The organism is Acinetobacter sp. 12966, from assembly GCF_031196995.1.
In the GTDB taxonomy this organism is placed as follows: Bacteria; Pseudomonadota; Gammaproteobacteria; order Pseudomonadales; family Moraxellaceae; genus Acinetobacter; species Acinetobacter geminorum.
Window position 1 is genome coordinate 114,804 of the sequence record NZ_JAVIMC010000065.1, and the last position, 57,671, is coordinate 172,474.

52 protein-coding genes, 2 tRNA genes and 2 pseudogenes (2 of these 56 cut by a window edge) are annotated in these 57,671 nt (G+C 36.1%); 39 read left to right on the top strand and 17 right to left on the bottom strand.

From position 1 onward, the window contains the following. Together RFW85_RS10370 and RFW85_RS10375 are read left to right on the top strand one after the other, a co-directional pair. A protein-coding gene (locus RFW85_RS10370; protein WP_170248926.1) for an FAD-dependent monooxygenase crosses the window boundary here: on the top strand, positions 1 to 672 show its 3' portion. The gene continues 561 nt to the left of window position 1, outside the view; only the last 672 of its 1,233 coding nucleotides appear in the window; the start codon falls outside the window, past its left edge; the stop codon is at positions 670 to 672. A gap of 207 nt (positions 673 to 879) precedes the next feature. Further along, on the top strand, positions 880 to 1,131 hold the full coding sequence (locus RFW85_RS10375) for a hypothetical protein (protein ID WP_002117665.1): 252 nt from the start codon (positions 880 to 882) through the stop codon (positions 1,129 to 1,131). Positions 1,132 to 1,169: 38 nt separating this feature from the next. Here RFW85_RS10375 and RFW85_RS10380 read toward each other — a convergent pair whose 3' ends face one another. Then, on the bottom strand, positions 1,170 to 1,571 hold the full coding sequence (locus RFW85_RS10380) for a MerR family transcriptional regulator (RefSeq protein WP_044100633.1): 402 nt from the start codon (positions 1,569 to 1,571) through the stop codon (positions 1,170 to 1,172). A 65-nt stretch (positions 1,572 to 1,636) separates the two neighbouring features. Between RFW85_RS10380 and RFW85_RS10385 the strand changes: the two genes are divergently transcribed. Next, on the top strand, positions 1,637 to 2,278 hold the full coding sequence (locus tag RFW85_RS10385) for a cation transporter (protein ID WP_170248927.1): 642 nt from the start codon (positions 1,637 to 1,639) through the stop codon (positions 2,276 to 2,278). 55 nt (positions 2,279 to 2,333) lie between these two features. Here RFW85_RS10385 and RFW85_RS10390 read toward each other — a convergent pair whose 3' ends face one another. After that, entirely contained in the window at positions 2,334 to 2,936 is a 603-nt protein-coding gene (locus RFW85_RS10390) for a LysE/ArgO family amino acid transporter (protein WP_005070532.1), read from the bottom strand. Positions 2,937 to 3,041: 105 nt separating this feature from the next. Here RFW85_RS10390 and RFW85_RS10395 point away from each other — a divergent pair, with 105 nt between their 5' ends. Further along, a complete protein-coding gene (locus RFW85_RS10395; RefSeq protein ID WP_170248929.1) occupies positions 3,042 to 3,932 on the top strand; it encodes a LysR family transcriptional regulator ArgP in 891 nt (296 codons plus the stop codon). 2 nt (positions 3,933 to 3,934) lie between these two features. Here RFW85_RS10395 and RFW85_RS10400 read toward each other — a convergent pair whose 3' ends face one another. Continuing rightward, a complete protein-coding gene (locus RFW85_RS10400) occupies positions 3,935 to 4,321 on the bottom strand; it encodes a hemin receptor (RefSeq protein WP_170248930.1) in 387 nt (128 codons plus the stop codon). 99 nt (positions 4,322 to 4,420) lie between these two features. Continuing rightward, a complete protein-coding gene (gene rsmI / locus RFW85_RS10405; RefSeq protein WP_170248931.1) occupies positions 4,421 to 5,257 on the bottom strand; it encodes a 16S rRNA (cytidine(1402)-2'-O)-methyltransferase in 837 nt (278 codons plus the stop codon). Positions 5,258 to 5,466: 209 nt separating this feature from the next. Between rsmI and RFW85_RS10410 the strand changes: the two genes are divergently transcribed. The 3 genes from RFW85_RS10410 to RFW85_RS10420 all read left to right on the top strand — a co-directional run bounded on the left by RFW85_RS10410 (position 5,467) and on the right by RFW85_RS10420 (position 7,522). Beyond that, positions 5,467 to 5,868, top strand: a complete 402-nt coding sequence (locus tag RFW85_RS10410; protein WP_005070523.1) for a YraN family protein — start codon at positions 5,467 to 5,469, stop codon at positions 5,866 to 5,868. A 79-nt stretch (positions 5,869 to 5,947) separates the two neighbouring features. Next, on the top strand, positions 5,948 to 6,655 hold the full coding sequence (locus RFW85_RS10415) for a BON domain-containing protein (protein WP_170248932.1): 708 nt from the start codon (positions 5,948 to 5,950) through the stop codon (positions 6,653 to 6,655). Positions 6,656 to 6,658: 3 nt separating this feature from the next. Beyond that, complete coding sequence (locus tag RFW85_RS10420) at positions 6,659 to 7,522, top strand: alpha/beta hydrolase (RefSeq protein WP_086264913.1); 864 nt, start codon at positions 6,659 to 6,661, stop codon at positions 7,520 to 7,522. Between the two features lie 28 nt (positions 7,523 to 7,550). Here RFW85_RS10420 and nudC read toward each other — a convergent pair whose 3' ends face one another. The 3 genes from nudC to dnaQ all read right to left on the bottom strand — a co-directional run bounded on the left by nudC (position 7,551) and on the right by dnaQ (position 11,416). Then, the gene (gene nudC / locus RFW85_RS10425; RefSeq protein ID WP_108008597.1) at positions 7,551 to 8,294 is read right to left on the bottom strand and encodes an NAD(+) diphosphatase; all 744 of its coding nucleotides are present in this window, start codon (positions 8,292 to 8,294) and stop codon (positions 7,551 to 7,553) included. Continuing rightward, the gene (locus RFW85_RS10430; protein WP_170248933.1) at positions 8,294 to 9,937 is read right to left on the bottom strand and encodes a chemotaxis protein; all 1,644 of its coding nucleotides are present in this window, start codon (positions 9,935 to 9,937) and stop codon (positions 8,294 to 8,296) included. The genes nudC and RFW85_RS10430 overlap by 1 nt, the downstream gene beginning before the upstream one ends. 129 nt (positions 9,938 to 10,066) lie before the next feature. Beyond that, positions 10,067 to 11,416: a DNA polymerase III subunit epsilon gene (gene dnaQ / locus RFW85_RS10435; RefSeq protein WP_170248934.1), complete on the bottom strand. Its 1,350-nt coding sequence runs from the start codon at positions 11,414 to 11,416 to the stop codon at positions 10,067 to 10,069. A 232-nt stretch (positions 11,417 to 11,648) separates the two neighbouring features. On the opposite strand from dnaQ, the gene RFW85_RS10440 reads away from it, so the two are divergent. From RFW85_RS10440 to RFW85_RS10465, 6 genes are all read left to right on the top strand, one after another. Continuing rightward, entirely contained in the window at positions 11,649 to 14,864 is a 3,216-nt protein-coding gene (locus tag RFW85_RS10440) for a LysM peptidoglycan-binding domain-containing protein (RefSeq protein WP_170248935.1), read from the top strand. A gap of 15 nt (positions 14,865 to 14,879) precedes the next feature. Next, a complete protein-coding gene (locus RFW85_RS10445; RefSeq protein WP_216076565.1) occupies positions 14,880 to 16,715 on the top strand; it encodes an extracellular solute-binding protein in 1,836 nt (611 codons plus the stop codon). A gap of 31 nt (positions 16,716 to 16,746) precedes the next feature. Next, a complete protein-coding gene (locus RFW85_RS10450) occupies positions 16,747 to 17,799 on the top strand; it encodes a microcin C ABC transporter permease YejB (RefSeq protein WP_216076566.1) in 1,053 nt (350 codons plus the stop codon). Beyond that, positions 17,799 to 18,809: an ABC transporter permease gene (locus RFW85_RS10455; protein WP_170248936.1), complete on the top strand. Its 1,011-nt coding sequence runs from the start codon at positions 17,799 to 17,801 to the stop codon at positions 18,807 to 18,809. The genes RFW85_RS10450 and RFW85_RS10455 overlap by 1 nt, the downstream gene beginning before the upstream one ends. Next, positions 18,787 to 20,379: a dipeptide ABC transporter ATP-binding protein gene (locus RFW85_RS10460; RefSeq protein ID WP_171545277.1), complete on the top strand. Its 1,593-nt coding sequence runs from the start codon at positions 18,787 to 18,789 to the stop codon at positions 20,377 to 20,379. Before RFW85_RS10455 ends, RFW85_RS10460 begins: the two co-directional genes overlap by 23 nt. Before the next feature lie 188 nt (positions 20,380 to 20,567). Continuing rightward, positions 20,568 to 21,812, top strand: coding sequence for an NADH:flavin oxidoreductase/NADH oxidase family protein (locus RFW85_RS10465; RefSeq protein WP_170248938.1), 1,245 nt, complete (start codon positions 20,568 to 20,570; stop codon positions 21,810 to 21,812). A 5-nt stretch (positions 21,813 to 21,817) separates the two neighbouring features. Here the strand turns inward: RFW85_RS10465 and RFW85_RS10470 are convergent, their stop codons facing one another. Next, a complete protein-coding gene (locus RFW85_RS10470; RefSeq protein WP_170248940.1) occupies positions 21,818 to 22,501 on the bottom strand; it encodes a glutathione binding-like protein in 684 nt (227 codons plus the stop codon). 219 nt (positions 22,502 to 22,720) lie between these two features. Next, positions 22,721 to 24,835, bottom strand: coding sequence for a TonB-dependent siderophore receptor (locus RFW85_RS10475; protein ID WP_170248942.1), 2,115 nt, complete (start codon positions 24,833 to 24,835; stop codon positions 22,721 to 22,723). Between the two features lie 304 nt (positions 24,836 to 25,139). Here RFW85_RS10475 and RFW85_RS10480 point away from each other — a divergent pair, with 304 nt between their 5' ends. Next, on the top strand, positions 25,140 to 25,727 hold the full coding sequence (locus tag RFW85_RS10480; RefSeq protein WP_170248943.1) for a DUF2726 domain-containing protein: 588 nt from the start codon (positions 25,140 to 25,142) through the stop codon (positions 25,725 to 25,727). Positions 25,728 to 25,816: 89 nt separating this feature from the next. On the opposite strand, the gene RFW85_RS10485 is transcribed toward RFW85_RS10480, so the two are convergent. The 3 genes from RFW85_RS10485 to pyrC all read right to left on the bottom strand — a co-directional run bounded on the left by RFW85_RS10485 (position 25,817) and on the right by pyrC (position 27,592). Further along, positions 25,817 to 25,892, bottom strand: a tRNA-Glu gene (locus RFW85_RS10485). Between the two features lie 18 nt (positions 25,893 to 25,910). Then, positions 25,911 to 26,573 (bottom strand): ribonuclease T, encoded by a 663-nt coding sequence (rnt, locus tag RFW85_RS10490; RefSeq protein ID WP_002117536.1) that lies wholly within the window; start codon positions 26,571 to 26,573, stop codon positions 25,911 to 25,913. Then, positions 26,558 to 27,592: a dihydroorotase gene (pyrC, locus tag RFW85_RS10495; protein ID WP_005070491.1), complete on the bottom strand. Its 1,035-nt coding sequence runs from the start codon at positions 27,590 to 27,592 to the stop codon at positions 26,558 to 26,560. The genes rnt and pyrC overlap by 16 nt, the downstream gene beginning before the upstream one ends. A 149-nt stretch (positions 27,593 to 27,741) precedes the next feature. Here pyrC and RFW85_RS10500 point away from each other — a divergent pair, with 149 nt between their 5' ends. Continuing rightward, on the top strand, positions 27,742 to 29,004 hold the full coding sequence (locus tag RFW85_RS10500) for a diguanylate cyclase (RefSeq protein WP_170248974.1): 1,263 nt from the start codon (positions 27,742 to 27,744) through the stop codon (positions 29,002 to 29,004). A 60-nt stretch (positions 29,005 to 29,064) separates the two neighbouring features. On the opposite strand, the gene argG is transcribed toward RFW85_RS10500, so the two are convergent. Further along, positions 29,065 to 30,423 carry an argininosuccinate synthase gene (gene argG, locus RFW85_RS10505; RefSeq protein WP_014206117.1) on the bottom strand — a complete coding sequence of 453 codons (1,359 nt, stop codon included), beginning with the start codon at positions 30,421 to 30,423 and terminating at the stop codon, positions 29,065 to 29,067. Between the two features lie 297 nt (positions 30,424 to 30,720). Here argG and RFW85_RS10510 point away from each other — a divergent pair, with 297 nt between their 5' ends. From RFW85_RS10510 to RFW85_RS10520, 3 genes are all read left to right on the top strand, one after another. Beyond that, entirely contained in the window at positions 30,721 to 32,751 is a 2,031-nt protein-coding gene (locus RFW85_RS10510; RefSeq protein WP_309171500.1) for an NADPH-dependent 2,4-dienoyl-CoA reductase, read from the top strand. A gap of 85 nt (positions 32,752 to 32,836) precedes the next feature. Then, a tRNA-Ser gene (locus tag RFW85_RS10515) sits at positions 32,837 to 32,926 on the top strand. 366 nt (positions 32,927 to 33,292) lie between these two features. After that, the gene (locus RFW85_RS10520; protein ID WP_309171520.1) at positions 33,293 to 33,616 is read left to right on the top strand and encodes a hypothetical protein; all 324 of its coding nucleotides are present in this window, start codon (positions 33,293 to 33,295) and stop codon (positions 33,614 to 33,616) included. Positions 33,617 to 33,767: 151 nt separating this feature from the next. On the opposite strand, the gene RFW85_RS10525 is transcribed toward RFW85_RS10520, so the two are convergent. Together RFW85_RS10525 and RFW85_RS10530 are read right to left on the bottom strand one after the other, a co-directional pair. Then, positions 33,768 to 34,859, bottom strand: coding sequence for a M48 family metallopeptidase (locus RFW85_RS10525; protein WP_309171501.1), 1,092 nt, complete (start codon positions 34,857 to 34,859; stop codon positions 33,768 to 33,770). A gap of 20 nt (positions 34,860 to 34,879) precedes the next feature. Continuing rightward, positions 34,880 to 35,968 carry a YjgN family protein gene (locus RFW85_RS10530; RefSeq protein WP_032056794.1) on the bottom strand — a complete coding sequence of 363 codons (1,089 nt, stop codon included), beginning with the start codon at positions 35,966 to 35,968 and terminating at the stop codon, positions 34,880 to 34,882. A gap of 937 nt (positions 35,969 to 36,905) precedes the next feature. Between RFW85_RS10530 and RFW85_RS10535 the strand changes: the two genes are divergently transcribed. The 21 genes and pseudogenes from RFW85_RS10535 to RFW85_RS10635 all read left to right on the top strand — a co-directional run bounded on the left by RFW85_RS10535 (position 36,906) and on the right by RFW85_RS10635 (position 55,607). Beyond that, complete coding sequence (locus RFW85_RS10535; protein ID WP_309171502.1) at positions 36,906 to 37,478, top strand: TetR/AcrR family transcriptional regulator; 573 nt, start codon at positions 36,906 to 36,908, stop codon at positions 37,476 to 37,478. Positions 37,479 to 37,745: 267 nt separating this feature from the next. Further along, positions 37,746 to 40,511: a type VI secretion system Vgr family protein gene (locus tag RFW85_RS10540; RefSeq protein ID WP_309171503.1), complete on the top strand. Its 2,766-nt coding sequence runs from the start codon at positions 37,746 to 37,748 to the stop codon at positions 40,509 to 40,511. Between the two features lie 2 nt (positions 40,512 to 40,513). Further along, positions 40,514 to 41,755 (top strand): hypothetical protein, encoded by a 1,242-nt coding sequence (locus RFW85_RS10545; RefSeq protein ID WP_309171504.1) that lies wholly within the window; start codon positions 40,514 to 40,516, stop codon positions 41,753 to 41,755. Beyond that, a complete protein-coding gene (locus RFW85_RS10550) occupies positions 41,755 to 42,108 on the top strand; it encodes a hypothetical protein (protein WP_046813582.1) in 354 nt (117 codons plus the stop codon). Before RFW85_RS10545 ends, RFW85_RS10550 begins: the two co-directional genes overlap by 1 nt. Before the next feature lie 410 nt (positions 42,109 to 42,518). After that, positions 42,519 to 42,875, top strand: a complete 357-nt coding sequence (locus tag RFW85_RS10555; RefSeq protein WP_005111717.1) for a hypothetical protein — start codon at positions 42,519 to 42,521, stop codon at positions 42,873 to 42,875. Between the two features lie 383 nt (positions 42,876 to 43,258). Continuing rightward, positions 43,259 to 43,612 carry a hypothetical protein gene (locus RFW85_RS10560; RefSeq protein ID WP_309171505.1) on the top strand — a complete coding sequence of 118 codons (354 nt, stop codon included), beginning with the start codon at positions 43,259 to 43,261 and terminating at the stop codon, positions 43,610 to 43,612. A gap of 116 nt (positions 43,613 to 43,728) precedes the next feature. Then, on the top strand, positions 43,729 to 44,046 hold the full coding sequence (locus tag RFW85_RS10565; protein ID WP_309171521.1) for a hypothetical protein: 318 nt from the start codon (positions 43,729 to 43,731) through the stop codon (positions 44,044 to 44,046). Between the two features lie 58 nt (positions 44,047 to 44,104). Further along, positions 44,105 to 44,443 (top strand): annotated as a pseudogene (locus tag RFW85_RS10570) (hypothetical protein). A gap of 140 nt (positions 44,444 to 44,583) precedes the next feature. Next, positions 44,584 to 47,700, top strand: a pseudogene (locus RFW85_RS10575) (RHS repeat-associated core domain-containing protein); the annotation flags it as partial. Positions 47,701 to 47,710: 10 nt separating this feature from the next. Then, positions 47,711 to 48,166: a hypothetical protein gene (locus RFW85_RS10580; protein ID WP_309171506.1), complete on the top strand. Its 456-nt coding sequence runs from the start codon at positions 47,711 to 47,713 to the stop codon at positions 48,164 to 48,166. 142 nt (positions 48,167 to 48,308) lie between these two features. Next, positions 48,309 to 48,704 (top strand): hypothetical protein, encoded by a 396-nt coding sequence (locus RFW85_RS10585; protein ID WP_309171507.1) that lies wholly within the window; start codon positions 48,309 to 48,311, stop codon positions 48,702 to 48,704. Positions 48,705 to 48,916: 212 nt separating this feature from the next. Beyond that, a complete protein-coding gene (locus tag RFW85_RS10590) occupies positions 48,917 to 49,345 on the top strand; it encodes a hypothetical protein (protein WP_272228171.1) in 429 nt (142 codons plus the stop codon). Beyond that, a complete protein-coding gene (locus RFW85_RS10595; protein ID WP_309171508.1) occupies positions 49,329 to 49,769 on the top strand; it encodes a hypothetical protein in 441 nt (146 codons plus the stop codon). Before RFW85_RS10590 ends, RFW85_RS10595 begins: the two co-directional genes overlap by 17 nt. A gap of 150 nt (positions 49,770 to 49,919) precedes the next feature. Beyond that, complete coding sequence (locus RFW85_RS10600; RefSeq protein WP_309171509.1) at positions 49,920 to 50,396, top strand: tetratricopeptide repeat protein; 477 nt, start codon at positions 49,920 to 49,922, stop codon at positions 50,394 to 50,396. A 186-nt stretch (positions 50,397 to 50,582) separates the two neighbouring features. Continuing rightward, a complete protein-coding gene (locus RFW85_RS10605; RefSeq protein ID WP_375143862.1) occupies positions 50,583 to 51,266 on the top strand; it encodes a tetratricopeptide repeat protein in 684 nt (227 codons plus the stop codon). Positions 51,267 to 51,579: 313 nt separating this feature from the next. After that, positions 51,580 to 52,329 carry a tetratricopeptide repeat protein gene (locus tag RFW85_RS10610; protein ID WP_309171510.1) on the top strand — a complete coding sequence of 250 codons (750 nt, stop codon included), beginning with the start codon at positions 51,580 to 51,582 and terminating at the stop codon, positions 52,327 to 52,329. A 97-nt stretch (positions 52,330 to 52,426) separates the two neighbouring features. Continuing rightward, a complete protein-coding gene (locus RFW85_RS10615; protein ID WP_309171511.1) occupies positions 52,427 to 53,164 on the top strand; it encodes a tetratricopeptide repeat protein in 738 nt (245 codons plus the stop codon). Positions 53,165 to 53,336: 172 nt separating this feature from the next. Beyond that, positions 53,337 to 53,807: a tetratricopeptide repeat protein gene (locus RFW85_RS10620; protein WP_309171512.1), complete on the top strand. Its 471-nt coding sequence runs from the start codon at positions 53,337 to 53,339 to the stop codon at positions 53,805 to 53,807. Positions 53,808 to 54,095: 288 nt separating this feature from the next. Then, positions 54,096 to 54,575 carry a tetratricopeptide repeat protein gene (locus tag RFW85_RS10625; protein WP_309171513.1) on the top strand — a complete coding sequence of 160 codons (480 nt, stop codon included), beginning with the start codon at positions 54,096 to 54,098 and terminating at the stop codon, positions 54,573 to 54,575. A gap of 112 nt (positions 54,576 to 54,687) precedes the next feature. Continuing rightward, positions 54,688 to 55,044: a hypothetical protein gene (locus tag RFW85_RS10630; protein WP_309171514.1), complete on the top strand. Its 357-nt coding sequence runs from the start codon at positions 54,688 to 54,690 to the stop codon at positions 55,042 to 55,044. Between the two features lie 209 nt (positions 55,045 to 55,253). Further along, entirely contained in the window at positions 55,254 to 55,607 is a 354-nt protein-coding gene (locus tag RFW85_RS10635) for a hypothetical protein (RefSeq protein WP_309171515.1), read from the top strand. A gap of 204 nt (positions 55,608 to 55,811) precedes the next feature. Here the strand turns inward: RFW85_RS10635 and RFW85_RS10640 are convergent, their stop codons facing one another. Together RFW85_RS10640 and RFW85_RS10645 are read right to left on the bottom strand one after the other, a co-directional pair. Beyond that, the gene (locus RFW85_RS10640) at positions 55,812 to 56,171 is read right to left on the bottom strand and encodes a hypothetical protein (protein WP_002120526.1); all 360 of its coding nucleotides are present in this window, start codon (positions 56,169 to 56,171) and stop codon (positions 55,812 to 55,814) included. Between the two features lie 376 nt (positions 56,172 to 56,547). After that, a protein-coding gene (locus RFW85_RS10645; protein ID WP_309171516.1) for an amino acid permease crosses the window boundary here: on the bottom strand, positions 56,548 to 57,671 show its 3' portion. The gene runs 235 nt beyond the window's last position; the window shows 1,124 of its 1,359 coding nt (coding positions 236–1,359); its start codon lies off the right edge, out of view — the gene reads right to left on this strand; its stop codon occupies positions 56,548 to 56,550.

Genomic DNA, 57,671 nt, shown 5'->3' on the forward strand with positions numbered 1-57,671 from the left:
CAAGCAGCGATTAGTTGTGCCATTAAAACATCTAAACCCCACAATCATGTTGCTCGTCAAATTTTCTTACCTACAGGGCCTTTAGCCTATTTACCGATGGCTAGTCTTGAAGAAAGTGAAAATGGCTACTGGCAGTCAATTGTCTGGACACTACCTGATGATTATGCCGATGAATATTCTGCTTTAACCGATCATGAGTTTATGCAGCTTTTAACCCGAGAAAGCCAACATATGTTGGGTGAAGTATTAGATGTACGTTCAAGAGCCCAATTCCCGCTCAAAGCGCGCGCTGCAAAACAGTATGTGAAAGCTGGTTTAGCTTTAATTGGGGATGCAGCACATGTGATTCATCCACTTGCTGGACAAGGCGTAAATATTGGTTGTTTAGATGCAGCCGTACTCTGTGATGCATTACTACATGACTTAGGGCGTGGTGCATGGGCAAATGAACAGACACTATTACGTTATGAGCATCGTCGTAAAGGCGAAAATGACGCAATGATGCATAGCATGTCAGCAATTGGCTGGTTGGAAAGAAGTGAGCTATTTCCATTTATCTGGGCTCGGAATGTGGGACTCAAGCAAGTTGAACAAATTTCCTTCTTAAAAGAGCGTTTTATGCAACAAGCAAACGGTTTAGGGGCTTTACAAAACACCCAGTATAGTCGTTAAAATAATTACGAAGTTTATGCTCTACTGGTCTAAATAAATATCAGTAGATATTTTTTAAACAATCATTTATATATCATTACCAATTGGGTTGAAAAAGATACACATTTGACCAATTTGGCTCTTTGCTAAATGCAAAGAGATTGCTAAATTTCTGAGGTCTTAGGACCATAGCGATGATGCAATAGAAATCATTCTGGGGAGTGAAAAATGTCAGATATCAATGATTATGAAGATGCAGAAGATTCTGCTGTAGATGAAGATGAAGCGAAGGCAGCTGAAAGCGGTGCAGCTGATGAAGAAGCAAGCAGTATTAATGATACCGATATTGCTGAGGCAGAAACACTGACTGTGACTGCTAAGCAAAAACAGCGCCAAGCGCTAGAAGATGAAGTTGCCGCATTTTTAGCTCGAGGGGGGAGAATTACCGAAGTTCCTCCAGATGAACATAGCGACCATTAATCCTAAAAAGCATCACATGAGTGATGCTTTTTTTATTTTTAAAGAGAGTTTTGAAGCTCTCTCAAGATCCCGCACTCATCTACTGTTCGGTTGGTAGAGCAGTGCTGTTTTAAATCAATCAAAGATTCTTTTAAAAGTAATAATCGTTCGATTTTTTCTGATACTTCTTTTAAGTATTTATCGACTAAATTATCAATTTCTGTACAGGCCTGTTTAGGCTGAGTTTTCATTTCTTTTAATGTTTTAATATCACTTAGTGAAATATCTAATTCACGGCAATGCTTAATAAATAAAAGGTCTGCAAGTGTTTGTTCGGTATAAACACGATAATTATTTTCTGAACGTTGGATGCGATCAAGTACACCTACTTTTTCGTAATAACGGATAGTATCAATTGGAATATCCGCTTTTTTTGATAATTGACCAATAGAAAGACTCATAAGACTTGACTCTGGAGCTACTCAAGGGTTTTTAATCACTATAAAAGAGTTTTTGAGGAAATAAAATGGCTGGATGTGGTTGTGCTTCAACATGTTCTCCTTCAAAGAAAGTGAGTCCACGTTTTAGAAAAGCGTTATGGATTGCACTTGTGATCAATGCCTTAATGTTTGTGGTGGAAATATTGGGAGGTTATAAGGCCCAATCTGTTTCACTTTGGGCAGATGCATTGGACTTCGCCGGAGATGCAGCAAACTATGCACTATCTTTAGTCGTTCTTTCGATGAGTTTATATTGGCGTGCAACTGCGGCATTACTTAAAGGCATAACGATGGCGGCTTTCGGCATTTTTGTCATTGCGAAAGTGGTCTGGTCATATTTTTATGGTGTTTCACCCGAACCAATGGTGATGGGGGCAATTGGTGTAATGGCTCTAATTGCTAACGTTTCTGTCGCGCTTATGCTTTATGCATTTCGTGATGGGGATGCAAATATGCGTTCTGTTTGGTTGTGCAGTAGAAATGACTCAATTGCTAATATTGCTGTAATTTTAGCGGCGGTTGGGGTATTTGGAACAGGCAGTGTATTTCCTGATTTATTGGTTGCCTTTGTCATTGCTTACTTAGGAGTATCCTCTGGCTACGCTGTTATAAAACAGTCACAACAAGAAAGAAAACAGGCAAGAGTTATAGTTGCGAGTGAAGCATAATATTAAAGCATAATAAAAAAGGATCTTTTATATGATCCTTTTTTATTTTAAGCCGTTAAAACAAGAGGGTTATAGCGATACTCCACATAACGCAACCAATAAGGAAATCTAAAATTTTCCAAGCTTTGGGATTGGTAAATAGTGGCTTTAATAATCTTGCACCATAGCCCAGACTAAAAAAGAAAACCCAAGAGGCAAGAATGCTCCCCAAAGCAAAACTCACTTTGTCTTCAAGCTGAGTTGCAACTGAACCAATCAGAACAATAGTGTCTAAATAGACATGAGGATTAAGCCAAGTAAAGGCAAGACAGGTCACTAATGCTTGAGTTAATGTTTGTTTTTGACTGCTATCAAGGTCCATACTTTGGGTAGTCTTAAATGCAGCATAAAATGCTTTGGCACCATAAACTAATAAAAACGTTGCCCCTAAATATTTAGCTACGGTAATTAAGATAGGTGATGCCGTCATGATTTCGGCAAAGCCTAATACACCACAGGCAATTAAAATTGAGTCGGACAGGGCGCAGATTAAACACAACCAAAATACATATTGCTGTTTAAGTCCTTGTTTTAGGACAAAAGCATTTTGAGCTCCAATTGCTACGATAAGCCCACTGCCAATACCGAAACCTTTAAAAAATATACTAAGAGAGAACATAACAATAAGATGGAAAAATCAGATGTGGGAATTATCTGACTTTTTATTGAAAAATAAGTAAAATTAAGAATATTTAGGTTTGGCTAAAAATAATTTAGGTTTGATATGTTAGATAGCAAACAATGTGAAGCCTTTCTTGCAGTTGCAGAATTGGGAAGTTTTGATGCAGCAGGAGAGTATTTATATATTACGCCCTCAGCAGTGTCCTTACGCGTACAAGCTTTAGAAAAGTATTTAGGACAAATACTAATTATACGTGGCCGCCCTTGTGTGCTCACTCAAACAGGGCAAACTTTATTGCAGCATTTACGTCATACGAGATTAATGGAGCAAAATTTATTACAAGGTTTGATGGGGAAATCATCTGAATCTGAATTTTATAAAATTGCTCTAGCTTCAAATGCAGATTCATTAGCAACTTGGCTTTTACCAAATATTCAGCAAACGCTTTTTAAAGAAAAAATCGTGTTAGAACTAAAAATTGATGATCAATCTCACACGCACACTCTACTGGAGACAGGACAAGTCAATGCCTGTATTTCGGCAGAAGAGCAGGTCATGTCAGGTTGTTTAGCTCAACCACTAGGAAAAATGCGTTATAAAATGTTGGCTTCTGCTGATTTTGTAAATAAATGGTTTAGTGCTGGAGTGAATAGAGACACATTAAGAAAAACACCAGCAGTTATTTTTAATCATAAAGATTTAATGCATTCAGAGGTTTTATTAAAAGGATACGGTTTACCGATGCAAAGTTATCCTTATAGTTTTATTCCAGCAACTGATGCTTTCGTCAAAGCAATTCAATTAGGTTTAGGCTATGGCATGGTGCCCGAGTTGCAGGTTCAGTCACTACTCGAAAATGGAACACTTGTTGATATTATGCCTGACGCCCAACTTGATGTTCCTTTATATTGGCACCACTGGAAAAGGCAGTCGCAGCAACTTGATGTATTAACCGAGACGATTGTTCAGTCAGCAAAACATATCTTGAGATAAATTTAAGTCCGTGAGCGGGCATAAAAATTTGAAACATGCTGAATATAAAACTCTATATCTTGTGCTGAGTAACCTAAAAGTTGTCCAATTCTACGGTCAAGCTCTAAGCGATCTTCGAGTTGAGTCTCCTTTAGTGATTTTTCAATACATAACACAAGTTCATTTAAATCTGCTAAAGGTGCATTTTTATGGATCAGCATAATTGAAAATGGTAAAGGTAAAGAGGTTTCAATATCTTTACTCAGCATAGATAAAGTGCCTTGCTCGAGATGCTCTAAAAACTCGGTAGGTAATAGATCATAAAATAAAGCGATAGGTTTCTCGCCTGAAAGTAATAATTCTAGTTCAGACTCTTCATGCGGCCCAAGTTTTCCAAGCTGTACAGTCATGTAAATACTCTTATTTTTATCTTTAATATTATTATGCAAAATTTATGCACAGTGATGATGAAGACTATTTATTGTTCATCACTGTGCTTAATCAAAAGATTAAGATTGGGTTAACTCAAGCGCACGTTGATAAGCAACTTTTTTCTTAATACCTGTTAAATCGGCAGCCAGTTGAGATGCCGCTTTAACAGATAAATCTTGAAGTAAACGCTTTAAAAGCTCATCTAGTTTTTCTTGTTCCAGATCTGTCTTTTCTGGTGCACCGCCAACTACAAGAACAATTTCGCCTTTTTCTTGGTTGTGATCATTTTCAATAAAACTGACCAAATCTTTTAAAGTCATTTTTTTGATGGTTTCAAAGGTTTTGGTAATTTCACGTGCGAAACCTACAGGTCGGTCTTCACCAAATACCTCAGCCATATTTTTTACACACTCTAAAATACGGTGGGGCGCTTCATAGAAAATTAAGGTCTGAGTTTCATTTTTGAGTTTTTCTAATTGAGAAATACGTTGAGAGGCTTTTGATGGCAAAAATCCTTCAAAACTAAAACGATCGCTCGGTAGGCCTACTGCACTTAGAGCGGCAATCGCAGCACATGCGCCAGGCACAGGAACAACCCTGATACCATGTTCTTGAGCAGCTCGAACTAACTTAAAACCAGGGTCACTAATAAGCGGTGTACCTGCATCACTAATTAAAGCAATGTCATCGCCTGCAAGTAATTTTTGAACCAACTGCTCAATTTTATTGCTTTCATTGTGGTCATGGCATGCAGTAAGTTGAGTCGATATATTATAGTGCTTAAATAATTGTGCTGATTGACGTGTATCTTCGGCAGCTACAATAGAAACTGATTTTAAAATATCAATTGCACGGAAAGTCATATCATCTAAGTGCCCGATTGGGGTGGCTACAACGAATAACTGAGCACTCATTTGGTTTTACTCCGTACAGATAAACAATTTTAATGGGGTAGTTTACCCGAAATTATGATTTGGGCGTGAACAATGTCTACCAACCTTTGCTTTTCCAAAATGATCTGATTTTCATTTGTTCAATTTAAATCGGAAAGTGGAGTTGGTTTTAACGAAATAATTTAAGCATCAAAATATGTGATGCTACTTTTAATTTGGGGAAGATAAGAATGCTATTAGCGCAGCAGTTGGGTAAATGGGCAGAGCAAACGGCTTTAAACCTGTTGCAAAAGCAAAACTATGTATGGGTAACCAGTAATTATCATTCACGCCGTGGTGAAGTGGATTTGATTGTTAAAAGAGGACAAGAACTGGTTTTTGTCGAGGTAAAAGCGCGTACTATAGGAAATTATGGACAAGCTTGCGAAATGGTAACGAGAACAAAGCAGAAGAAAATTATTAAAACCGCGATGCGTTTTTTACAGCGCTACCCATCTTATCAGGATTTTTATTGTCGTTTTGATGTGATTTGTTTTGATTTTCCACAGAAAATTGCAAAAACAGTACAGCAAGACTTTTCAAATTTCCATTATGATCTGCAATGGATCGAAAATGCATTTACTTTGGATTAAGAGTTCATTACTCTTTTGAGCAAATTAAAACCGATGTTTTATGATCAAGCCAAGAAGAGATTGATAGGAGTCTGGTGGAGTGTTGAAACGTATTGCTGTAACAGCGCTTTGTGTCGCAAGTTTGTCAGGTTGCGCAAGTTTTATTTCTGGTGGAACAGGTACAGCTCCAGTCGGAACAGATAGTGGTGTACGTAGCTTAGGTCAGGTATTCATTGATTCTTCAATTAAACGTACAGCGAATATTAACCTCTATAAGCTTGATCAGCGTTTTAAACAATCTCGTATTAATATCGAAAGCTTCCATAGCACAGTATTGTTAACTGGTCAGGTGCCAGACCCTTACTTGAAACAGCTAGCAGAAGACAATGTTAAAGCCATGAGTGATGTAAAAGCTGTACATAACTACATTACCGTGGGTAATAAGGTCAGCTATAACACGATCATGCAAGATGCTGGTGTAACTGCAAATACACGTGCTCTATTAATGAAAGCACCTGTAGTGTCTGATAGTAAAGTGCTGGTACATACGGAAGACGGCGTACTTTATGTAATGGGTCGATTGAACACTGCAGAAATTAATGATTTGAATGATGTGCTACAAAAAGTAGGTAACGTTACCAAAATTGTGACGCTCATTGATAACGTTGATTTAGCACCTGCGCCAGCAGCAAATACTGCTAGTACAACGACTACACCGATTATTAATAACGTCATTGCTCAACCAACAGTTCAAACTCCTGTTGCAATTGATCCTGACCAAACAGATCCAGCTTCGAATGCACAGTAATATATGAATCTGATTGAACAACTACAAAGTAAAATTGAACAGGCGCGAACTCTTTATAAAGAGTTCCGCCTGTATGATTTGGGGAGTTTTGCTTTAAACCGTTTTACGCCAAAAGATGGTTTTGAACAGGTTCCAAATGTTCGTTATGGGCTAAAACCGCGTCACCGTTTGGATATTTATCGATCTGTTAAAAAACTAGCACATCAGCCCCTTATTGTTTTTGTACATGGTGGTGCTTGGCAACATGGTAATAAGCGAGATTATCTTTTTATTGGTGAGACGTTTGCTAAAGAAGGCTATGACGTTGCAGTTATCAACTATCAACTAGCTCCTAAAAATATTTTTCCGAGTTTTGTTGATGACTTGACACAGGCACTGAATTATTTACATCAAAACCAAGACAAACTAGAAATTTCTACAGAAAATGTTGTGCTTATGGGACATTCAGCAGGGGCATTTAATGTAATGTCTGCTGTTTATCACCCAAAACCAAATCCTATTCAATGTTTAGGTAATATTAAGGCGATTTTTGGTTTAGCTGGACCTTATCATTTTGATTATAAGGGTGACCCACTAGCTGAAGATGCTTTTGATCAAAGTATTTCTTATCAAGAGGTGATGCCATACTATTTCGTCAATCAAAATAGTATTAAACATTACTTGCTCATGGCTGAAAATGATCAGCTTGTCGGTAAAGAAAATACGTTGGATTTGGATCGCGCTTTAAGACAGAGTGGAAATCACAGCCATATCGCTGTGATTCCTAAAACTGGACATATTACAATTTTGGCCAGTCTTTCTAGTTTTATTAGTCACTATTTCAGAACGAAAAGAACGATCTTACATTTTCTTGAAGAAGTGTTTTAAACGAGAGTTTCGTTTAAAACACGGCAGATTATCTGGCTTGGGTAATCTGCATAATCATTGAATGAGCAATACTTCCTTTAAACGGAATCTCAGGTAATTGATCAATTTTGAAGAATTGTGCATCTGCAATTTCTTCTTCTTGAAGCTTAATTTCACCCGACTCATATTCTGCCCGAAATGCCACCATAAGGTTACTTGGGAATGGCCAAGGCTGACTTGACATATATTGAATATTTTTGAGTTTTAAACCTACTTCTTCAAAGGCTTCACGTTGTACTGCTTCTTCAAGTGTTTCGCCTACCTCAACAAAACCTGCAATCAAACCATACATATTAGTTTTGTTATGGACTGATTTAGCCAGCAAGATTTCATCATCACCACGAGTGATGACGGTAATAATGCAAGGGTTTACACGAGGATACTGGTGGTAGCGACAAGAAGGGCATACCATTGCATATTCGGTTGGATGAACTTCTGTCGGATGTCCACAGTGGCTACAAAACTTATGGTTACGTCGCCATTCAAGTAATTGAACAGCACGGCTCGCTTGCAAAAACTGTTCTTTCGACCAGCTGGTAATAAGCTGGCGAATTGGAACAAGTTGTAAGCCTTCGGGGATAGATTCCTCAGCAAGCAAGTCACGTGCAATGACTTGCTCATCATGAGTGAAAAGTAAATCACTTGCTAACTTTTCTACTTTGGGTAGTTGGAGATTCTGGTCAACCAGTAATTGTTGATGATGGAAAATATAAGCAAGTGATAATTCAGACATTAAGCTGCCTTTTTTTGAAGTTGTTGACTACTCGACAATGCTACATTAAACATGGATTGTAGAACAGGTTGTTTATTTTTTAAATTGTCAACTAACATGTCAATGCCTGCCAATACGTTAAAAATACAGTGAATTTGGTCTGTATTAAAAGGCTGGTTTTGTTCAAGTTGCTCTTGAACAAATTGGGCAGTTTGGAGTAAAGCATGTTGTTGAGTCGTGCTTCCTAAAAATTCGGCTGCACCCGCTAACTCTTTTAATGAACCTGCAATGGCTTCAATATTTTGTGTCTGGTCATTAGCGTATAAGCTAAGACTTTGGCAGATAAAATCAATTAAATTTTTTGTTTCGGTAAGCAAGGCTTGATGAGCTTCATCAAGACGATCTAAAGAAATAGCCGTATTATTCACGCTAAGTTGTAGACGATTTGACGTGTAATTGCGTACCAAAATACCAATTGAGTTCATGGCAGATAAAATGCTGTTCATCAGCTGCTGAGCATAGTTTTCGTCACTTAAAATGTTAAGTTGACTTAAACTGCTGGCTTGTTGAGAAAGCGCAGATGAGGCTTCATCAAGGTTTAGGAGTTTAAAGGTATGAGCCAGTTGTAAAAGATTCGCTTGTAGTTGCTGTGCTTTTTCAGGTGACATATTTTGGTAGTTGTATTCAATATCGTTTCGTACCTTATTCATTTCATCCAAGATTAATTGGCTGACTGTATGCATAGTGTCGAAGTCAGGACCAAAAAGATGACGACTTAAAACGAGTAATTGAGTGTCAGTTGGAGTTTCATCACCAATATGAAGTTGGCTACGAATATGGTGAGCAATCTCATCTTCTTGAGCGATGACAATACTTAAAATATCTGCGAATGCCGCTAAATTAGGTTCAAAACTTTCGGGTGCTGCCAAAAATAGAGCAATATGACTTTCAATATTAATCAGTACACGTAGGCGTGAATCATTTAAAAGTAGGTTATCAATATGGTTAAAAGCATAATTGACGAGCTGCCAATACTTTTGGCTTGGCTGAGTGTTCGCTATGCTGACCAAATAGGTTGCAATAAGTTTAAAGGCTTGAAAATTCTGAGCTGATGCTGTCTTTTTTAAAAATTGGTGTAGAGATAGTTTATATAGTTGATGGATGAATTGAGTTTTTTCCTTAATTAATATTTCAGGCAACGGCAATTCAAGCGAAGTATTTGCAAGTAAAGGGACAATAGCTTGTCCTGATGTAGTCAGTGGCTTATTTAAAGCTAATTCTAAATTATTTAAAGTCGTAAGGAGAAATTGTGGAACTTGTATTTCACGCAAACAGATAAATTCAATATAACGCTTTACCATGGTCGTGCCTTCGCTTAGGGCAACCACATCATCCGTATTAATTTGGGCTGGATTCGCAATAATTTTTTGCATCAACTCAGTCGAATATTGAGTGATTTTTGCAAGATAAGGAACATCAATTAAGCGTAGAACTTGAGTGCATTGCTTAAACTGTTCTAATGCATCATCAATACCAAAAGGGAGGGTTTGTTCTTCAATTAAGGTACTTACTGCACCTTCAACCAGTTTTATTGAACGATCAATTTCATGTTTAATGATGAGTAAAGCTGTTGGATCGAAATGAATCGACGTATGCTCAGACATAAACGTTCCCCTTTGCAAAAAATCAATTGTTATATTCGTAGTGCTCAATAATTTGAGCTAAAAATCTATGTGACTAATATAACTTAACTTGCAAAGGGGAAAAGCTAAAAACACTAAAGAATCAAAAATTTATTTTGCAAAAAGGCAAGGTTCTCCGTGTTTTTCCTCATATTCTTTGACCCAAGTCTCATGTGTATTTAACTCTTCATCTGAAGGGTAAATTACAGGGAGATCAATTTGAACTCTGCTTCTATTGGTTGTTTGCTGGCTATTTTCACTCTGAGATAAGGCATCTATATCAAAAGAAACCTGACCACCAGTCATTGCCAAGTAAACATCAGCAAGAATTTCAGCATCGAGTAATGCGCCGTGGAAAGTACGGTCACGTGCTGGAATTTCATAACGTCTTACAAGCGCATCAAGGGAGTTTTTTTGTCCCGGATGTTTGTTTTTCGCTAAAGCTAAAGTATCCGTTACCTCACATACTTCAGAAAGTGCAGGAAGCCCAACGCGTTTAAACTCCATATCGAGGAAGTTCATATCGAAGGTCGCGTTATGGGCAATAATCTCTGCACCTTTGAGATAATCAAATAAGGTGTCAGCAATGTCCGCATAGAGCGGTTTATCTTTTAAGAAATCATCACTGATCCCGTGGATGTTTTCTGAGTCTCCCACTGGTTTTTGTGGGTTAATATAAATATGAATCGAACTACCCGTAAGTTTACGGTTAATCATCTCAATCGCGCCCACCTCAATAATGCGGTCGCCATCTTGGAAATAAAAACCAGTAGTTTCCGTATCGAGAATGAGTTGTCGAGGACCTTGTAATTTTAATTTGGCTTCGGTCACAACGATTTGAGGATGAATGTTATTGGTTGGCTGCTTACTTTCTTGTTCGGCAGTTTCAACTTCAATAATTTCTTCGGTTACTTCAATCACCTCAACTTCTTCAGTTGCGTCAGCCAGATCAAACCCGAAAGGGTCATCTAGCAACCAGTCCTGTTCAGGCTTTTTTATATCTTGCGATACAGTGGCAGACTGTGGTTGCTTGAGTTCTTTCGCAGTTTTGTCTGCACCTAAATTAGCAAGCTGGTCTGCCATTTCATTGCCTGGATGTCCTGCATGGCCTTTAATCCAGTTCCACTCAATATTTCTACCTGCACATACAGCATCTAATTTCTGCCAAAGGTCAGGATTTTTTACATCTTTCCAGTTTTTCTTTTTCCAACCATGAATCCACTCAGTAATACCTTGCTTCACATAATTTGAATCTGTCCAGATAATCAAATGTGCATCGGCTGGGCAAAATGAAATACCTTCAATGGCAGCAGTGAGTTCCATACGGTTATTGGTCGTATCTGGCTCACCGCCAAATAATTTATGTTCACCCTGCTCGGTAATGACATATGCGCCCCAACCACCTAAACCTGGATTGCCACGACATGCACCATCAACATACAGTGTGATTGTTTGAGACATAAATCGAAACCTAAACTAAAAGAAAAAGAACTGAATATGGTGTATTGTATACGCAAAAAGTTCGGTTCCATCGTATCAAAGCAAGGTTTTTTTAATTTCTTGTAACATTTCCATGCAAATGACATTAAATTATTGCCTTGTCTATCTTGCATGCTTTACTACAATGGCATCGAAGACCTAGGGTTTGTGGGCAGACCCCAAAAAATATTACGCGAGTTGTTTGGAAGTTTTTATGTATAAACCAACCACATTTGTGTGGCAGCCATCTGCAGCATCATTGTTTAAAATTACCGTACTTAGCTCTGCGTTAGCTGCGTTGGGTATTACAACAGGCTGTTCATCGACTCCGCAATCTGCAAAAACCTCAAAATCGAAACAGGTCAGTGGTGCAGGTTATTTAGATGCGAGTAGTCTTGATTCATTAGAAGACTTACTTTCAGCAACTGATATGCGTGCTGTAGAGGGTGACCGTCTGCTTATTTTAAAGCACGGTGATGTCTGGAAACGTATGTCTGTTGGTTTCAAAATGGATTTGAACCATTGGGATTCACGCATTGAAGCTCAGCGTAGTTGGTTTATTTCTCGTCAGCCTTATCTTGATCGTTTAAGTGCCCGTGCAAGTCGTTACTTGTACCATACAGTTAAAGAAGCTGAACGCCGTGGTTTGCCGACAGAGCTTGCATTATTACCTGTAATTGAAAGTTCATATGACCCAGCTGCAACTAGTAGCGCCGCAGCAGCAGGTTTATGGCAGTTTATTCCGAGTACTGGCCGCATTTATGGCTTAAAACAAACAAGTATGTATGATGGCCGTCGAGATGTTGTTGAGTCGACTCGTGCTGCCTACGAGTTTTTAGGAAGCTTATATAACCAATTCGGTTCTTGGGAGCTTGCTTTAGCGGCTTATAACGCTGGACCAGGACGTATTCAACAAGCAATTAACCGAAATCAGGCAGCAGGTTTACCAACTGATTATTGGTCTTTAAAATTACCTCAAGAAACCATGAACTATGTTCCGCGTTTCTTGGCTGTTGCCCAAATTATTAAAAATCCAAAAGCTTACGGTATTTCTTTACCACCAATTGCAAATAGACCCCATTTCCGTGAAGTAACTTTATCTGCACCTTTATCTTTAAATGAAATTGCTTCTGTAGCTGGATTAAGCCGTTCGGAACTCTATGCATTAAACCCAGGATATCGTGGTGAGATGGTGGATCCTGCAAGTCCAATGCGTATCTTGATTCCAGCAGATTTAAGTCCTTCAATTGATAATAAATTAAAAGGTATGAAGTCTGGCGGTGGTTCAGGTTGGTGGGCAAATGTGACTTCACCATCTAAGCCAGATGTAAGTGCTTCAACATCTGTGACAATTAAAACTACGCCTGCAAATCAGGTTCAACCAGTTAAACCGTCAACACCTAGTAGAACAACGAGTAGCTCTACCACGGTAAAAACTTCAACTCCTCGTGGGTCTGATGCTTTAGCTGCGTTTGCAGCTTCGGCTGATGTACCAAGTGCTCCACGTATTCCTGTTGCTGTGACACCTGCGGCAAATATTAAGCAAGTGAAGACAGAGCCACCAATCTCGGCTGCAGAACGTGAAAAGATTTTAGCGGCAGTTCGAGCTGAAGGTGAGAAAGAAACAGTTCAACAAGCTTTAGAGCCACAACCAACGCAGGCTGAAAAAGACCAAGTAGTTGCCGAGTTAAAAGCTATTGCACCACAAGGAACAGAAATTGTTGATCCTTATGATGGCAAAATTAAGTTAACTGCGATTCAAACAAGCCAGTCAGTTGCAGAGCAACAAGGTAAAGAAGTAAGTAAAGGTTTTGCATATCCAAAAACTTTAGCTGAAGACGTGACTGTTGCTAACTCTGAAGATGGGCGTCGCAATAAAGACAAACCTTATATTAAAACAGATACAGATGTAGTGGTTGTGCAGCCAAAAGGCAAACGCAGCACCTATACAGTTTTACCGGGTGATACTTTAGCCGTTATTGCGATGAAAAACGGCGTAAACTGGCGCGATGTTGCTAAGTGGAACCAGATTGATCCAGAAAAGACATTATATGTTGGTTCAACGCTTTATCTTTATGACGCTAAGCCACAAGAAACTCAAACGACTTCAAAAAGCACAGCTAAACCAGATGTATATGTCGTTCAGGCTAACGATAGCTTAAGCGGTGTCGCAAATCAGTTTAATTTGTCAGTAAGACAATTGGCTGAATATAACGATTTATCAGTGACAGATGGATTATTTGTAGGGCAAAAACTACAGTTAAAAGAACCAAAGAATAGTCGCTCAAGTGCTAAAGCGGAACCTAAAGCAGTTCAGGCAAGTGCAAAGCGTATAGCAACTAAAAGCTATACTGTGAAGCGCGGTGAATACCTTAAATTAATTGCAGATCGTTATGCGCTCTCGAATCAGGAACTTGCTGAATTAACTCCGGGGTTAACTGCGGGCAGTAACTTAATGGTAGGCCAAAAAATTAATGTGCCTACACAAGATATTTCTGTAGATGAAGTTGCTGAAACTAAGGCTTCTAGTAAATCTGAGAAAGCGACGCAAAGTGTTTCTTATAAAACAGAAAGCTATAAAGTACAGCGTGGTGATACTTTATCGAGTATCGCAACTAAATCAAAAATTAGCCTAGCTGAGTTGGCTGAGCTAAATAATTTAAAAGCAAATAGCTATGTACAGCTTGGTCAAACTTTAAAGGTCCCAGCGGGCTTAAGTGTTCCAGAACAATACGTTGTACAGTCGGGTGATAGTTTAAATGCGATTGCAAGTAAATATAATTTGCAAACAAGCTATTTGGCTGACCTAAACGGTTTGTCTCGTACTGCTGGCTTGCGTGTTGGTCAACGCTTAAAACTAACAGGTACAGTTGAAGAAGCACCAACTAAATCTTCCAAAAATACTAAAGAAGAAACGCCAGAAACTTATACGGTTAAATCTGGTGATAGCTTAGGTAATATCGCTAATCGCTACCACTTGCAGCTAGATTACCTTGCTTCATTAAATGGTCTTTCACGCACCAGTAGCATTCGTATAGGACAACGCTTAAAGCTAACGGGTGATGTACCTACAGTTGAAACAGCTAAAGTAGATACTAAGTCTTCAACTAAAACAGTTGCGGCTGGTAAAAATACTGAAAGATATACTGTTAAATCTGGTGAGTCTTTAAATAGTATTGCGAGCCGTACGGGTATTTCAGTGCGTGAACTGGCTGAAATGAATGCATTAAAAGCAAATGCTAATTTACAACGTGGTCAAAATATTGTGATTCCAAAAACTGTGGTGGAATACAAGGTGAAGCGTGGCGACACCTTGATCGGCCTTGCGAGTAAATATGGTTTAGAAACCAATTTCTTGGCTGAGCTGAATAATTTAGCGCCTTCTACTCAGCTTCGCATTGGTGATGTGATTAAAGTGCCTAATTTGTAAAATAATTAGTCATTTATGCATACATTAAATTTTCAACTGAGCCTGCTAGTCGGGCTCAGTGTCATTTCCCATAGTGTTTTTTCTGCACAGCAAACCACTTCATATATAGCGATTCATTCTAAGCCTAAGTATTTAGAAATGATGGCTATGCCATATGCAAACCCTAATGCACCTAAAGGTGGTCTATTAAGTCAGGCAGCTCAAGGGACTTTTGATAACTTTAATAGTATGAATGGGAAGGGGAATGCTACAGAAGGCGTGAATTATCTTTTTGATACTTTAATGACCCAATCACTTGATGAGGTTGGAGTTTTATATCCGCTTTTGGCTCAGAAAGTGAGTTATGACCCAGAAAAAACACAATCAGTGACTTTTTATTTAAACCCTAAAGCGCGTTTTAGTAATGGGCAGCCAGTCACTGCGGCAGATGTTAAATTTAGTTTTGATGCTTATCAGACTAAATCTAATTTAGGTTTGCAAATGTACCTTGCTGATTTAGCAAAAACAGAAATAATAAACGCCTATCAAGTAAAGTTTAGTTTTAAGTCTACACATAACCCTAAAATGCCATTTATTTTGGCAACCTTACCCATTTATTCAAAAGCAGATTGGCAAAAAAAAGATTTTAGCCGAATTACCCTACAACCGATTATTGGTTCGGGGCCTTACGTGGTTGAACGAGTTGATCCGGGCAGAAGCATTAGTTATAAACGAAACCCGAATTATTGGGCAAAAGATTTACCTATTAATAAGGGGCGTTATAACTTTGACCGCTTGAGATATGTTTATTATCGAAATTGGGATATTGCTTTTGAAGGATTTAAATCTGGGCAATACACTTTGCATGAAGAAACTAATCCTAAAAAATGGATAACAGATTACCGTTTTCTAGCCGTAAAAGCAGGGTTGGTTACTCAATATAAGTTTCGTCATCATAATCCTATCGCCACTGAAAGCTATGTTTTTAATACGCGACGAAAACCTTTAAATGATATTCGTTTTAGACAAGCTTTAACCTATGCGTATGACTTTGAATGGCAAAATAAAGCTTTGTTTTATGGACAATATCAGCGCCTACAAAGTTATTTTGAAAATAGTGTATTAGCAGCAACAGACCGACCTTCAAAAACTGAATTAGAGTTGTTAAAGCCGTTATTGCCTAAGTTATCTCCAATCATGCAGCAAGGTGTTTTAGCAAACTGGAAATACCCAGTGTCAGATGCGAGTGGATTTAACCGTCAGAATTTGTTAACTGCACGGCAATTACTGATACAAGCTGGCTATAAAGTTAAAGAAGGGCAGCTATTTACGCCTGAGGGAAAGAAAGTTCAGCTCGAATTTTTAATTCAGCAAGATGGTAAACAACGAACACTTCTACCTTTTATTCGTAACTTAAAAAAATTGGGCATTGCAGTTAATTTGCGTCAGGTTGATGCTCCGCAATATTTAGAACGGACTCGCCGTTACGATTTTGATATTACCACAATGAATTTGCCGCAATCTCTAAATCCGGGAAATGAACAAACTCAGTTTTGGGGGAGTGTAGCCGCAGCTCAGGATGGAAATTACAATTATGCTGGAATTCGCAATCCAGTGATTGATCAAGTGATTTCAAAACTCGTTGCGAGTAAAAGTCGTGAACAACAGATTATTTATACTCGCATTCTCGATCGATTGCTTAGAGCTGGTTATTATCAAATCCCAACTTATGGTAAAGGTGAAAACTGGTATGCTTATTGGAATATGTATCAACAACCTAAAGTTAAACCAGCACTTTCTTCTGGGATAGAATATTGGTGGAGTGATACAAACAAAGCCAAAAAAGTTGCCAAATATCTACATCAACAATAAAAAGCACCAGCCATAAAGGAAATCCTGTTATATGGGTTCATATATTCTCAAGCGACTTCTTTTAATGATTCCCACATTGTTTGTCATTCTATTGATTAACTTTGTGGTTGTGCAAATTGCACCGGGTGGGCCAGTTGAGCAAGCAATACATCAGGCACAAAGCGATTTGGGAATTGGTCGTGCATTGAGTGCAGAAACTTATTATCAAGGTGCTCAAGGTTTAAGCCCTGAAATGGTTGAGCAAATTAAGGCTCAGTACGGCTTTGATCGTTCTGCCCCTGAACGATTTTTTCTAATGTTAAAAGGCTATTTAACTTTAGATTTTGGACAAAGTTTCTTTAAAGATAAACCGGTTGTGCAATTGTTGTGGGAAAAAATGCCTGTTTCCATTTCACTTGGGCTGGTGAGTACTTTGCTGATTTACCTCATTTCTATTCCTCTGGGAATTAAAAAGGCAAAGCAGCAGGGCTCTTGGTTTGATCGATCCACTTCTTTAGTGCTTGTGGTGGGGTATGCTGTACCAAGTTTTGTATTTGCGATTTTGTTAGTTGTTTTTTTTGCAGGTGGGTCTTATTTTCAATGGTTTCCATTACAAAACTTAGTATCAGATAACTTCCATCAACTTAGTTTCTGGGGCAAAGTTACCGATTATTTATGGCATATGACTTTACCACTGATTACCATGGTATTAGGTGGTTTTGCCAGTTTAACTTATTTAACTAAATACTCATTTTTAGAAGAACTCAATAAACACTACGTTTTGGCAGCCTATGCAAAAGGTTTGAACAGCCAACAGGTCTTATATAAGCATGTCTTTCGTAATGCTATTTTAGTTGTGCTCGCAGGGTTGCCAGAAGCGTTAGCGGGCATTTTCTTTGTGGGTAACCTGTTTGTAGAAATTATCTTTCACCTAGATGGGGTGGGTTTGTTGGGGTTTGAAGCCATTGTTCAGCGCGACTATCCTGTTATTTTTGGTGTTTTATTTTTCTTTACTCTATTTAGCCTGATTTTACGTCTCATTTGTGATGTGTTGTACCAATGGATTGATCCACGAATTCACTTTGATGCGCAAGGAGGCAAATAATGTCCTTGATTGTGCGGACACGATTACAGCGTTTTAGACAGCATAAATTGGGCTGGGCCAGCTTTATTTTATTTAGTCTGATTTTGGTTTTGTCATTAGCCGCGGAGCTGATTGCTAACGATAAACCGTTGTTAGTGAAGTATAAAGATTCGTACTATTTGCCTGTGTTGAAAACTTATCCGGAAACGACGTTTGGTGGAGTGTTTGAAACAGAAGCGGATTATAAAGACCCCGCTGTACAAGCGCTCATTGCTGCTAAAGGATGGGCAGTTTGGCCCCTCATTCAATTTTCATATCAAACGCCCAATTTAGACTTGGCAGTTCCTGTGCCATCACCACCTTCCAAGCAAAACTGGTTGGGAACAGATGATCAAGGACGGGATGTTCTTGCGCGTATTCTTTATGGCTTAAGAGTATCGTTGCTTTTCGGTTTAGCTTTAACCTTTTGTTCTGCTTTATTTGGAATTACCGTAGGTGCCATACAAGGTTACTATGGCGGTTGGGTAGATTTATTAGGACAACGTTTGGTTGAGGTCTGGAATGGCTTACCCATGCTTTTTATGGTCATGATTTTAGTCAGTATGTTTGTTCCAAATGTATATTGGCTATTTTTCATTATGTTGTTTTTCGGCTGGACCGTTTTGGTGGGCATTGTTAGGGCAGAATTTTTAAAAGCTCGTCAGCTTGATTACGTTCGTGCAGCCCAAGTTTTGGGAGTGACTGATCGTGCGATTATTTTTAGGCATATTTTGCCAAATGCGATCAGTTCGAGTTTGTCTCAGTTACCATTTATTTTAACAACTAATATTAGCGCTTTAACTGCTCTTGATTTTTTAGGATATGGACTACCACCCGATGCGGCCTCTTTAGGTGAATTATTGCTTCAAGGTAAAAATAATTTAGATGCGCCATGGCTAGCAATTTCAGGCTTTTTTAGTCTAGCGATTGTTCTTTCACTTTTAATTTATATTGGGGAGGCGGCGCGTGATGCTTTTGACCCAAGAAAATAATTTAAATACCACTTCAACATTATTAAAAGTAGAGCATCTTTCGGTTCAAACCAAAGACCAAAAGATTTTATTAGATGACCTGAATTTTTACTTAAGTGAAGGGGAAACACTGGCTGTTGTGGGCGAAAGTGGTTCAGGTAAATCGATGAGCTGCTTAGCAATAATGGGGTTGCTACAAGATAAATTAGAAATAACGGGGCAGGTCTGGATTGGTCCACAAAATATGCTTGAGCTAGATGAAAGAGCTCAATCAAATTTACGTGGTCGACAAATCGCTATGATTTTTCAAGAACCTGCTACTGCATTAAATCCGCTCCATCGGGTTGAAAAAATTATAGGGGAAAATCTTCTTTTATCTGGGTTTTCAAAACTTGAAGTTCAACAGCAAATATTTGAACTATTAAAAGATGTGGGAATTGTTGAACCAGAACAAATGTTAAAACGTTATCCTCATGAGCTTTCTGGTGGGCAAAGACAACGTGTCATGATCGCGATGACATTGGCGCTTCGGCCTAAAATTTTGATTGCTGATGAACCTACTACTGCGTTGGATGTGGTTTTGCAGATACAGATTTTAGAGCTATTAAAATCTTTGCAAGCAAAATATGGAATGGCACTTATTTTAATTAGCCATGACCTCAATTTAGTACATCGTTATGCTGAGAAACTTATTGTATTGCAAAGAGGGCGTGTAGTAGAGCAAGGTGAACTGAGCCAAATCTTTGCAAATCCTAAAACAAGTTATACAGCAGAATTATTAGATCATAATTTTGGAAAAGTAGAATCTAGACCGGCTCAACAGAATGTTTTATCAGTTCGACAGCTCAGCGTGCAGTTTCCTATAAGAAAAGGAATTTTAAATCGCATTCAAGGATATTTTACCGCAATAGAAGATTTGAGTTTTGATCTTGCTCAAGGTGAATCGCTTGGGGTAGTTGGTGAAAGTGGTGCTGGTAAGTCATCCTTAGCCCTCGCTTTGGTTCAGCTTATTCAGAGCAAAGGGCAGATTGTTTTTTTAGGTCAAGATTTAAATCAGTTACGGCCAAAAGCTTTGCGTTTGATGAGATCTGATTTTCAACTTGTATTCCAAGACCCTTTTGGTAGTTTAAACCCGCGTATGACAGTAGGGCAGATTATTGCGGAAGGGTTAAAGTTAAAAGCTGTGGATGATGGCGAGATCAAACAGCAAATTGAATCTGTGTTGATAAAAGTTGAATTAGCTGAAGATTTTCAACATCGTTACCCACATGAACTTTCAGGTGGACAGCGTCAACGTGTCGCCTTAGCCAGAGCTTTGGTGATGCAACCGAAACTTTTAATTCTGGATGAACCTACATCGGCGTTAGATCGGACCACTCAAAAAGCCATGATCAAGTTGTTGAGACAATTACAGCAAATTGAGCAGTTAAGTTATATTTTCATTAGCCATGATCTCAATATAATAAAAGCACTTTGCCACAAAGTGATGGTATTACGTCATGCAAAAGTTGTTGAATATCAGGAAACTGAACTTTTATTTTCTAAGCCTCAAAGTGAATATACCAAGCAGTTAATTACAGCATTCCTTTAAAGCTATTTTTTTAATTAACTGTTTTATATAAATAAATTTTGGTTAAACTTCTAATGCAAAAAGTTGCATATTTTTATGTTCTTTAAAATTGACATGTGCTATTGTCAGTTATCGATTATGTCTTGACACGCTCAATAACTGATTTAAATTAGAGTAATTGCTCTATAATTCAAAAAAAGAGGTTAACCATGAACCAGATTGCTCAACCCATCACAATTCGTAATACCACCTTTAAAAACCGAATTATTAAAGGTGCAATGAGTGAAGCACTTGCAAATTATGAGGGCCAGCCAAATGACTTACATCTGGGTTTATATGGTGCATGGGCAAAAGGTGAGCTTGGCTGTGCAATTACTGGCAATGTCATGGTAAATGCCGGAGCAAAAAATGAACCGGGTGTTGTTGTTATTGAAACTGAACGTGATCTAGAGCGCTTAAAAGAATGGGCGGCATTAGGTAAAAAATATGGCATGGTGCAGTTGATTCAATTGTCGCACCCAGGTCGTCAGTGTCCAAAAGGCTTAAATAAAGAAACCGTAGCGCCATCAGCGGTACCTTTTAGTCCAGCTTTAGCAACCATGTTCGGAACGCCACGTGAACTTACTCATGATGAAATTCTAGATATTATTAAACGTTTTGCGACAGCAGCTCACATCTGTGAAAAAGCAGGTTTTGAAGGGGTGCAATTACACGGTGCACATGGTTATTTAATTAGTCAGTTTTTATCGCCATTAACTAATAAGCGTACAGATCAGTGGGGCGGTTCAGTTGAAAATCGTACTCGTTTTTTACTAGAAGTTTATAAAGCGGTACGTGAAGCGACTTCAGATAATTTTATCATTTCAGTGAAGCTTAACTCGGCTGACTTCCAGCGTGGCGGTATTAGCGAAGAAGATGTAATTTCAGTGTTTAAAGCAGTGGATGAAGCTGGTATCGATTTAATTGAAATTTCAGGTGGTACTTACGAGGCACCAGCAATGGCTGGGGCTAAGGCCGACAAACGTAAAGCAAGCACGATTGCTCGTGAAGCATATTTTTTAGATTTTGCTGAAAAAATCCGTCAGCATGTTAAGTGTAAGCTTATGGTGACAGGTGGGTTCCGTACTGTAGAAGGCATGAATGCTGCACTCGCAAGTGGAGCATGTGACTTTATTGGTATTGCTCGTCCATTTGCAGTAGAAACTGATTTAGCAGAACGTTTAATTGCAGGACAAGATGTTCGCTATGCAGTAAAACCAATTAAAACAGGTTTACCATTTGTCGATAAGATGGCAATTATGGAAATTATTTGGTATGCCGCTCAATTTAAAACCATTGGTAAGGGTAAAAAACCAAATCCAAAACTTTCACCACTGGTGGTGTTTTTAAATTATGCCAAAGGCAATATTAAAGCGGTGATTCAAGGACAAGTGAATTCACGTAAGTCTGCGTAGATAAATTACCAAGCCGTAGTCCAGTAAGCTTTAAATATAGAAGCAGACCATTGTCCTTTAATTAAAGCATTTTTAAAGGCAGGTCTGTTTTCTATTTGAGCCAGATAACGATGTATATGTTTAAATTGGCTGTAATTTGGTGAGCAAGCCAGTAATGGAAACCACATCAAAATATCAGCAGTAGTAAACTGATCTCCGGCAAACCATAAGTGGTGCTCTAAATGTTTATCAATCATGCTCATGTGTCTTTGTAATGATTGGTTGAGATAGCCTTGATCAAATCCATATTTTAAAAACTTTGGGACGAAACGAATTGGAAAAGGCGTGCGTTCTGCAATTTGGTGAAAGATTTGTTTGAGTACCAAATCGGGAATGAATGTCGCCTCAGAATAATTTTTCCAATAATAAAAATTTTGCAGTTGTTGGCTTAATAGGCTGTTCGGACCTAATTGTGGGTGTAAATGAGATAGGTAATCTAGGATTGCTGAGGTTTCAGCTAAGATAGAAGTCTTTCCTTGTTCAATAATTTCGATAGTTGGAAATTTTGATAATTGATGAGGTGAGCTTTTATCTTTGTCTATGCCTGAATGATCTTTAATAGTGAGCTCATAGTTGAATCCTAATTCTTCTAAAAACCAAATAATGCGTTGAGAGCGTGAATTTTGTAAGTGAAATAATCGAATTTGCATGTCATCTTCAAATTATAGTTTTGACCTATTTTTAGTATAGGACATCATTTAATTTTTAAAAATATTAATAAATCAATAAATTATGTTTTTATACAAGAGCAGCTGAATAAAAAGCCATTACCTTAAAAAAGCAGTGGCTTTTTAGTATTTGATATCCCTAGTGAGATTTTAAGTTAGGTTATCGCTGTGAAACGACTGTCTATTAGGTGCCTTTAGAGTTTAGAACGTATAACTCATACCCACTTGAACCGTGCGTGATTCACCTGGATATGCATATAGATTAAAAGCGCTTTCATCATAAACTTTGTCAAAAAGATTTTTCAGATCTAAGTTAATACGAAGTTTTGGTGTTGCCTGATAATAAGAAACCAAATCTGTAACCGCATAACCTTTCATGGTGTAAGTACTATTTGCTGTTTGACCTGCACGTTTATCAATATATTTTTGATTAATGCCCAAACCTAAGCCTTGTAAAGGGCCATCCTGAAATTCATAGATATTTAAAAGATTAAAACTATTCTTTGGAATATTGGCTAAAGCGGTTCCTTTTTGCAGAGTATTGTCTTTAGTCACTTCAGCATCTGTATAGGCATATCCACCAATAATTTTCCAAGCTGGAGTGATTTGTCCCGCAACATTTAGCTCAACACCACGGCTACGAACTTCGCCAGCAGCAACTTTATAGGCTGAATCTACAGGATCGAGAGTTAAGACATTTTCTTTTTTTGCATAAAAAATTGCAGAGTCAACCGATAGCATATTGTCGAGTGTTTGCCATTTAAAGCCTAACTCGTAAGCCATGCCTTCCTCTGGGTCAAATCCCTCTCCATTACGGCTAGCATCAGTGTTAGGTTTAAAAGATTTTGCAGCATTGCTATAGATTGAAAGGTCATCACGGGCTTTAAAAACTAAACCTAAACGCGGAATAAATGCATCATGACTGGTATTCCAGTTTGCCGTATTCGGTAATAGGTTTTTGTAATCATGTTCGTAGTGCTCAAAACGCAAACCCAGCAGTGCACTTAAACGCTTATTTAAATCGATTTGGTCCTGTACAAAAAGGGCTGTTGTTTTTAAATTTTCGCGGTCATGGGTCGTAATATTTTTAAGTTCAGGGAGAGGTTGGCCTAAAACTGGATCATAAATATTGATCGGGTAGTTATTTGACTTAGCATCTGAACGAATAATATATGACTTATAATCATAATTTTCATATTCAAGCCCTGTCACTAAAGTATGAGCTAGACCTAAAAGTTGGAAATTACCTGTTAGATTAATTTGGGCATCGGTATCTTGCCATTTTAATTCGCGATAGTTGTAATTTCGGTTTAAAGTTTCTCCATCAGCCTGTATGCCATTTGCCTCTACCGCATAGCCATGCAATTTGCCATTTAAATATTGCACACCAGCATTTAGCTTCCAGTCATTACCAAGGTCGTGCTCGACTCGTAATTGAGTCATATTGTTATCATTGTAGAGTCGGTTGTTGTATTTACCTGTTTCCCATAAATAGGTTTCGGGTGAACTATTAAAAGACTTCTGGCCTGCATAGCGTGTTTGGCCACGATCAAGCGGATGCTGATTTCGTAAAATATCGGCTTCAAAAGTAACTTTGGTTGCATCAGAAGCTTGCCATTGAATGACTGGTGCAATTCCATAACGTTTAGATTCGACATGATCGCGATAACTATCGCCGCCTTCTGCAATCACATTTAGGCGATAACCGATGTTTTCGGCATTTGGGATAGTACCTGTGGTGTCTACCGTGGTGCGGTATAAACCTTCACTGTTAAGCTGCGCGCCCAAAGTGGTTTGTTGCTCAGACTTTGGTGTTTTAGAAATTAAGTTGAAAGTACCACCTGGGTCACCACGACCATATAAGCTAGAAGAGGGTCCACGTAAAACGTCTACACGTTCAATAGTGTTGCTATCTGGAGCATTTGGATAACCACGGTTAATCGGGAATCCATTACGATAAAATTCACCGCTAGTGAAACCACGAAGGTTAAAGCCTGTTAACCCTTGGCCGCCAAAATTATTAGCACGAGTCACACCGCCAGCTAAATCAAGTGCTTCAATCAAACGTGTCGCGCCAATATCTTCAATTACTTTTTGAGTCACTACACTGACAGATTGTGACGTATCTTTTAATGCGACTTCACTACGTATTGCGCTACTTGAACTATCGACTTTATAAGTTTGGTCAGCAGCTTGTTGGGCTTTAATCTTAATGGTAGCAAGCGTTGTTGATGAACTATTGGTTTCTGCAAAAGCGCTTGAGATACAGCATAGTTGAGCGATGCTCAGGGAGAGGAGGCGAAGCTTAAGATCCATTTAAAACCTTTTTGATAATAAATATCAGTATAAAAATAAGAATTATTATATTGTAAATCTATGTAAAGGAAATACCTGATCCGTGATATATGTGTACAAGTGTATTTTATTAGGAAATACAAATGGCAAAAAATTAAACAACAAGAATTGATTAGTTTAAATAATTATAAATTACAGACTAAAATAGAGTATCAAATACATAGAACAATAGCCTTTAAAATCAAATAAATAATTTATAGCTAGCCGTTTCTAATTGTATTTTTGAAAATCAAAATAGTTTTTATATTTATTTAGGGGAAATTCGATGTTTGCGATTGTTGGTATATTTTTAATAGCCATTATGATATTGGCAATTTTAAATGTTTTAAAGAAAGGGGAAAGCAAAAATAGAAATGCAAAACGTAACCCAATTAAGGGAAAGCGTATTATTACTATGAATGAACAACCTACTTTTATGAAACTAAAGGAAGCTTTGCCTGAATATATTATTTTGGCGCAAGTTGCTTTCAGTGCTTTCATGACAGCACAAGGATACGCGACGCGTAATTTATTTAATCGCAAAGTTGCTGATTTTGTTGTGTTGGATAAAGCATTTAATATAGTTGCTATTGTTGAACTGGATGATTCTAGCCATAAGGGGAAAGAAAACCTTGATGCAGAGCGAGATGCTTTAATTCAAGAAGCTGGTTTTAAAGTCATACGCTATAAACGAACACCAGAATTGGCACAAATACATAGTGATTTTAATATTGCATCGAGTTCATTAGCTCAAGTTTCAATAGAACCAGTTTTAACAAAAACAAAGTTAGTTGCTGATGCAATAATTATTGAGATAGATGATCCAAGTTTACAACCCACTCAACATATTGATGAAGTAAAGTTGAATTCTTGATTTTGAAAATAAGAAATTTATCTCATGAATGATATTTGAAGTGAGATAAAATAATTTGGAGATAGGATTCTTTATAGATAGAAAGAATATGGCGTCCCTACGGGGATTCGAACCCCGGTTACCGCCGTGAAAGGGCGATGTCCTAGGCCTCTAGACGATAGGGACGTTGAGGATGGCGGTATCTTAAGAAGCCGCCACCAAACTGTCAAGGAGGTAAGGTGACAGTTTGTTCAAAATATAGCAAAACAGTTCAGCAGTCTTCTGAGTATCGTACAAAGCAGAGTGTGCTTCTTTACCATCGAACTCAATTCCAGCTTGAATACAGGCTTTAGCAAGCACAGTTTGTCCAAACATAACAGCACTTAAAGTAACCGTATCCATCACTGAAAAACTATGGAATGGGTTTTGGTTTTTTGTGCTTGTACGTGCAATTGCTGCTTGCACAAAACCAAGGTCAAAATGCGCATTGTGGCCCACTAAGACGGCATGTGTACAATGTTGCTGTTTACGAACTTCATTCACCGATTTAAAAATACGGCGTAATGCAGTGCGCTCATCTTCAGCCATTGCAATACGCATTGGATTGAATGGATCAATACCAATAAAATCTAGCGAACGGCGATCGAGATTAGCCCCTTCAAACGGGTTAATATGTGCATGAAATGCTGGACCAGGGACAAATTGTCCCTGAGCATCATACACAATTGGAATGCACGCAATTTCTAGCAATGCATCTGTCTGGGCATTAAAACCTGCCGTTTCAACGTCAACAACAACAGGTAAGAAGCCACGAAAACGTTGGCCAATGACCGGGACAGAGGTTTCTTGTGTCACACTTTTCTCCATTGCAGCGTTTTCCCGGCATGCAGCGGGATAATTTTTTGATCATCTAAATAATCAAAAGATTCTGGAACGAGGTTATCTTCTTTTACCAAAGTAATGGTAGAAGTATTACGTGGTAGGCCGTAGAAGTCTGCGCCAAAGTGGCTAGCAAAACCTTCTAAACGTTCTAGTTTACCCACTTGGTCAAATGCTTGAGCATAAAGTTCAATTGCATTAGGCGCACTATAACAGCCCGCACAGCCACACGCATTTTCTTTTGCATTTTGCGAGTGAGGAGCACTATCTGTACCCAAGAAAAATTTAGGGTTACCGCTCGTTGCAACTTCAAGCAAAGTGGTCTGGTGAGTTTGACGCTTTAAAATTGGCAAGCAATAGAAATGCGGTTTAATACCACCAACCAACATATCATTACGGTTAAATAATAAATGCTGAGGCGTAATCGTTGCAGCGACATTGCGATCTTGTTCTAAAACAAAGTGCGCAGCATCGCTTGTTGTGATGTGTTCAAGTACCACTTTAAGCTTTGGAAACTGTTTTAATAACGGTGATAAAACTTCGTCTAAGAAGCGTTTTTCACGGTCAAAAATATCAACGTGGTTATGAGTCACTTCACCATGAAGTAATAACGGAACTTGATGCTCTTCTAGTTGCTCAATGACCGCATAAACTTTACGAATGTCACTTACACCGTTATCAGAGTTAGTGGTCGCGCCCGCTGGATAAAGTTTAATGGCATTTACATGTCCAGATTCTTTAATTTTACGAACTTCGTCTGGTGAGGTGAAATCAGTAAAATAAAGCACCATACGTGGGTCAAAGTTAAGACCCTCTGGAACATGAGCAAGAATACGTTCACGGTAAGCCAATGCTTCTTCCACAGTTTTTACAGGTGGAACAAGGTTTGGCATACAGATCGCACGAGCAAATTGTTTGGCCAAATCAGGTACAGTACGTTTTAATGCTAAACCATCACGTAAATGTGCATGCCAGTCGTCTGGCTGGAGCAGGGTAATAGAATCCAAGGCAGTTCAAACTTCGAAATAAAACAAATGATAATCGATAAAGTGTGAAAATGGTAACGAGAATTACGGACAAATGGCAAAATAAAGCGGCAGAGGCCTTAAAAAATAATGTTATATTTTGTTAATGTGTAATGGGCAGGAATCAAGTAGTGGTAAATAGGGGAAATGTACATGAATTACTCAAAGCAAAGGAAGAAATAGAATATTTAGTAACTCTACATACCCATCGTTATGCCAACATGCCTTTACCACACCAATTAGAAAAAAAATTCTGGTGTCTGAATCTTGAGCGAACTAAACAAAATATCTCAAAATTTTTAGCAAGTGGTGTTTTAACCTATCTTATTTTTATTTTGTTGGTGTTGCCAACCGACTACTTAGTGATAGGTAAGCCTTATATTACTCTGGACTTTATTCATTGTTTATTAAGTGCAATGAATATTGCGCTTGCGCTCTTACTATTTTGGATTTTTGCCAAATCTAAAAAGCTCTCCGAGCACTTTTATTTTGCTGCATGTAGCATTGTTTTTTTTAGCATTATTACAAGTGCAATGTTGTTGCTAAGCGTCGGAAATATGGCGCTTAAAAATCAGTCGATGTTGCTACTTTCATTTTTATATATGCTTGGGTTTATCTTAAGTGGGATCAAGCCACTACATATGCTGTATGTAGGCTTATCAGCAGCAATATTGGTTTTTATTTTTCTTAATTTACTCAACGTAAATTGTGATTATATTGCACTTGGTCGAGCCTTGTTCGGTACTTGTATTTTAGGTTTTTCAATTAGCACCATGCTTATCTCTAGGGAAAGAAGTCTTTTTTTAAATAATCAGCTTGCTGAACTTAATGAACAAATTTTACGTATTGAGGCATCTGAATTGCTTCATTTAAGCCAGCAAGACGCACTGACTAATATCTCAAATCGACGTACTTTTGATGAGATGTTCGACTTTTTTTACTATCGTGCAAAACAAGAAAAGCGACCATTGGCCGTTTTGTTTATTGATATCGATTTTTTTAAAAATTATAACGATTTTTATGGACATCAAATGGGGGATAAAGTTATCTCATCTATTGCTGCTGCAATTAAAAATTCGATTCGGCATGTTGATTTTGTTGCCCGCTATGGAGGAGAAGAGTTTGTCGTGCTGTTACCGAAAACACCAGCTCAAGGCGCCTATGCAGTGGCTGCAAATATTTATAAAGCGATTGAGCGACAAGCCATTCCTCATGCAGCATCTTTAGTCTCTAAGCATGTCACGATTAGTTTAGGTTTTACTGTCTATACAGAAGGTTTTAAAGTAAATCAGGAAAAATTAATTCAAGCTGCGGATCAAGCTTTATACCGAGCTAAGCAGCTTGGACGTAACCAGATTTATTATCAACCTTTGGAAGTGGCTGAACTTGCGTGAGCACAAATATTTGAAATAAAAAAGCCACCTGTGTCGGTGGCCTTTTATTAAGTAAGAAAATTATTTTTTCTTGCTATCGAGTTGTGGCACAGCAGAACCTTGACCGATTGAAAGCAAACCAGCATCTGTATAGATACCAAGTTTTGCACGTGTATCGGTAATGTCGAGGTTACGCATAGTCAACTGACCAATACGGTCCATTGGCGTAAACATTGAATCGCCTTTTTCCATTGTTAAACGTTCAGCTTCGTACGTTAAGTTTGGAGATTCAGTGTTCATGATGGTGTAGTCATTACCACGACGAAGTTCAAGAGTTACTTCACCAGTAATCGCTTTAGCAACCCAACGCTGTGCAGTTTCACGCAACATAAGTGCTTGAGAGTCGAACCAGCGGCCTTGGTAAAGTAAACGACCTAAACGTAAACCGTTAATGCGGTATTGTTCGATCGTATCTTCATTATGAATACCAGTAACCAAACGCTCATAAGCAATATGAAGAAGAGCCATACCTGGTGCTTCATAAATACCACGAGATTTCGCTTCGATAATACGGTTTTCGATTTGGTCAGACATACCTAAACCATGACGGCCACCAATACGGTTTGCTTCAAGAATAAGCTCTACCGGATTGTCAAAAGTTTGACCGTTTAATGCAACAGGTACACCTTCTTCAAAACGTACAGTCACTTCTTCTGGAGTAATTTCAACTTCATCTTTCCAGAAAGCAACGCCCATAATTGGGTCAACGATTTTGATACCAGCATTTAGGTATTCAAGATCTTTTGCTTCGTGAGTCGCGCCCAACATGTTTGAGTCAGTCGAGTACGCTTTTTCTTTTGACATTTTGTAGTCAAAACCGTTGTCGATCAGGAACTGTGACATTTCTGCACGGCCACCGAGCTCATCGATGAAGTTTTGATCTAACCAAGGCTTATAAATTTTAAGATTCGGGTTAGTCAATAAGCCATAACGATAGAAACGTTCAATATCGTTACCTTTATAAGTTGAACCGTCACCCCAGATGTTTACGTCATCTTCTTTCATTGCAGTAACTAACATTGTACCTGTTACTGCACGACCTAATGGAGTCGTATTGAAATAAGGAACACCACCTGTACTGATATGGAATGCACCACACTGAATCGCAGCAATACCTTCAAGCGCAAGTTGTAAGCGGCAGTCAATTAAGCGAGCTTTTACAGCGCCGTATTGTTCTGCTTTCTTTGGAATTGCATCGTAGTCATCTTCATCAGGCTGACCTAAGTTTGCAGTATATGCATAAGGTTCTGCGCCTTTTTGTTTCATCCACAATAAGGCAGCTGAAGTGTCTAGGCCTCCGGAGAAGGCAATCCCAACTTTTTTGCCTACTGGTACATGCTGCAAGATAGTTGCATTATCAGTCATTGCTAATCCTAACATTTATGAAAAAGACCCCATATAGGCGGTCTTGAGAATTCTGAATGGCGGCTATTGTAGCACTATTCATGGTGCTTTTTTTCGCAAAAAAAGCATTAATTCACTTGTTCTGATTTGAAGTTTTAATTTGATAAAAAATATAAGGCTATTTATAGAATAAGAAGAAGTGAATGAAGTATTGTTCTTTAATAAATGGATTGACCATAAGCTCCGATAAATTTCTTTGCTTGGTCATCCAAAATTATCAAAAAAGTATTAAAGTACTATGCAACAAGTTGCAAAAAATTATTGGGACGCAGCATGACAAGTTACGCCAATTTATTAAAACCATTACATCTAGGCTTTACCACCATTAAAAACCGTGTGGTGATGGGTTCTATGCATACGGGGCTTGAAGACCGTTTTTACAATTACCCAAAGCTGGCAGCTTATTTTGAAGAGCGCGCAAAAGGTGGGGTTGGCCTGATTGTGACAGGTGGTATTTCACCGAACCGTCAAGGATGGTTAGCACCTGCTGGCGGAACCATGAATAGCTTATTTGATATTCCACAGCATCGTCTGGTTACACATGCTGTGCATAAACATGGTTCTAAAATCTTAATGCAAATTTTGCATGCGGGCAGATATGGTTATCAACCGTTTGTAGTGTCTTCAACAGCCATTAAATCTCCAATTTCCCCATTTAAACCACGCCAGCTTTCTGAAAAAAATATTCTGAGCACAATAGAAGATTACGCACAGTGCGCTGACATTGCCAAAAAAGCAGGTTATGACGGTGTCGAAATTATGGGCTCGGAAGGTTATTTAATTAACCAGTTTTTAAGTCGTCACGTGAACCAGCGGACTGATCGTTGGGGTGGTGAAATTGAAAACCGTATGCGCTTTCCAGTCGAGATTGTTAAAACGATCCGTGCCAAAGTCGGTGAGAAGTTTATTATCTGTTTCCGCTTGTCATTACTTGATTTAGTCCATGACGGTAACACCATGCAAGAGGTGGTGACTGTAGCCAAAGCTTTAGAAAAAGCAGGGGTGACTTTATTAAATACTGGCATTGGCTGGCATGAAGCTCGTGTTCCGACCATTGTAACATCTGTGCCTCGTGCAGCTTTTGTCGACTATACTGCTCATGTAAAACAACATATTTCTATTCCGATTATTGCGTCAAACCGCATTAACATGCCTGAAACTGCCGAAGAAATTTTGGCAACTGGCAAAGCAGATATGGTTCAAATGGCGCGTCCTTTATTGGCCGATGCATTTTGGGTAAATAAAACTGCGACTAACCGTGTTGATGAAATTAATACCTGTATTGCATGTAACCAAGCCTGTTTAGACCATGCTTTTAAAAATAAGCGTGTGTCTTGTTTAGTGAACCCACGTGCAGGACATGAAACTGAACTGGTCTATTTAAAGACTAAACAGCCTAAGCGAATTGCAGTTGTGGGCGGCGGAGTAGCGGGTATGTCGGCGGCAACTGTTGCGGCAAGCCGTGGCCATGCAGTGACGCTGTTTGAGGCAACTTCAGATGTGGGTGGTCAGTTTAACTTTGCCAAAGTTGTACCTGGCAAAGAAGAATTTCACGAGACGATCCGCTACTTTAAAGTCCAACTGGAAAAAACTGGAGTAGACGTACGTTTAAATACTCGCGTAAATCGTGAGCAGCTCGAACGCGAAGGTTTTGATGAAGTGATCGTTGCAACAGGTGTAATCCCTCGTGCATTAAAAATTGAAGGAAGTGATGCACCACAAGTCCTTTCATATGCTCAAGTTTTGAAAGGGGCAGAAGTCGGGCAAAAAGTTGCAGTGATTGGTGCGGGTGGTATTGGTTTTGACGTGTCAGAGTTTTTACTTAAACCGCCACATCAACCACAGCCTCAACCTTTGGCTGATTGGCAACGTGAATGGGGGGTAGACCCAGATCCGAACTATGTTTCTGAAGGTGGTATGCAGCCGCCAGAAGTTGAACCAGCAATCCGTGAAATTTATTTACTACAACGTAAAACAACACCACTTGGTATTGGCCTTGGCAAGACTTCGGGTTGGGTACACCGTGCACAGCTTAAAAAGCATGGTGTGCGTATGCTACGTGGTGTGCAATATAAAGCAGTCACTGATGAAGGACTTTGGATTGAGCACAATAGTCAAGACCAGCTTTTACGTGTCGATACGATTGTGGTGTGTGCAGGTCAAGAGTCGGTAAAAGACTTGATGCCAAAAGAAGGTGAATCGACTATAGCGAACTACCATATTATTGGTGGAGCAAAGCTCGCAGCAGAGCTAGATGCGAAGCGTGCGATCAAAGAAGGAGCAGAATTAGCTGCTCGATTGTAAAATTGATGAAACAATATGCACTTGAACACAAAGCGATGATATTTTTCTTGAATAAAATGAATAAGCTTTGTATTCTTACGCACATGGAAGCGTGGCAGAGCGGTTTAATGCACCGGTCTTGAAAACCGACGAGGGTGTGAGTCCTCCGTGAGTTCGAATCTCACCGCTTCCGCCAAATTCAAAAAGCCCCTGTTAAAAACAGGGGCTTTTTTTATATCTATTATTTTACCCCTCATCTTACCCTCCATAAAAATTTGGATTGTGTTAGACAGATTTTGATTTCAGTTTAATTTTATATTGTGTAGTTAATGCACCATCATAATGGTCAATATCTTGTAATTGTTTGATGAATTCTTTCGAGGTAACTATCGCTGCTATATGTATAATTATGGGTAGAATAGCGCCTTATAATACTGATCTCTTTGCATCCCTAACTTGCAAAGTAAAATCGCCTGATATGTACCGAATTTAAATTAATAGATATGGATAGTTCATGAATTTAATAAATCACTGTAGTAAGTTATTTCTTGCAATTTTTCTTATGATTAATCTTTCAAATACATATGCAGCAAAGATAGAGGCTGTAGATGCGGAAGTACAGGAGAGTGCTGTAGATGCAATGGAAGCTGCTGGAGCAGAAGCTGTAAAGGCTGATGGAGGGGAGACTGCATGTCGTGCTGACGAGGCGTGTGATGTTGCATCTGCTGTTTCTGAGGATGAAATGTACGGCGGCATTCAACAGGAATATGTCGTAAAAGGCTGTAAGGTAACAATCTATAACGATGGGCCAGTGAAAATGGTCAATGTAAAGACGGATCAACCATGTGATGCCCCACTTCCTAAAGACCATAAATTTTCTAGATAGACTCTGTGTACCTATAAATTATTTTGTGCGCCTTTAAAAAAAGTTTTAGTATTTAGACTCATAGAAATTTGGATTGGGTTGAGCTGATTTAGATTGGAGCTTAATTTTATATTTCATAGAGTCTTGTGTCTGAATCCTGATTTTCTACTATTTAATATTTAGCATGCTGTTTTTTCTCAAAATCATGAACCATTCGAATACGTTCTTCGGTTGCGGGATGAGAGGATAAAGCATCAAGAACAGCTGTAGATAATTTATTAGCTGAAGATTCTTCTTGAGAAGTTGCTGGGTTGGACTGATTTTTTTTATCGATACTTTCTTCTGTTGTATCGCTTAAACGTTGTAAGAGATTTGCAAAGTGTGAGACTTCGATATGCTTCCTATCCATCAGCTGTAAAGCATATAGATCGGCTTCGGACTCAAATTTACGTGAGTAATTTGCACCAATCATAGCGGCAGGTAAGGACGTAAATAAGTCTGAATTATCTCCTGTCATTGCAATGTATAATACACTTAGGCCTAAACTCGTTAACCCTTGTTGCAAACTATGGCGATAAACCAAATGGCCTTGTTCATGGGCTAATACGCCTAAGATTTCCTGATTCGTATGCGCTAATTTGATCAGTTCATCTGTGATAATAATCGTATTATTGGGTAGCGCCACAGCATTAGCCCCTAACTGATCGCCTTTACGAAACACTAATTTAGCTGGTTTGTTTTCAGCAACAGTATTCAAATATTGTTTAGTAATTTGATCTTTTTGAGTTTGTGCTAATTGGCTGGGTGCAGTCCAATTATTTAATACATAATTCTCGGCTTCATCACCTAGTTTCTTTAAAGTATTCTCAGGTAATTGAAAAGCAAGATAATGGGACGTTGCTGGAACCCCCCATTTGACTAGACTGATCGCAAACGTAATCACAAAAATTACACTAAAAAGAATAAGACCCGGAGAGCGTTCAAATTTCCAGATCGAATGTTGAACCTTTTTAGTTGTGTAATTAAACCATTCAGGTAATGCACTATGAAATTCAATCCGTGCATCATCAGATAATTCAATTACTGGGTGTAACTGTCCCAGCGCACCAATCAATTTCATATCAGTATATTGATAATGACGCTGAAGTTCTAATTGCTCACCATACCGAATTAGAACTTCAGATTCAGATTGAGCTGAAATCTGAGCAGGGTATGGTTTAGAAACTAGGCCATCATAGAAAGTGATATCTACTGCGTGGGACATAAATTATTAAACTCAGATTATTATAAGGAGATGTCGATATCAAAAATATCACTGATTTCTTCAGCTAAAGCACTTTGCTCTTGTTGAGCTAGATTCATCATTTGATCTGGATCATCTAGTAAAATTAAACTCATCGATTCAATCTGATATTTGTGAATACGAACTGCAGCCCAAGCAGACATTAAACCTATGGTTAAGATTTTTACAATCCAGTTCGATGCTACAATCCATGCAAAACGCCATTGGTTACAGTCTGTTTTAAATTGACTGTTTCCAACTGTAGTATTGTTCCATGTCGTAATAAAAATACGTGCAGCAATTAATGGATAAATAAATAATCCAATAAATGCATATACCGTAAATATTCCGAAGAATATAGCGTTTGGTGAGAACCCAGAAATTGTTCCTGCCATAGCAAAGTAAATGATTGAAAAAATAGCAATTATACCAATTGCAATAAAAACTGGTATATAAACTGCAGCCATATATGCAGACCATTTCGCGTTTAATTTAAAATTTAATTGTCCAGCATATAAGTTGTTAAGATAATATTTTTTATATAGCCAAATAGCTACAGGTGTAAAGATTCCTAAAGTGAAAATATATACCAATATACTCAAAAGAAAGACTTTATAAGATTCTTTTATCGTTCCACCAAAATAAAAACGTGCGTTGCCGAACTTACTATTTCTTGCAGTAAAACGCAAAGTAGCGCGAATTAGCCAAGGTACTGCTGCATATAATGCAACTAGTCCAACCACAGTCGCAATCATTGAATACTGGGATGAAATTGCAAATACGACGTAAATCCCTAATGCAATTAAACGTCCAATCAAAATCTTGGTTGGAATGCCTGTAAAATCAAAGCGGCGTTCAAAAAATTCTGTATTACCATAGAAATAGCGTAAGCGACGAACTTTAGCCCAAGGCGCATATAAGCTTAAGGTAATAATAGTCAAAAGAATATTAACGATCCAGATTCCAAAATACTCTGAGGCATTCCCATGAAACTTAAAATGATGAATTCCTGAGTGTGAAATTGGTGGAGTTGTAATATTTTGATCCTCATTTACATCTTGAGGAAGAGAGGTTAAAGCTTGGTCTTGCATTTTATTCTCTTTATTGAAAATATATGATCTTGATTGAATGTAATAGATAATTAGAAAACTATTGAGAATATTATATGTTTTTTATAAATTGAAATAAATAGAATGAAAAGCAAAAAACTATTTTTACCATTATATTCTTATTGAGTTGTTTCGAGCAGCAAGCTTATCGCGAGAAGTATAAATAATAGGTTTAAAGGCATCGGTGACTTATTGTGATTGTAAATTTAGTAGTAATTCTAAGAAAAACTTTCTACATCATTAATTTCATCATTTACCATTTTTTATATTCTAATCTTACCTGTTAAAACTAATATATCTATATAAAATTCAATCCCGTTATAAACCCCAATTTAACAATAACTCTTTCATTATTTATCCTTACTTTTTAATGATCTAATTTAAAACAAATGTCATTTTGTGTGCTTGACTGAAAGAGAGTTGAATACTATTCTTCGCATGCTGGCCACATTGCCAGCCGGTTGTCGCAGACCGGGAAAACAAAGTCGATATGCAAAATTCTTATTTTGTGTGTCGGGAACTCGTTCGCCCCCTTTTTCTCTACGGTAGGGCGGAAGGGGGACACCTTCGGGTGTGCTGGTTCCTTTGTTTCCAGTCTGCGAACCCCCTTTCGTTCTGCCACCATAATTTTAATGATTTGGCAGAACTCCCAATAAAAAAGGAGTTGGCTTTGCACATTCATTATTTCTTGGCAGCCTTTGCCAAAGTCTATATCGACACAACTTAAAAATTTAAAGCAGCTTGATGCCCTTTAGGGTTCTCAGGCTTTAAGTCATTACGGCTCAAAAACTTGCATTAACTATAAAACTTGAGATGTGCCAAGCACCGTCTTACGGCTTTGCTGTGCTTTTTTTCTCCCAGAAAGGGCACAGGCTTTTTATCTCATTTAGAAACAACAAGAATTTATAACGGTAAAACTATGCCAACTATAGAAATATCTTCCAAAAAATTACAGGTTGTTCAAACCGCTATCCAACTTTTTACCACGCATGGATTTCATAATGCAGGCGTAGACCTGATTATCAAAAAATCCAAAATTCAAAAAGCCACGTTTTATAACTACTTTCACTCGAAAGGATGCCTTGTTGAAATGTGCCTAATCTTTCAAAAAAGCCGACTCAAAGAAGAAGTACTGGCAATTGTCTATTCACATCGCTACCCAAACGCAGCCGATAAACTCAAAGAAATTGTCCGTTTACATGTCGATTTAAACAGTTTTTACTTTTTGCTATTTAAGGCCATTTTTGAATTAAAACTGCTTTATCCTCGAGCTTACCGCATGGCGATTGAATATAGAAAATGGCTACTTAAAGAACTTTTTGATTTGATATTTAGTCTAGAAAGTCGTGGCTTAAAAGCTGATGCAAACATGATTTTATTTATGATTGATGGTGCAATCATCCAACTTTTAGATCCTAATAAAGCGGAGGAAAGGGAGCAATTGTTGGATTATTTTTTAAATGCTTTGGACGGAAGTTTGGTCACTGTATGAATAGGAGTATAAAATTATATTAATAATATATTCTATATCAGTAATTATATTATCTAACTTTTTATTAATTTTTACTTAAGCTCTTGTAATTGTAGTAATTTGTTTTCACATTTTTTATGAGGTGGTGTTTTATAAGGTGTTGATTTTTAATCTTATTATATAGAATCTAGAAAGTTGTTATTTGTAAAAGGCTAGATTTGAAAATAGACAAATCTGTCTATTTTTTATAAAATATAGTAGTTTATAACTCAGATTTATAAAAAAGTGATGTTTAATAATATCTTTCAAATTTTAGAGAATTTTGGTTTTCTCTCAAAACATCGTTCGGTATACCTTCAATTTTCAGATGCATCCCTGAATAGCCAAGTTTTTTTACAACGTATAGATGGGCAACATTATCTTAATCAGGGCATAACTGCAGATTTGATTTGTTTATCAACCAATGCTCACCTTCCACTTAAAAAATTTATAGGTGTACAGGTTGCTGTTGATCAGGTGACAGATCAAGGACAATTATTTCGTACTACAGGTATTATTACTGGAGCGTCACAGGGGCAAAGTGATGGTGCTCTAACTTTATATAAGCTCACAATAAGTGATTCAACTTATCTTTGGCATAAACGCAGAAATAGCCGTGTGTTTATGAACAAGAGTGTGAAAGAAATTAGTGAAATTCTTTTTCAAGAATGGCAAGGGAAAAGCCCATTATTTGCTGCTAGCCTTACACTAGATTTGAGTGGGTTAAAACAGCAATATGATACTCGTCCTTTCGTTATGCAGTTGAACGAAACTGACTATGACTTTCTAACTCGTTTATGGCGAAGTGAAGGTATTAATTGGCTGATTGATGAAGCGGAACTGATTGTACCGAATAATACAGATCATATTCAGGCACAAAAATTACGTCTCATTGATGATAATAACCAATTTCAAGCGCTGACAAGAAGAACGGTTCGTTACCATCGAAGTCATGCAACTGAACAGTTTGATAGCATGACTAATCTAATCGCTGGTCGTAGTTTACAGCCGACTTCAGTGTATGTGCAGCGTTGGCAGTCAGATGTATTACAACAAACAGATGGGGCTGGCAATGTACAAAGCAAACATCAACATAGCAGTAATTATGACAATCAGAGTTTAAGTCTTGAAGATGCTTGGCATTTTAGCCCAGCATGGATGCAAGATTTGAAAGGTGAAGATGGTGCAACACCAGCAAGTGGTCAGCAGCTAGAAAAGTTCAATCAAAACTTAAGTGCTTACCATGATGCCCAATCTAAGCAGTTTATTGCTCAAACTACTGTACGGGATACACAAGTCGGCTATTGGTTTGAACTTAATGAGCATCCAGAAATTGATCTACATAGTGGAGCAGACAAAGAGTTCTTAATTATTGGTAAGAGTTACTACAATCAAAACAATTTACCCAAAGATTTAAATCAGCAAATTCAAGCTTTGGTTCAACAAAGCGATTGGCAGTTGGGTAACACAGAAGAACGTCAGGGTAATGAGCTGATTTTACAACGCCGCAATATTAAAATTGTGCCTGAATATCAACCTTTACAAAATCGGCCTAAAGCTTCTCCTCAACGTGCGCGTGTCGTTGGTCCAGAGGGTGAAGAGATTTATGTTGATCAATGGGGACGTATTAAAGTTCGTTTCTTGTTTACAAGAAGTGATGACCATAACCACGATGGTGGAGCGGGAAGTAATGACAATGATACTGATTCAGCTTGGATCGATGTTTTAACCCCTTGGGCTGGAAAGGGGTATGGTGTACGTTTCTTGCCACGTGTTGGAGAAATCGTTGCTATTAATTTCTTTGATGGTAATGTCGATCGCCCATTTGTAGTTGGACGCATTCACGAGGCTGAACGTCATCCAACCCGGTTTGACCAGAAAGGACAGTTACCCGATACCAAAAAACTAAGTGGTATTCGTTCAGAAGAGGTGGCTGGAAAAGGCTTTAACCAGTTACGACTTGATGATACGACTGGGCAAATTAGTGCACAGTTACAAAGTAGCCATGCTGTTAGTCAGTTAAACCTTGGTAATTTGAGCCATCCGAAAGAAAGTGCGACAAGTGAAGGTCGTGGTGAGGGGGTTGAACTCAGAACAGATCAATGGGGGGCTATTCGAGCTGGTAGTGGTTTACTCATTACTACTCATAAACAGGACCAAGCCCAAGGCGTACACCTTGATGCAAATGATGCCGAGCAACAAATAGAAGGGGGGCTCAATAATGCCAAAGCACTTAGCGAAGTTGCTAAGAATCAGCAAACTGATCCACTAGAAGTGCTTGAAAATCTAAAAACTTTTTTAGAACAAATTGAACAGCAAGATAAAGATAAAGCAGCTGTATTTAAGCAAGCTATTATGGTGTTAAGTGCACCAAATAGCGTGGCTATAGCCAGTAACGAAGATATACATCTAAGTGCAGATGGCCAATTAAGCCAAAGTGCTGGAGATAGTATTAATTTAAGCACTCAAAAGAACATAATTGCACACGCACAAAATAAGATCAGTCTTTTTGCAGCCCAACAGGGAGCTAGGCTCTATGCGGGTAAAGGGAAAGTTGAGATACAAGCCCAAGCTGACGGAGCAGACTTAATTGCACGTAAAGGCGTTCAGATTATTTCTACAGAAGATCGAATTGAAATTACTGCCTCTAAAGAAGTTGTAATCACATCTGGTGGTTCCCAAATTAAGATTAATAGTTCGGGCATTTTCCCTGTCACAGGCGGGAAGTTTGAGGTGAAAGCTGGGCAGCATGTATTTACTTCTGGAGCAAGTGTGAGTGCAAATACTCCACAGTTACCTGTGTTGGGAGAGCTAAATCAGCATAATTTGCGGTATCTTTTGAAAGATAAAGAAGGTATTCCGTTTGCTCATCATAAATATATTGCTTTTTTGCAAGATGGAAAAAAGCTGGAAGGTATCACTGATAAGAATGGATATACTCAATTAATTAATACTGTACGTCCAGAAGAAATATCTATCCATTTGTATAACCATGAAGAAATTAATATAGATTAGTCATGACAAAATTCTATCCATATGTTGTATTAAAAACTAATGTTAGTCCTAAGCTATTAAAATATAACATTTATATATACAACACAGTACACAACCAAGCTGAGACAGCTATTCTTTTTAAAGATACTGCTTTTAAGAAAATAGGTAATGAGCTTTATCAAACTAAATCGATCGAAATTGATAGTTCAAAAATAGGGTTAGAAAGACTGAGGGATTGTGTCATTATTCTGAATTTATATCGACTAACTACTTCAGGGCAAGAAAGTTTAGTGATTAGTCGCTATATTATTCCCGATAAAATTGAATCTTATCCTTACCCAAATCATGAAAAGAATAAAAATATTCCAGTAACAAAATATGTTGAGTCAAATGCTGTAACTAAAGTTGTTAAAGGTGATGTTTCTAAAAATGATTTTGAACTTGCTTTAAATCGGAATCGAATTTTTCAATGTATTGATCCAGGGTGTAAGCCAGGAGAAGCTAAAGATCCTTTTTCTAAGGCTAAAATTGAAGCCGGTTTACAATCGAGATTAAATGAGCCTTTTCCAGAACAAAATTTTGCATCCTTGTGTGGCCCTGCAGCTTATTTTTTTTGTTTAATTAATCTAAGTCCATCGAAATATAAAATTGCAGTAAAACAACTATGGGAAACGGGTCAAACTAAAATTGGTGAACTTGATATTAAACCTTCACAGGATGGATGTAGACGAGTTAAGAATTTTTATTTTCAAAATGGTAAGCCTAAAATTTCTTCTATTGATTGGATAACTCTTGCAAGTTTGCGTGAATCAGAGAACAAGCTTTTAAAACTCAATGATCCTGATCAAGAGTTTGCAGGTATTACTATGTGGAATGGAATGCATGATTGGTTCAAAAAATCAGGATTTAAAATAGAAAAAGAGTTCTCATTTAAGCCTTTTGGCTATAACGATGTTTCAGTCGCTGAAATTAATCGATATGCTGGAAATAATTCTTATGTTATCACTTTAATTTCAGCAAGTATTCTTGACTCTGGAGCGAGTTCTGGAACAAATATGTTGCCAGACCATTGGATTGTTTGGACTGATAAATTACGTTTGACAAACGGTAGTATTGTTACCGAAGTAACAGATCCAGCTACTGAAGTAAGATTAAAACTATTCTCTTGGGGTGAAAATAGACAAAGCCTAAGACAAAAAATATCTTTGTCTAGTTTTTCTAATAAAGTATTTTATGCATTAATTATTAAAAAGGAAAAAATTTGATGAAAAAATATTTCATAATTATATTATTTTTCATATTCTGTGTTTCTGGATGTGGAAAGAAATATACTATAACTCCTGATGTGCTTCCAACAGCTCATGTGAATCAGGAGTATAGACAACTTATTCAGATTTCTGGAGGTAAAGTTGTAGATAAAGAGGCTGAACTAACTACGGATATACCAGATGATTTGGGTATTACAGTTAAGCCAGAAAATGATTTATCTAGATACAATATTATAGAGATCAAAGGAAAACCAAAATATAAGGGATCGTTTTCTATAAAAATTTGGGCTGGATTTCATGGTGGGGGTAGCTCTGTAATAGACAAAACCTATACTTTTAAAGTTGAATGAAAGAATCATGATTTAGTATCTATACTTTACTTTGGAAGTTTTAAAATTGACCTGATAGTAAATGCTTACATATATCCAAATTTAAACAGTCTATTATTTGTAGACTGTTTAAATTTATATTTTTAAAGAAATTTAAATTAAATAACAAATTTTAATATCAGAAATATTTCATAATTATATTAGTTATTAAGGTACTCAAAGTTTTCAGATCAATGGATTATATGGACAGGTAAGTTAAGAGATTTAAAAGGCCAACCCATTAATGAATCTTCAAGTACGTATGATACAAAAGTGACTCTTAAAATATTTACTTGGGGTGAAAATAACTCAAGCTTAAAAAAAGGGTTATCTTTGTATAGTTTTGATCGAAAGGTTTTTTTTGCACTTGTAATAAAAAGGAAAAATTTCTAATGAAAAGTAAATTAGTCTTCATTTTTTCAATCTTAGTATTATTTACAGGTTGTGGAAAAAAATACAAGATAACACCTGATAGCCTGCCTATAGCTCATGTTAATCAAGAATATAAGCAAACTATAGAAATATCAGGGGGTAAGGTTGTCGATCAATATGCTGAATTAAATACGAATATTCCAAAAGACTTTGGGATAACTGTTCAACCAGATAATGATTCAAATGGCTATAATATTTTAGTTGTGAAAGGGACTCCAAAATATAGTGGAGAATATCTCATAACGATAAGAGCTGATTTCTTTGGTGGTGGTGGTGCTGAAATAAAAAAAACCTATACTCTCAAAGTTGAGAAATAAATATCTTAAATTTTAAGAATTTGTAAAATTAAAATTTTACTCCTTTCTAAATAAAAAATAGTCTATTATTTATAGACTATTTTTTATTTACACTTTTTATAAATGCAAATTTAACAATAAATTTTAATATCAGTAAGCCTTCTTAGTAGTGGTAGTAGTTCAGGTACCCAAAGTTTTCCAGATCACTGGATTGTTTGGACTGATAAATTAAGAGATACAAAAGGACAGCCGATAACAAGTTCTTCAGATCCTTATAAATCCGAAGTTCGACTGAAAATGTTTACGTGGGGGGAGAATACCCAAAGACTCGGTGCAGGCATATCTCTATATAATTTCGAAAAGAAAGTATTTTTTGCTTTAATTGTTAAAAAGGAGAAATTCTAATGAAAATTAAACTTATCGCTATTTTCTCAATTTTATTGATGCTTACAGGTTGTGGTAAAAAATATACGATTACTCCTGATAGTTTGCCAATAGCTCACGTTAATCAAGAATACAAACAAACTATAGAAATATCAGGAGGAAAAGTTGTCGATCATTATGCTAAATTAGAAACAAATATTCCTAAAGAATTAGGAATAACAGTTCAACCTGCTAATGATCTAGATGGTTATAATGTTATTGAGGTCAAGGGAACTCCAAAGTATAAAGGTACATTTACAATTCATATTTGGGTGGGATTTTATGCTGGTGGCGATAATGAAATCGATAAAACCTATGCTTTTACAGTTCAGTAAAAAGAGACCTTAACTTTTAATAAGTGAAATTTCTATCCATTTAACAGGAAGAAGAGAGCCTAATAGTGGTGAAATCTAAAAACTATATTTGCTCTATTATTTTCTCAATTTTATTGATGCTTACAGGTTGTGGTAAGAAATATACTATAACTCCTGATGTAATTCCAACAGCCCATGTGAATCAGGAGTATAGACAGCTTATTCAGATTTCTGGAGGTAAAGTTGTAGATAAAAATGTTGAATTAACTACAGATATACCAGAGGATCTTGGTATCACAGTCAAGCCAGAAAATGATTTATCGAGATACAATATTATAGAAATTAAAGGAAAGCCAAAATATGAAGGAACTTACAGTATAAGTATTTATGCTGACTTTTTTGGCGGTGGTAATAATGAAATTAAAAAAACTTATACTCTTAAAGTTGAGAAATAAATATTTTACATTTTAAGAATTTTTAAAATTACACTTTTTATAAATGAAAATTTAACTTATTCCTATTTTCTCAATATTATTGGTACTTACAGGTTGTGGTAAGAAATATACGATTACACCTGATGAATTACCAGTTGCTCATGTCAATCAAAAATATTATCAAGTGATTCATATTTCAGGTGGTAAAGTCGTTGATACAGATCAGCCATTGAACAAAAATATTCCTGAAGATTTAGGAATAACAGTTCAATCTGCTAATGATCGAGATGGTTATAATATTATTTAGGTCAAGGGAACCCCAAAGTATAAAGGTACATTTACAATTCATATTTGGGTTGGTTTTTATGCAGGTGGAGGTAATGAAATTAATAAAACCTATATTTTTACAGTTCAGTAAAAAAAGATTTTAACTTGTAATAAGTAAAGTGAAATTTCTATCCATTTAATAGGAATAAGAGAGACTAATAGTGGCGAAATCTAAAAACTATATTTACTCTATTATTTTTTTAATATTATTGATACTTACAGGTTGTGGTAAGAAATATTCGGTACGAATCAACAGACGCCAAAGCTAAAGCGATAGAAGAATGGGCTGATGATGGTAGTTTCCATACCAAACTAAAATGGCATCCACGTTTACGTCAAGTGGCGGTTTATGACGCTTATGATGTTCCAACTTACTATTACTTTGACCTCAATGGGTTTACTTACCGCACACGTTTAGCAGATGGATGTGAATCATGGTATAGCCGTGATGGGCAAAAGCGGATTACTCGTCAAATTGATTTTGAAGGGCGAGAGACTCAACAAGAATATAATGATCAAGATCAACTTGTTAAAATTGTCCAGCCAAACGGCGGAGTAATTCGTTTTGCATATGATGAACAGGGTAATTTAGTTGAAATTAAAGACCCAGAGGGCAGTATTTGGAAACGTGAATATGATAAAAATGGTAACCTTAGTAAAGAAATCAATCCATTAGGGCATATCACACAGTACAAATATAACAATAATCAACTGGTTGAAGTCATTGATGCAAAAGGTAGTGCTAAGAAAATTCAATACAATGAATTGGGGCAGATGATTTCATATACCGATTGCTCAGGTAAGAGTCGTACATGGGAATATGATGAAGATGGTGCACTGACTGCTGAACAAACTGCAAATAATAAAGTTGTACAGTATTTTTACAGTGATAAAGGCCGAGATAAAGGGCAGCTACAAAGCATTATCTATCCTGATGGGTTAAAAGAATACTTTGAACATGATGAAGAAGGACGTTTACTTAAACATACTGATACTAAAGGTTTAGTAACGGAATATAAGTACAATCGAGTTGGCTTATTAGAGCAGCGTATTGATGCCAATCGACATAGCATAGCTTATCAATGGGACAAACAAGGCCGCATTCAAAAGCTGATTAACCAGAATCAAGCAGAGTACGTGTTCGAATATAACTCATATGGATATTTGATACGTGAACAGGCCTTTGATGGAGAGGAAAAGCACTATAGTTACAATGAAAATGGTCGATTATTTCAAATCCGTCAACCAAATATACTGACCCAATTTGACTATTATGCAGATGGACAAATTGCTTCGAAAAGTTTTACCCACTTACATACAGGGCAGAAACAAACAGAGCAATTTGACTATAACCTGAATAACCAGCTGAGCCGAGCCAGTAATGAGGTTAGCCAAATTGATTTCTATCGCAATGCACTTGGGCAGTTGGTTAGAGAGCATCAGCATTATAAAATTCCAGAACTGAAACCGCTCACAGCAGTATTACATTATGAATATGATGAGCTTGGAAATTTAATTAAAACAATTCGGCCTGATGGACATACACTGAATCATCTTGTTTATGGTTCAGGGCATATTTATGCAATCGGTTTAAATAACCAAGAAGTTGCTTCATTTCAGCGTGATGATTTGCATAGAGAAACAACACGACTATTAGCAAATGGACTCATTCAAACCAAACAATATAATGATGTGGGGTTATTGAGTTCACAGCTAATTCAACCTGAGCAAGAAACCCAAGACTATTTACAATATCAAGCACATAGACACTATCAATACGATCAAAACTATTTGCTTAGTCAAGTCGAAGATAGTCGTTTGGGTAGGCTCAATTATCAATATGACCCAATTGGGCGTTTAATCGCAGCTCAAAGTTTACATAAAGCAGAAAGCTTTAGCTTTGACCCAGCAGGTAACTTAATTGACACTGACTCGGTATTAAGTCCTGCACAAATTAAAAATAACCTTATTAAAAGTTATAAAGGTAAACACTATCAATATGACGCTCAAGGTAATGTGACAGAGATTATTCAGGCTGGTAAAAACCTTAAACTGACTTGGGATAATCAAAACAGACTTATTCGAAGTGATAATAATGGTTTAGTTACAGAATATGGTTACGATGTATTTGGTCGTCGACTCTACAAAAAAACAGCCAGAGCATTAACTTTATTTGGTTGGGATGGAGATTTAATGATATGGGAGTCTTTTAAATCTGCACAGACTAATTATACAAAGCACTATATTTATGAACCTAATAGCTTTGTTCCACTATTACAAACAGGTTATAAGGATTTCATTCAACTGATAGAAACTCCTGATTATCAGGAATATCAAACAAAACCATATTCTATTTATAAAGACCCAGTATGGAATAGTAATACTCGGAAAAAGCGTACTGATTTAGAGCAGATTATATTCTACCACTGTGATCAGGTGGGAACACCACAAACCATGACCAATACCCGAGGAGAATGTATTTGGGAAATTCTCCACGACACGTGGGGAACGGTATTAGGAATTAAAGGGGTAAATCAAGATAATCCATTTGAACAAAATAATTTACGTTTTCAAGGACAATATTACGACCGTGAAACAGAATTGCACTATAACCGTTATCGTTATTATGAACCTCATAGTGCAAGATATATAAGTAAAGACCCGATTGGGCTAGAAGGTGGTATGAATACCTCTAGTTATGTAAGTGATCCAAATAAATGGATTGATCCAGAAGGATTAAATAGTTTTAATTATGGTGAAATGTTTGGTATCCCCGCTAGTGCTCAGGCTGGTATAGCATATCAAGGCCAAAGAAATTATGATTGCTGGTTAAAAACAGGTAAGCAGTGTGAATTAGCAATAGAACCGCTTTTTGACTATGTTATATGTTCAGGTGGTTTTTCTGCATTTGGAGGTTCTAAAATTTATAATTTACATAATGGTAATGTCTATACTGCTGGCGGAGTTTCCTTGACTGGAGTAAAAGATATGAAAGATCATGCTCAAACAGTTGGAGATATTGCTAAAAAAAGTATAGATAAAAGTTTTAAAGTCGGCCCTGCAAATTTAAGTAAACTAAAAAAAATGTTTAGTGGAAGTTGTATGGCTGGATACATTCTTAATAAGCCATCAGGTTTAACAAACTCCAAGGCAACAGATGAATTTTTAACTGGTATGGGGATTTCCCAAAGTATTGGATGGTGGGGAGCGAGGATTGGAGTAACTACTCCAGCTGGTTCATTCTTTGATCGCAATGGACCTGTAGGCATTGAAGCAGGTATTGGCACCCCTGGAGTAGATATAAGTGTAAGCGACAGTAAACCAACTTTGGTTCGTACTCAAGACTAAGGGTTATAGTATGAAGAAAACACTTTATTATATTTTTTTATCTATTTTAATTATAAGCTGTACATCATTTAATGAAGAAGATGATGTACATGAAAAGATCGATTTAAAAAAGCTTTCTAATGAATTATTTAGTGCATATAAATATGAAGTTGATACTGATAGAAATAAAAGCTCTACTCAATTAATTGTGATAAAAATAAATAAAGAAAATTTTTCGATTAATGATTATAATAAAATTAAAAACAAACTGTTAAGTAAAGATTGGGATTTTGTTGATTCATACGATAATTATTATAATTTTTGTAAAACTAATAATTATTCTATAGATATATTAAATCCTATTCATGATAGACATTATACAAGAGAGGGTGATGAAGTGAATTTTAAGAGCAAAGATTATTGGTATTTTGCAATATACTATAATAAATTAGGAGTTAATAATTGTATGGAATATTATGGTAAGTAAATTTTGATTATTTAAATAAAATTTCTTAAATTTGTGGTGTTTATTTTAATTTGACAATCTGGTTTGAAGTTTTAATTGGATTTGTTAAATTATTATTAAAATCTAAATTTAATAGTTGGTATGCAAAATATAAGAAGGAGTTATGATTAAAATTAATTGTTTAACATTGATTACAGGTCTTAGTCTTTTATTATCAGGATGCAACAAAGATGTTGAAATAAAACCTCAATCTAAAAGTTCGAATGAAGCTGCTCCACATGATTATAGCAATGTTTCTGCAGAACAATTTAAAGGGAAATTAAGTTTTTTTAAAGAACAATTGGATAAAATCTTTACCGATCAAAAATTTATTTTGAGGGATGAGGGTATTGCTTTTGCTCCTACTCAAAGCTTTCTTGTTGTTCAAATTCCTGTAGAGAGATTAAATGAGGAAACCTATCAAAGAAATATTGTTCCTAGAATTAGAGAGAATGGTTGGATTCTTGAGAAGCATATAAAAATTCAGATGTTTTTTGTAATGGTAAGAAATATCAGTTAGAGGTTATTCGGCCTAAAGATTACTCTAAAGAAACTATTAATGAAGAAAATAGGTTAACTTTTACTTCAATTGAAAAAGAATGGAATATCGGTATGTATTATCAAGAATAAGGGACATTGTACTGTGGAAATGAATTACCGATAATAAATATTTAGTAGAAAAATATTTAAGTGTAAAGATAAAGTTAAGAGATTAGTTAGGGGCAAATAAGTATGAAGTTAAATAAGTTGAGTTTGGTTGTTTTTATACTTTTTATATTTACTGGGTGTGGTGAAATTTATTCTCAACCTTCTGATAAATATCCATTTGAAGTGAAAATGAAAGCTTTATTAGGGGATAACCTTAAAATTGTGAACTCAATACGTAAAGCAGAAGTTCAAATTTCTTCTTTTAGATTTGAAAAAGATCCTAATAAATTGAAAAAAGTAATCAACCAATTAGAAGAAGATGGGTGGGTGTTAAAAGGCAAAGGACAAGGAGTTGATACTTATTGTTTAGGGAGAAATAATAGAATTAATGTTGTGAGCCCTACTATGATAGGTGTTTTTGATTACCAAGGTGGGAAACTCAATATAACAGATTATAATTCTGACGCTATATCTTATAGCTATAACAAATGGGGAGATGATATGTGTGAGTAATTTATTCAGATATATAGCATTATTTTTCTTGTTTTTACAGGTGGGTTGTTCTAATGGAGTGTATGAACAGCCTGCGGATAAATACCCATTTGAAGTGAAGATGAAAGCATTATTAGGCGATAATATTAAAATTATAGATTCTATAAATAAATATGAAGCACAAGTTTCTTATTTTGAATTTACTAAAGACTCTAGGAAATTAGGGAAAATAGTCAGGTATTTAGACAAAGATGGATGGGTGTTAAAAGGGCAAGGGCAGGGAGTTAATACATATTGTTTAGGTCCAAATAACAAAATTAATATAGTTAACCCAAACTTTGGCAAGATTCAAGATTATAAAGGTGGAGAATTGAAAATAACTAATTATGATATTAATACGGTTTTGTATCGATACTATAAGTGGGGAGATGATTTGTGTGAATGATTTTTGGAAATCTTATTTATATTTTTCATTAATCCAAATGGGTTATTATAATAAAATATATAAGCAACCTTCTGATAAACATCTATTTGAAGTGAAAATGAAAGTTTTAATTTATTAATTTGTAGGTAAAAAGGTTGAAGGGCTAAGATAATGTTTTTTTTAAGATCCTTAAATTTATATATCTTAAGTTTATTTTTTTGTGTTTATGCTTGTAGTGCTACTTATGAAAAAAGTAATGAATTTCAATTAGCAAAATATGGGAATGTGGATACCCAATATAACGTTGCAATGAACTTTTTAAACGGAGAGGAAGGTTATCCAAAAGATTATAATCAAGCTAAAAGATGGTTTGAGATAGCTTCCAAACAAGGAGATGCATCAGCCCAAAATGCTTTAGGGATTATTTATTTAAGGGGGTTAGGGGGAGATAAAGATTTAAGCAAAGCAGAATATTACTATAGACTAGCTGCAAATAAAAATCATGAAAATGCTCAGTTGCAATTAGCTCTTATCTTAAATAGTAAAAAAAGTGATAACTTGAAAGAGGCTAAAGAGTGGTTGGAAAAAGTTAGCCTTAATGGAAATATAGAAGCTAAGGATAAGCTTAGAGAAATAGAAAATAAATAATATTTTAATAATCAACACTTGGTTATGAGAATAATTTATTTAAGTCGAAAAAATATTTCATTCCTGAACCTTTATAGAGATATTATTTCTTTATAAAGGTTTGAGTTTTCTTTGCCAATCCAGAATAGTATTAATCTGAAATTATGAAGTTTTTTTTTATTAATTTTTATATGTAGTACATTAACTTTGGTAGGATGTGATTCATCTAATATAAAAGTTAAAAGTTCTAATAGTGAGTTAAGCAAATATCAAAAAGATGCAGAAAATGGTGACCCAGTTGCTCAATACAATATAGGTGTTATATATCAACAAGGATTAAATGGTAATAAGGTTAACTTAGATAAAGCTGTGTATTGGTTTGAAAAAGCAGCTAAGCAAGGTGAAGAAGATGCTAAATATAATTTGGGTGTAATTTACATTAGTGATAATTCAAAATATAAGAATGTTAAAAAAGCAATTGAAATTTTTTCAGAAGGGATGGAAAAAAATGATGCTGAATCTATTAATCAATTAGGAGTTATATATAAAGATGGTATTGATATTGCTGTAGATTATATAAAAGCATTATCTTTATTTAAGCAAGCAGCTAATTTAGGATCGAATAGTGCAGAGTTTAATCTAGGGATAATGTATTTTAAGGGGCAAGGTGTTAAACAAGATTTTATTGAGGCTAGGAAATGGTTTGAAAGAGCATATCAAACAGGTGAAAATATTGATGCAGCTTATACCCTTGCGGGAATGTGTTACGAAGGGAGAGGCGGGAGTAAAGATATTGAAAAAGCACTAAATTTATATCAGTTTGCAGCTGATCATGGAGATCAAGAAGCTGCTAAAAATATAGAAATTATAAAAAAAGAATGTGGGTGTTAAGAAAATGAGATGTTCTGAGTGAGGATAATAATATCTAAGCTCAGGATAATATATTAATAATAGATTTTATTAGTTAATTAGACCATTTTGTGGTTTTTAAAGAGTAAAATAAGATTAATGTATAAATTTATCACAGAATTTGCCGTAGTAATTTCACTTGAAATTAGTAAAGCTTTTCTTTTTTATGACTTGAAAGAATGGTTTTTGAAGAAAAATACTAAAAATATATTAATTATATATATTCTGGACCTCATGTTAAAATAGGGTCGTCTATGGAATATTTTAATCCTGGATCATATGGAGTTAATTGGTAATGTTAATGAAAAGAATATTGATTTTTGTTGTAAGTTCTATATTTTTTGTTTCTTGTACTAAATCTAATAATGTGAGTGTAAATAATGAAGAAGATGTAGTTTTGGCATCTAAGAATTATTTGTTAGAAGGAGATAAATACTTTTATGGTAGAGGAGTAGAAAAGAATTATATCGAAGCTAGGAAAAATTATGAAAAAGCAGTTTCTAGAAATAATATTGAGGCAATTTATAATTTAGGTAATATATATCAGTTTGGCTTGGGGGTGAATAAAGATTTAGGAAAGGCTTATGATTATCTTAATGTGGCTGCAAATAGAAACTATCCCCCTGCTATAAATGATTTGGGTTTGATGTATTATAAAGGGGATGGTATTTCTAAAAATGTTGATAAAGCAGAGGCCTTATTCCTAAAAGGAGCAGAGCTGAAATATGTTCTGTCTTATTATAATTTGGGGGAATTGTACTATTCGGATAGTGTGAAAAATAATGATGAAAAAGCATTTTATTACTATAAGTTGGCAGCAGATAGTGGTGATAGTGTGTCAATGAATAATGTTGCATATTTATATGAGCATGGTGAAGGAGTTGAGTTATCAAGTAAAAATGCAATTATTTATTATGAAATGGCATTTAATCATGGCTATAAATCTGCAGCCTTAAATCTTTCTAATTTGTATAATAAAGGTAATAAAGATATGCAACCATCAATGGATAAGGCAGCTTTTTGGAAAGAAAAAGCTTTAAGTTAACATTTATGATCATAAGTCTCCAGTGCCACGAGTTCCAGAAGTTCCATCCAAAATGGGTTATCACCCACTTGATTTTCCAAACCAAGGCATGTTTTAAATGAGAGATAATACGAAAGTTTTCTTATCAATATTTATATTTAGTACATTAACTTTGATAGGATGTGATACTTCTAACATAAAAGTCAAAAGCTCCAATAGTGAGTTAAGTAAATATGAAAAAGATGCAGAAAATGGTAACCCAGTTACTCAATACAATATAGGTGTTATATATCAACGAGGATTAAATGGTAATAAGGTTAACTTAGATAAAGCTGTGTATTGGTTTGAAAAAGCTGCCGAACAAGGTGAAGAGAAAGCCAAAGCTAATTTGGGTATAATTTATTATACAGAGGGAACTAAATATACTAATATTCCCAAGGCTTTAGATACTTTTTCTGAACTTTCGAAAAAAGATAATAGAGTAGCTATTAATTTTTTAGGAAGAATGTATAAGGATGGAGTTGGTGTAGAACAGGATAATAATAAGGCCTTTAATCTTTTTAATAGAGCTGCTCTTTTGGGTGACTTAAGTGCACAGTTTAATTTGGGTAATATGTATTTTAATGGCGAAGGGACCCCTTTAGATTATGAAAAGGCTGCCTATTGGTATAATCAGGCTATTATAAATGGAAAGGATGGAGATGCCGCTAAAATACTTGCTGGAATGTACTATGAAGGGAGAGGGGTAGAAAAAAACATTGGTAAATCAATTGAACTACTTCAGATTGCTGCTGATCAAGGAGATCAAGAGGCGGCCAAAAATATAGAAATTATAAAAAAAGAATGTGGCTGCTAATAAATATTTATTAAATTGTTCTGAGTTTAGATAAATTTTATCTAAACTCAGAACAGTATATGATTAATGAGATATAATATTTTTATTGAAATTGTTATTGGTATTAAGGAATATTAGATTTACTTTTGAGAACGAATTTTTTAGTAGTATTTTTTAAAAACTTGAGTCTAGTATGATTAAATATTTAAATCTCTTTATTTTTGCTCTCTTGGTAGGCTGTAGTAGCTTTCATAGTTCGCCAAATTCTGAATTTGAAAATTTAAAAAGTGCAGCAGAACAGGGAGATATTCGTGCTCAGTCACAAATGGGTGATGCATATCTATTCGGTGAGTATGATTTAAATGTTGATTATAAACAGGCTCTTAATTGGTATCAAAAAGCTGCTGATCAAAATGATGCAAAATCTCAATATAATTTAGCAATAATGTACCTTAATGGTTATGGTGCAAAAAAGGATGTATCAAAATCTGTAGAATATTATCGTAAATCTGCTTTACAAGGAGATGCTGATAGTCAACTGCAATTAGGAATTAGATATCTAAATGGAGAAGGAGTTGAAAAAAATATTCAAACAGCAAAAGAATGGTTTCAAAAAGCAAAATTATCCGGGAATCAAAAAGCCGATATTTATTTAGAAAAATGAATAGGTAAGAGGGCTAGTTTGGCTTAATCAGTATTTATAAAGTAAAAAATATTTATTTTTAATATTAAGGTTAATGAAAATTATTGTTTAATGAATGATTTAAAAAATAACCTATCTGGTAATTTTAAGATATGATTGTGGATTACCTTTTGTTGTTATTGTGATCAAAATAGTTCAATGCATCCAAAATATAGTAGATAGTTTACTAATAAATTTTTTGAGTTTAAAAGGTTGTAAATTATCAATACTTTATTAATTTATTGGTAAAAAGGTTGTAGGGCTAAGATAATGTTTTTTTTAAGATTCTTAAATTTATATATCTTAATTTCATTTTTTTGTGTTTATGCTTATAGTGCTACTTATGAAAAGAGTAATGAATTTCAATTAGCAAAATATGGGAATTTGGATGCCCAATATAACGTTGCGATGAACTTTTTAAATGGAGAGGAAGGATATCCCAAAGATTATAATCAAGCTAAAAGATGGTTCGAGATAGCCTCAGATCAAGGAGATGCATCAGCCCAAAATGCTTTAGGAATTATTTATTTAAGGGGGTTGGGGGGAGATAAAGATTTAAGCAAAGCAGAATATTACTATAGACTAGCTGCAAATAAAAATCATGAAAATGCTCAGTTGCAATTAGCTCTTATCTTATTAAACAGTGAAAAAAGTGATAACTTGAAAGAGGCTAAAGAGTGGTTGGAAAAAGCTAGCCTTAATGGAAATATAGAAGCTAAAGATAAGCTTAAAGAGATAGAAGATAAATAATATTTTAATGATTAATAATTAGTATATGAAAGTATTTAATTCATAAAAATATTTTATTTCTGAACCTTTGATTTTGATTTTTTGTGTTTGTAATAAAAAAGGAAAAATTCTAATGAAAAGTAAACTAGTCTTTATTTTTTCAATTTTATTGGTACTTACAGGTTGTGGTAAGAAATATACGATTACTCCTGATAGTTTGCCTATAGCTCATGTTAATCAGGAGTATAGACAACTTATTCAGATTTCTGGAGGTAAAGTTAGTGATACAAGTTCGCCTTTAAAAACAGATATACCTGAAAATTTAGGAATAACAATTCAACCTGCTAATGATCGAGATGGCTATAATATTATTGAGGTCAAGGGTATTCCAAAGTACGAAGGTATATTTACAATTCATATTTGGGCTGGTTTTTATGCAGGTGGCGGCAAGGAAATCAAGAAAACATATACTCTCAAAGTTGAGGAATAAATATCTTACATATTAATAATTTTTAAAATTAAACTTTTACTCCTTTCTAAATAAAAAATAGTCTATTATTTATGGGCTATTTTTTATTTATAGTTTTTATCAATGCAAATTGACAATAAATTTTAATATTTGAAAGGCTTTTTAGTCGTGATAGTTAATTTCGAATAGAAAGTATTTTTTACTTTGATTGTTAAAAAGGAGAAATTTTAATGAAAATTAAACTTATCGCTATTTTCTCAATATTATTGATACTTACAGGTTGTGGTAAGAAATATACGATTACACCTGATAGTTTACCAATAGCTCACGTTAATCAAGAATACAAACAAACTATAGAAATATCAGGAGGAAAAGTTGTCGATCATTATGCTAAATTAGAAACAAATATTCCTAAAGAATTAGGAATAACAGTTCAACCTACTAATGATCTAGATGGTTATAATGTTATTGAGGTCAAAGGCACTCCAAAGTATAAAGGTACATTTACAATTCATATTTGGGTAGGATTTTATGCTGGTGGCGATAATAAAATCGATAAAACCTATGCTTTTACAGTTCATTAAGAATTTTAAAAATTAAATTAATCTACATGTCTATTATTGAACCAGATTAACTAAATATAAAAATAGTGACGATCAAAAATATTATTAGATTATTTTTTATTTCTTTGCACTAGGAAAAAAGGCGAATGGGAAGGAAAGCAATCAAATCTGCTTACTTTCCTTACTTTAAAAATAAATTAAACCTGAACTTAATTTATATAAATATTACTTCTTTTGCTTAAAACGGTATTTACATTTTAGACAGCGATAATCTTGAAAAATATTCTTGTCGATTATTACGCCAGCTTTCTTACCAAAAATATTACCAACTACACCACCAGTAATTCCTGCACTAATGGCACCAACAAAAGTCCCTACAGTTCCGCCAACAATTACACCTAAAGGACCAGCAACAGTACCAATAGCTGCTCCAACAGTAGCACCAGTCGCAGCACCACCTACAGTGCCTGCCGTTGTGCCGGCAGCTGTGAGTAAAACACCGCCAGTTGTTCTAAGTAATTTGTCATGGTCACGTGCTTCAATTTCTGTAGAACCACACTTAGGACATTGCAGAGCTTTTTCCATAAAATTTCCTGTCTTCATCATTGACTGACACAGTTGAGGGCTAAATCAGTGCAGTGGGTAAAGAGCCTGTCTTGCGATGCAGTATCTTTTGCCTATTGAGTGATCGTAACAATAAACTGGTCTGCTTTGATTTTAGCTGAACATTGACACAAATATTTATAGATCATGTAAACACTTGTACTTTAATAATTATCTCATTAAATACCAATGTTTAGAATGACTAAGGGTTACATATCAATGTGTCTAGCAGAGAGCAATTCAATAATCATGAATAGAATGTGAATGGTTTTTTAAATAGATTTTCTGAAGTTACTTCGGGTGACGAACTGTTAAATGATAAAAGGCTTATCCTGTTTGAATAAGCCTTTTTTGAATATTAGAGTGCTTTTTTCCAACTCAGAAATTTATATAGTCCAAACATGAATGTAATCCAGATTGGAATTAAAATAACAGATTTTTCAAACCCTTGAGTCCACATGATATATAAAATCATGCCAATGAAAATCAAAACAATATAGTTACTCAAAGGTGAAAATAGAGCAGGGAACTTGGCAACTTTATCTTCAAGTTTCATGGCACGTTTAAACTTTAAATGAGTAAAGCTAATAATTGCCCAGTTTAAAACCAGCGCAGCCACAGCCATGTACATGAGATAGCTTAAAGCTTCTTCTGGGATAAAGTAGTTCAGCAATACACAACCAAAAATCAGAATAGAAGAAAAGATAACAGCAGGTGTTGGAACCCCTTGTTTGCTGACTTTTGTAAAAATTTTGGATGCATGGCCTTGTACTGCTAGACCATATAACATACGACTGTTTGCATACATGCCACTGTTATAAACTGATAGGGCAGCCGTCAAGATAATAAAGTTAAGCAAATGCGCTGCCCAATCAATACCAAGCTGGCTAAAAATCATCACAAATGGACTTTTATCTAAACCACCGAGGTCAAGCTGATTCCACGGAATAAGCGACATGATGATAGCAAGCGAAGCCACATAGAAAACCAAGATTCGAAAGATGACTTGGTTAATGGCTTGCGGAATACTTTTTTCAGGATTCTCTGCTTCAGCGGCAGTCATCCCAATCAGTTCAATACCGCCAAATGCAAACATTAAAAAGGCGAGCATATAAAACAGGCCCGAGAACCCATGCGGGAAAAATCCGCCATGCTGCCACAAGTTCGCAAAGCTAGCGATAGAATCACTACCCGCGGTAAGCAACAAATATAAGCCAAACACGATCATGGCAATGACCGCCGCAACTTTAATAATGGCTAACCAAAACTCAGATTCACCGTAAAATTTAACGTTGCCTAAGTTCAAACAGGTAACCAAAACAAAGAAAAATAAGGCTGATATCCACGCAGGAATGTGGGGCCACCAGTAATGCACATATTTAGCAACTGCTGTTAACTCAGTCATCGCGACCAGAATATAGACCACCCAATAGTTCCAGCCCGATAAAAAACCGGGGAATTTTCCCCAATATTTTTGTGCAA

Bases quoted from the DNA above. Each gene is read 5' to 3' on its own strand.
- RFW85_RS10470 (WP_170248940.1), bottom strand. From the start codon at position 22,501: ATGCAAATTCGATTATTTCACTTACAAAATTCACGCTCTCAACGCATT.
- RFW85_RS10520 (WP_309171520.1), top strand. From the start codon at position 33,293: ATGATTAATCTTTCAAATACATATGCAGCAAAGATAGAGGCTGTAGAT.
- RFW85_RS10550 (WP_046813582.1), top strand. From the start codon at position 41,755: ATGAAAAAATATTTCATAATTATATTATTTTTCATATTCTGTGTTTCT.
- RFW85_RS10390 (WP_005070532.1), bottom strand. From the start codon at position 2,936: ATGTTCTCTCTTAGTATATTTTTTAAAGGTTTCGGTATTGGCAGTGGG.
- RFW85_RS10535 (WP_309171502.1), top strand. From the start codon at position 36,906: ATGCCAACTATAGAAATATCTTCCAAAAAATTACAGGTTGTTCAAACC.
- RFW85_RS10480 (WP_170248943.1), top strand. From the start codon at position 25,140: ATGTTTGCGATTGTTGGTATATTTTTAATAGCCATTATGATATTGGCA.
- RFW85_RS10445 (WP_216076565.1), top strand. From the start codon at position 14,880: ATGCATACATTAAATTTTCAACTGAGCCTGCTAGTCGGGCTCAGTGTC.
- RFW85_RS10385 (WP_170248927.1), top strand. From the start codon at position 1,637: ATGGCTGGATGTGGTTGTGCTTCAACATGTTCTCCTTCAAAGAAAGTG.
- RFW85_RS10585 (WP_309171507.1), top strand. From the start codon at position 48,309: ATGATTAAAATTAATTGTTTAACATTGATTACAGGTCTTAGTCTTTTA.
- argG (WP_014206117.1), bottom strand. From the start codon at position 30,423: ATGTTAGGATTAGCAATGACTGATAATGCAACTATCTTGCAGCATGTA.
- RFW85_RS10460 (WP_171545277.1), top strand. From the start codon at position 18,787: ATGCTTTTGACCCAAGAAAATAATTTAAATACCACTTCAACATTATTA.
- RFW85_RS10450 (WP_216076566.1), top strand. From the start codon at position 16,747: ATGGGTTCATATATTCTCAAGCGACTTCTTTTAATGATTCCCACATTG.
- RFW85_RS10410 (WP_005070523.1), top strand. From the start codon at position 5,467: ATGCTATTAGCGCAGCAGTTGGGTAAATGGGCAGAGCAAACGGCTTTA.
- RFW85_RS10510 (WP_309171500.1), top strand. From the start codon at position 30,721: ATGACAAGTTACGCCAATTTATTAAAACCATTACATCTAGGCTTTACC.
- RFW85_RS10420 (WP_086264913.1), top strand. From the start codon at position 6,659: ATGAATCTGATTGAACAACTACAAAGTAAAATTGAACAGGCGCGAACT.
- RFW85_RS10380 (WP_044100633.1), bottom strand. From the start codon at position 1,571: ATGAGTCTTTCTATTGGTCAATTATCAAAAAAAGCGGATATTCCAATT.
- RFW85_RS10545 (WP_309171504.1), top strand. From the start codon at position 40,514: ATGACAAAATTCTATCCATATGTTGTATTAAAAACTAATGTTAGTCCT.
- RFW85_RS10615 (WP_309171511.1), top strand. From the start codon at position 52,427: ATGAGAGATAATACGAAAGTTTTCTTATCAATATTTATATTTAGTACA.
- RFW85_RS10580 (WP_309171506.1), top strand. From the start codon at position 47,711: ATGAAGAAAACACTTTATTATATTTTTTTATCTATTTTAATTATAAGC.
- RFW85_RS10555 (WP_005111717.1), top strand. From the start codon at position 42,519: ATGAAAAGTAAATTAGTCTTCATTTTTTCAATCTTAGTATTATTTACA.
- RFW85_RS10600 (WP_309171509.1), top strand. From the start codon at position 49,920: ATGTTTTTTTTAAGATCCTTAAATTTATATATCTTAAGTTTATTTTTT.
- RFW85_RS10560 (WP_309171505.1), top strand. From the start codon at position 43,259: ATGAAAATTAAACTTATCGCTATTTTCTCAATTTTATTGATGCTTACA.
- dnaQ (WP_170248934.1), bottom strand. From the start codon at position 11,416: ATGTCTCAAACAATCACACTGTATGTTGATGGTGCATGTCGTGGCAAT.
- RFW85_RS10475 (WP_170248942.1), bottom strand. From the start codon at position 24,835: ATGGATCTTAAGCTTCGCCTCCTCTCCCTGAGCATCGCTCAACTATGC.
- RFW85_RS10635 (WP_309171515.1), top strand. From the start codon at position 55,254: ATGAAAATTAAACTTATCGCTATTTTCTCAATATTATTGATACTTACA.
- RFW85_RS10625 (WP_309171513.1), top strand. From the start codon at position 54,096: ATGTTTTTTTTAAGATTCTTAAATTTATATATCTTAATTTCATTTTTT.
- RFW85_RS10540 (WP_309171503.1), top strand. From the start codon at position 37,746: ATGTTTAATAATATCTTTCAAATTTTAGAGAATTTTGGTTTTCTCTCA.
- RFW85_RS10630 (WP_309171514.1), top strand. From the start codon at position 54,688: ATGAAAAGTAAACTAGTCTTTATTTTTTCAATTTTATTGGTACTTACA.
- RFW85_RS10530 (WP_032056794.1), bottom strand. From the start codon at position 35,968: ATGCAAGACCAAGCTTTAACCTCTCTTCCTCAAGATGTAAATGAGGAT.
- RFW85_RS10590 (WP_272228171.1), top strand. From the start codon at position 48,917: ATGAAGTTAAATAAGTTGAGTTTGGTTGTTTTTATACTTTTTATATTT.
- RFW85_RS10525 (WP_309171501.1), bottom strand. From the start codon at position 34,859: ATGTCCCACGCAGTAGATATCACTTTCTATGATGGCCTAGTTTCTAAA.
- RFW85_RS10375 (WP_002117665.1), top strand. From the start codon at position 880: ATGTCAGATATCAATGATTATGAAGATGCAGAAGATTCTGCTGTAGAT.
- RFW85_RS10440 (WP_170248935.1), top strand. From the start codon at position 11,649: ATGTATAAACCAACCACATTTGTGTGGCAGCCATCTGCAGCATCATTG.
- RFW85_RS10455 (WP_170248936.1), top strand. From the start codon at position 17,799: ATGTCCTTGATTGTGCGGACACGATTACAGCGTTTTAGACAGCATAAA.
- RFW85_RS10395 (WP_170248929.1), top strand. From the start codon at position 3,042: ATGTTAGATAGCAAACAATGTGAAGCCTTTCTTGCAGTTGCAGAATTG.
- RFW85_RS10610 (WP_309171510.1), top strand. From the start codon at position 51,580: ATGTTAATGAAAAGAATATTGATTTTTGTTGTAAGTTCTATATTTTTT.
- RFW85_RS10620 (WP_309171512.1), top strand. From the start codon at position 53,337: ATGATTAAATATTTAAATCTCTTTATTTTTGCTCTCTTGGTAGGCTGT.
- RFW85_RS10595 (WP_309171508.1), top strand. From the start codon at position 49,329: ATGATATGTGTGAGTAATTTATTCAGATATATAGCATTATTTTTCTTG.
- rnt (WP_002117536.1), bottom strand. From the start codon at position 26,573: ATGGAGAAAAGTGTGACACAAGAAACCTCTGTCCCGGTCATTGGCCAA.
- RFW85_RS10430 (WP_170248933.1), bottom strand. From the start codon at position 9,937: ATGTCTGAGCATACGTCGATTCATTTCGATCCAACAGCTTTACTCATC.
- RFW85_RS10465 (WP_170248938.1), top strand. From the start codon at position 20,568: ATGAACCAGATTGCTCAACCCATCACAATTCGTAATACCACCTTTAAA.
- RFW85_RS10400 (WP_170248930.1), bottom strand. From the start codon at position 4,321: ATGACTGTACAGCTTGGAAAACTTGGGCCGCATGAAGAGTCTGAACTA.
- nudC (WP_108008597.1), bottom strand. From the start codon at position 8,294: ATGTCTGAATTATCACTTGCTTATATTTTCCATCATCAACAATTACTG.
- RFW85_RS10565 (WP_309171521.1), top strand. From the start codon at position 43,729: ATGCTTACAGGTTGTGGTAAGAAATATACTATAACTCCTGATGTAATT.
- rsmI (WP_170248931.1), bottom strand. From the start codon at position 5,257: ATGAGTGCTCAGTTATTCGTTGTAGCCACCCCAATCGGGCACTTAGAT.
- RFW85_RS10640 (WP_002120526.1), bottom strand. From the start codon at position 56,171: ATGGAAAAAGCTCTGCAATGTCCTAAGTGTGGTTCTACAGAAATTGAA.